Source organism: Streptococcus oralis (assembly GCF_001579175.1).
Classification (GTDB): Bacteria; Bacillota; Bacilli; order Lactobacillales; family Streptococcaceae; genus Streptococcus; species Streptococcus oralis_O.
Genome location: NZ_KQ970762.1, coordinates 112471 through 162228, shown reverse-complemented (window position 1 = coordinate 162228; position 49758 = coordinate 112471). Strand labels below are relative to the sequence as shown.

The window sequence follows — 49758 nt, the reverse complement described above, 5'->3', positions numbered from 1 at the left end:
TTCTATCCGCCATAGCTCAGTTGGTAGTAGCGCATGACTGTTAATCATGATGTCGTAGGTTCGAGTCCTACTGGCGGAGTCAGATAAAAAGAACACCTGGTGGTGTTCTTTTTTCTTATGTTACTATTAGTCCGTCTCACCTAACGGAGTGAGATAAATAAACTACCTGCTATGAGAGAGTGTGTTGTTTGTTATGCCAAGAAAAATCCAAATGCTATACAATAAAGGTCTTCAAGCTAATTGTATAGTAAAAGGAGAAACCATGGTACAAAAGGCTCATAATTATCAAAAACAAAGTGGCACTGTAAGTATCACATTGTGTTTAGCTCTAAGTATTTACAAAAAGTTATCTATAATCCATATCGAAGTAGTCTAGGAGTAGTATTTCATGGTTTGTGAAATTATAAGAATATTGAGATTATTTAGGGTCACCTGATCCTTGATTATGTAGAGATTATTCCTTCAAGGATAGCGATAAGTAAAGAGCAATGAGGCTAAAACAACGTGAAAGTCATCGTCTGTAGGTACTTGCTGATAATTTGACCTTATATTCCCTAGCGCAAACTACTCCTTAGAGGAGGGGTTATGATTTTATAAATGAAGTAAACTTCTCAAAATTCAAAACTTAATTTTTGCATCTATAAATGTCTTTATATTTTATTTTTAGTTCGTTTGGCTTTAAATTCTACTTTTATAGGATTTGAAGCTTTTTTAGCCATTATTTTTGTTAGACTAGTGTTAATAATAAGAAAGGGATTTTTTATATGCTTCAAAATTTTTATGATCGAGCATTTGTTTTTTTGAAATTAGTTGAACAAGAATATGCTTCATTAGGTCAGAGTCGTGCTGAGTGGGAATCACTTCATCTTCGTTTTTTACTTTATTACTTGATAAGATTTAGAATTACAAGCGTTAAAGACTTTAATTTATATCATTTTCAGACGGCATATCGCTTGTATCTTGATAAATTCCTTCAAGAAGGTGCCGTCCTAAACTAGTAAGGGTCATATATTTCATTTATCACGAACAATAATGAGCATTTAATTTGTAAATTTAAGGATTTTATTTAAAATTTAAGGATTTGATTTTTATAATTTACAGAAATTCCAAATCTTTTCTAGTGTTTCTTCTTGATAAAATAGTGTTTTTTTCTTATAATAAATTGTAAGATATAATTGCGGGTGAAATTCCTGCCATGTATATGAGAAAGGACGAGCTGCTAGTAGCTCAGACGAATTTTATTATGACTTCAGTTGTTGTTGTAGGTACCCAGTGGGGTGATGAAGGTAAAGGGAAAATTACAGATTTTCTTTCAGCTAATGCAGAAGTGATTGCTCGTTATCAAGGTGGTGACAATGCTGGTCACACAATTGTGATTGATGGCAAGAAATTTAAGTTGCACTTGATTCCGTCAGGTATTTTCTTCCCTGAAAAGATCTCTGTCATCGGGAATGGGATGGTTGTAAATCCTAAATCTCTAATAAAAGAGTTGACTTATCTTCATGAAGAAGGTGTGACAACAGATAATTTGCGCATTTCGGACCGTGCGCATGTCATTTTGCCATATCATATTGAATTAGACCGTCTACAAGAAGAAGCTAAGGGCGACAATAAAATCGGGACTACTATCAAGGGTATTGGTCCAGCCTATATGGATAAAGCTGCTCGTGTTGGAATTCGTATTGCAGATCTTTTGGATAAGGATATTTTCCGTGAACGCTTGGAACGCAATCTTGCGGAAAAGAATCGTCTGTTTGAAAAATTATATGACAGTACTCCTATTTCAATTGATGATATTTTTGAAGAGTACTATGAGTATGGCCAACAAATTAAGCAGTATGTGACAGATACATCTGTTATCTTGAACGACGCGCTTGACAATGGCAAACGTGTACTGTTTGAAGGTGCGCAAGGTGTCATGTTGGACATTGACCAAGGGACTTATCCATTTGTTACTTCGTCAAACCCTGTCGCTGGTGGTGTGACAATCGGTTCTGGTGTTGGTCCAAGTAAGATTGACAAGGTTGTCGGTGTATGTAAGGCTTATACAAGTCGTGTTGGAGATGGTCCTTTCCCAACTGAATTGTTTGATGAAGTGGGAGATCGCATTCGTGAAGTAGGTCATGAATACGGTACAACAACTGGCCGTCCACGTCGTGTGGGTTGGTTTGACTCAGTTGTGATGCGCCATAGCCGTCGCGTATCTGGTATTACCAATCTTTCATTGAACTCTATTGATGTTTTGAGTGGTTTGGATACAGTGAAAATCTGTGTGGCCTATGATCTTGATGGACAACGTATCGACTACTATCCAGCTAGTCTTGAACAGTTGAAACGTTGCAAGCCTATCTATGAGGAATTGCCTGGTTGGTCAGAAGACATTACTGGAGTTCGTAATTTGGAAGATCTTCCTGAGAATGCGCGTAACTATGTTCGTCGTGTAAGTGAGTTGGTTGGTGTTCGCATCTCAACATTCTCAGTAGGTCCTGGTCGTGAACAAACCAATATTTTAGAAAGTGTTTGGTCATAGGAGATTTTTAAGATTAGTTTAAGAGAAGTCGGGTATACTATAGACAGTTACAAGAAGACCTCCTAACTTGTTGTAGCAAAATCCTAAACTTTTCTTTTTCATAATAATCTCCCTATTAAGTCACCCCGTTGGGTGGCTTTTTTTGTCTTGGGAATCATGATATAATAATAGAATCGACAAGTAGGAAAAGAGAAGAACGATGAATTATACAGTTGAAGAAAAAGAAGCCTTTATGAGAGAGGCTTTGAGAGAGGCTGAGATTGCCTTAGAACACGATGAAATTCCAATTGGTTGTGTGATTGTCAAGGATGGAGAAATCATTGGTAGGGGGCATAATGCGCGTGAGGAATTACAGAGAGCAGTTATGCATGCGGAAATTATGGCAATAGAGAATGCGAACTTGAGTGAGGAGAGCTGGCGCTTGCTGGATTGCACTCTTTTTGTGACCATTGAGCCTTGTGTCATGTGTAGTGGGGCGATTGGGCTTGCCCGCATTCCAAACGTGGTCTATGGGGCTAAAAACCAGAAATTTGGTGCAGCTGGGAGCTTGTACGATATCTTGACAGATGAGCGGCTCAACCATCGTGTAGAGGTAGAAACGGGAGTTTTGGAGAGTGAGTGTGCAGCGATTATGCAGGATTTTTTCCGAAATCGACGGAAAAAATAATTTCTCTTTAAAAACCGAGGGGAATGTGGTATAATAAATAGTGGAGCAACAGTTCTGCGTGAAGCGGGTCAGGGGAGGAATCCAGCAGCCCTAAGCGATGTGAATTGTGTGCTCTTTTTTCGTGCAATTTAAAAACCCTTTAATATCAACACTTTAAAGGGTTTTTATTTATTTTATCGAGGGAAAAGGGGCAGTAAAGGGGCAGAATTTATAGTTTTATCTTTTCTAACTTGCTAGATATATCTGATACCATTTTTTGAGTGACATGAGAATAAATCTCTAGTGTTGTCTTTGAATCACTATGCCCTACTCTATCCATGATAGCAGTTAGCGGGATTCCTAATTCAGCAAGCAAAGAGATATGAGAATGTCTGAACATGTGAGTAGTGATATTTTTGTCAATACCTAGCTTTTTACCATGATTTTTTAAAGGTATAATAACTCTGGCACTTGTTATTGGCTCTCCTAGAGTGTTGATGAAAATAGAATCAGTATCAAATCCGTTTTTTGTATTCTCTATAATTTGCTCTTTGATAATATCTAACACTTTTTGAGGGGCAGTTATAATTCTATCTGATTTTGCAGTCTTTGGTGCAGTTCTCTTTTTAAGTCTAAAATCGTATGTATGCCTTATGTGGATTGTCTTTTTCGAAAAGTCTATATCGTGTTTGTAACTCAAGGCAGCAAGCTCTCCATATCTCATACCAGTTAGAAAAAGGACTTTGGCTATACGGATATACTTGTTTAAACGATAATCACGCAAAGCCTCTTTTTGTAAAGTTTTAATAAAGAGGTTGAACTCTTTTTGATCCAGATATTTTGTCCTTTTCTTTTTTAAGTCGTCGGAGGTTGTAATTTTACGGGGGAGCTCGACAAAAAGCATTTCGTTGCTATTGATATAATTCATTCTAAGAGCGTACTTCATAATCTGATTGAGTTTAAATTTTATTTTTGAGGTATAATTTCTGGAACGCCCATCTTTAATCAGTTGATCTATGACTTTCTGCAACAATCTACGGTCAATGTTTCTAACTAGATAATCACCCTCTATCTGATTAAATATTTCATTTTTTACATGGTTTGCTGCATAGATCGTTGATTCTCTAACTCCATTTTTCCAATTTTCCTCAAACTCATCATAAAGCTCTTTGAATGTTATATCAGATACGTTTTTATTTTTATCTTCTAGTTTCTTATTTATCTTTTCCTGCAAGAGTAAAATAGCTTGATTTCTTGCTTGAGGTGTTTTCTTTTCCATCGTAACTGAGACTTTTTTTAATTTCTCAGTATATGGATCTTTATATCGCTCAAAAAATTTATATTTGCCGTTTGGCAATTCTTCCATCCACATTGATTTTACCTCACTTTTTTGATAAAATGGGTACAAGAAAACGACCTTTTGAATGGTTGTTTCTTATACAGGATTTCCTCACACTCAGAAGTTTGCCGACCGAGAGTGTGGGGATTTTTTTATTAACTCAGGCTTGACTAGACAGCAATTTTCCCATTAGCATCAGGCGTCTTGAACAAAGCTAGGACTCCTTGGAAAAAACCAAGGATAACAGAAATACCAGTTAAAAGCAATATTAGGTGAAAGAACCCTTTGCCATTATATCCAGCGTAAAAATGGTGAGCACCTAATCCGCCAAAGAATATAGCCAATAATACATACACCCATTTATTTACATAATGCAGACCTACTGCAGTCGATTGCGTATTTACCACTTGAGATTGATTTTGGACAGCGTTGTTTTCGTTGACGATACTGATGTTGATTTTATCATCTTTCTTCTGTTCTGTTTTAATAACGATTATTTCATCGTCAACTTTGTGGATTTCGACCTCATCTCCTATTTGCGGAACAAAGTTTAATTCAGATGGATTTACTTTGATGTATTCTTCATTATGTGCGATAGTAACTTCTGTACCAGTTACTTTAACGATTTTAGCCATTATTTGATATTCCTTTCCTAATTCTGCTAAATTTTTTAAACCTTATAAATGTCGACGACCTCTCCGATTGTGTCGTCATGTTCTTTTTACCTCTTGTATTTTAAGCGATTTTTTGCAATTCTCTTTGAAATTGTTGTAAAGCCATAATGGTCCAGCCCTCGTCTTTTTTGTATCCTTGAACGATATTGAGAGCATAATATTCTTGACAATTACAATTATACATTAGAAAGTTCATCAAACGATTATGCAATGCAGGCTTTGACATTTGACTACGTTCAATAAGTTGTTTGAATGTCAAGCCAGATTTTATGTACTCAAGTAACTTATAATCATTGAGAAACAAAATTGATGCAATGGTATTTGCTTCGTCCTCTAATGGGACGATCTCAGTTGGATAGGAATCGCTATAGTTTGACGAGGTCTTAGAAACTAGAACTTTATCATAAACAGAACTCATAAGATGACAGTATATATGGGCTAATTCATGAAGAATTGTAAACATAACTCTTCCTTTAATTACGTCTTGATTGATGTAAATAACAAAGCGATTCTTTTCGAAATCCGGAATTGTCATTCCAGAACAAACATTGCAAAAACTGAAATCAACCAATAATAGAGAATTATTTGAAGTCAAATGATATTTAAGTTCTTGTTTCTTACTCGGAAACCAATTGTACATTAAATTCGCTTCGAAATAGACAAATAGAATATTAAACTTAGTTTCGAAAAAATCAATGATTAGGTCGAAAGTAATTTGAGAAATATGAATATCGAAATGGTCAGATATATCCATAAGTAGTCTATTTGCATTTTCGTGATATTGTAAGTAAGTTTCTTTTGAGGGTCTTTTATATCGTTTCAAACAGGTACCTACTTCCAGAAAGAATCATCTTTGACAAGATCACGAGCATTTTTCATCATGTTAATGAGAGCTTTATTAAAGCGCTCTTTTTCATCATCTGACATATCCTCAGTTTCTTTTCGAAACATTATTAGAGTTTCAAGTTCTTGAGTGTTCATTAAATTGTCGTTCGATGTGTAAGGATTTTGTGTTCTGCCTAGTAAATAATCTACTGATACATTAAAGTAATCAGCAACCTTTTCAATTTTATCACCACTAGGGGTTGAAGTTCCCCATTTTCTAAGACTACCATTGCTAAAATCTAAATTTCTTTCCAATTCTGCGAGAGTAACCTTTCTATCGTTAGCTAACGAACGTATTCTATCTAAAATAGTCATGTGTAAAAACCTCCAAAAATAAGGCTTTACAAAATAATGTAAAATTTTCTATCAAAACTGTTGACAAATAGAAAATTTTCCTTTATACTTATTTTGTAAGCTAGTTGACCGGCTAACATAAAATACAAATAGAATAATCCGCCAAGATTTTTGTAGTATCTGTTTTTATGATATAGCTGTATTTCTTATACCCTCATAATAGACTATTTTCTATTATTTGTCAACAAATAACGCTTATTTTCTTATAAAATTTTCTATTGAAAGGAGGTATCAGAAGTGATTTATGACAAAATAAAAGAAATTGCTTCAGAGAAGGGGATTTCGATTTATAAAATCGAGAAGGATCTTGATTTAGGCAATGGAGCAATCAGCAAATGGAATATCAGTTCACCATCTGCTATTACTCTAAACTCGATTGCAAATTATTTAAATGTTCGTCTTGAACAATTGTTGGAGGAATAACATGGAATTACAAATAATCACTGAGCAGGAAGTTCTTGGTAAACACTTCACAGTATACGGTACAGCAAATGAACCACTTTTTCTCGCAAAAGATGTGGCAGAGTGGATTGAACATAGTAAGCCATCAATCATGATTGACACAGTCGATGAAGACGAAAAGCTGAGGGAAACAATCTTTACCTCAGGTCAAAATAGAGAGGTATGGTTCTTAACAGAGAACGGTCTCTACGAAGTTCTTATGCAATCACGTAAGCCACTGGCAAAAGATTTCAAGAAAAAAGTAAAAGAAATCTTGAAATCAATTCGTAAGCATGGTCTGTATGCTATTGATGACCTTCTGGAAAATCCAGATATGGCAATCGCAGCACTTCAGAAGCTGAAAGAAGAACGTCAATTACGCTTGCAGGCGCAGGAGGAAGTCGCTCAAAAGAACCAAATTATCCAAGAACTACAACCAAAAGCAACATACTACGATTTGGTATTGCAAAATAAAACACTTGTACCGATTTCAGTAATTGCTAAAGATTACGGGATGAGCGCTACAAAGTTGAATAAAATCTTGCACGAACTTAAAGTACAGTACAAGCAAGGTAGCACTTGGCTTTTATATCAGAAGTACGCTAGCAAAGGTTATACTCAATCAAAAACTCACACAATTGATGCAGATTATAGCAAGATGCATACTTACTGGACTCAAAAAGGACGCTTGTTCCTTTACGATTTACTCAAAAATAAAAAAGGAATTTTGCCATTGATTGAGCAACAAGATGTAGCTTAATTCATAACAAAAGAGAATGAAGTTAGAAAGGAAGACGGAATGGAAGAAAAACTAAACGAATTCCTATACACAATCGTCGTCGGCTGATAGGTTCACCCAATTCCCGCAAAGACATGCGTGAATTTCAGTCATAACATTACCTCCTTTCTGACTATATTATAGCAGAAGTGGAGATTAGAAATAGAAAGGAGCAAACATGAAACCGAACCGATATCCGTATAGAGGGAAAAGAAAAAAGCCTATCTGTCAACCGATAGACTTTACGATAGACAAAGATGCTATTTTTCAGTTGGCTTTTCAAATTTCCCAATCGAAACACCCAATATCTGATCTAAAAATAGACAAACGTATGGCATTTTGAATGGTCCGCCGATTGAATTGGTGCGAACTTCAACATCTACTAAAAAGATTGCTGTTGGATTTTTTTCATCGTATTCAGAAACTCGAAGATCTTTTATCGCTTGAGTAATTGCAGATACGTCAGGATAATCAGCGCTATCAGGATTATAAGGTTCGCCAATGTATTGTCCTGCAGCTGTATGGACTATCAACTTGTGTCCTGTATTTTTAGCGATAACAGCATGTGTTAGTAGAATGTCATATTTTTCTAAGTTGTTACTCATAGCCTTCCCTCCTTTCTATTGAAATTTTGACTAAAACGGTGAGAGGTCCTAGTCAAGGTTATTATAGCAAATTAGGAAAACATTTCATCAGTCTTGAGACTGATATAGAGGCTTAAATGGAAGATAAAATTATTGAACTAGCTGATTACTTCATCAGCAAATCTACAACGTACAGAGAAGCAAAGATAGCGTGTGAGAAGCTGTTAAAACAAGTTAGCCATGAGATTGAACTCAGGGCGCTGGAAAGTAATATTGTATAAACAAAAAAGCACCTGACGGCAATCAGGCGCATGACAAAATTATTCAAGAAAATTATACCACGAAAGGAGCAAAAATGGAAACAGTTGAAATTGTGAGAATTAAAGATGTGATCATCGAGAAGATTTCTGCAAACGATGAAGAATTAGAACACATCTTTGGATGCTCAAAGCGACAAGCTGGAGACATGAGACGCGAGATGAAGAAGCTACCTAGCCAACAGAAACATCTTAGGAATGATGGTCAGCTCGTCACAATCAAAGGCTTTGACGAATATCTGCAATATCGTGGAACTCAAACTTGGAAGAAAGAAATGGTAAAAAGCAAGAAAATGAGGTCAGTCGGATGAACCTACTAACAAGAATTAAAAACTACTTTTCGGAAGAGGTCGAAGAAACCAATCTGGACTGGAGAGTGGTCGCTCTGGATCTCAATCAATCACTGATTGAAACACAAGAAAAACTACAAGAAGCAAATCAGCGAATTGCTGATCAAGACAAAATTATTAAAATTTATGAGGAGAAACAAAATGATTGAACCGTCTTTAACAAGCCAATTATTGGGAGTTGGCGCATTGTTTATCGGATTTCTCGGAGCAGGAATCCACGTTCACAATCGAGAAGAACGATTGTGGAAAGAAAAGAAAGCACAGTTGCTACGTGATGCAGACATCATCCGAGCAAGTCAAGAAGCCTTTGCAAAAGGTCGTGAAGCCGAACGCAGAACAATCCGTGAGAATATCCGCAGACCATTCGCAGGGTTTACATTTGATAACGAGCGACCGGAAGGCTTGAAGCCTGAATTGGTTGGCTTGCCAGCGCCGAAATAGAAAAGGAGTAACAAATGGTAACAATTAACAAACTAGAAATCGAAAATGTCAAGCGCGTTAAAGCGGTCAAATTAGAGCCGTCAGCGACTGGCTTGACAATCGTGGGTGGAAATAACAACCAAGGTAAAACAAGCGTACTGGATGCGATTGCTTGGGCGCTGGGAGGCAATAAGTACAAACCTAGCCAAGCTCAGAGAGAAGGCAGTACAATCCCGCCTAGTCTTAAAATCACGCTATCAAACGGCTTGATTGTGGAGCGCAGTGGTAAGAACAGCACTCTCAAGGTCATTGACCCTAGTGGTAACAAGGCTGGTCAAAACTTGCTGGATAGCTTTGTGGAAGAGCTAGCTATCAACTTACCAAAATTCATGGAGCAGACCAGCAAAGAGAAAGCAAAAACTTTACTACAAATCATCGGAGTTGGTCCGCAATTGGCTGAACTGGAAATGCAGGAGAAAACCAAATATGACGAGCGCCATGCAATCGGAGTGATTGCTGATCAAAAAGAAAAATTTGCTAAAGAGCAGCCGTACTATCCTGATGCACCGAAAGAGCTGGTCTCTATCGCTGAACTTATCCAGCAACAACAAGCTATCCTTGCCAAGAATGGCGAGAATGCTCGTAAGCGCCAGAACTTGGTAGTTATCCAAAATCAACACGATTCGGCAGCTGCAGAGGTTGAACGATTGGAGCAATTGCTGGCCGATGCCAAAGAAAAAGAAAGTCAGTTAGCTCAAGACTTGGCTATCGCGAATACCGATGCCATGGACCTTCTCGATGAATCGACTGAGGAGATTGAAAACAACATCGCAGAGATTGACGAAATCAATCGTAAAGTACGTGCTAATTTGGACAAGGATAAAGCAGAAGAAGATGCTAAGGGTTACCGCGAGCAATACAAGGAACTTGATAATGTGATTGCTGACATCCGCAAGCAGAAGACAGATTTGCTTACAAACGCAGATTTACCGTTGCCGGGCTTGTCCGTAGATGATGGCGAATTACTCTATCTTGGCCAGCGCTGGGATAACATGTCCGGTAGTCAGCAGCTGCAAGTAGCGACTGCAATCGTGCGTAAATTAAAACCAGAATGTGGCTTTGTGTTGATTGACAAGCTGGAGCAAATGGACCAGTTGACTCTACAAGAATTTGGTTCATGGCTTGAACAAGAAGGCTTGCAAGCAATTGCAACTAGAGTCTCAACAGGAGATGAATGTAGCATCCTGATTGAAGACGGGTATAGCGTGAAGCCAGAGGTGACACAAGCACCAAAAACATGGCAAGGTGGATTTTAAAAATTAAAGGAGAACAACCATGAAACAACAAAAAACTTTTATCGTATTACGTGACAAAAAAACTGGATATTTTTTATCAGCTTATAAAAATCGGACGGGTCGTCTAGCTTATGAGGCGAGCTGGGTAGAATGTGTAAACGATGCTTTGATTATTCCAGAAGATCGCTTGATTAAAGAAGAAAACATTTACAAAGGAATGGCTCGTATTTTTGAAGCCGAGTTAATTCGTGTAAAAGCTGAATTCTTAATTGAAACATTAGACGAAAAAGAACCTAACGAACCGCTTCAGAATGTTGATGATATCAATAAAGAAAAATTTTTACGCTCGCTGGTAGAAGGAATTTTTGGAGGTGAATAATGCAAATCACAAGAGGAAAACGAGCGCGAGCTCAAAAAGTAGTTATCTACGGTCCTGAAGGAATTGGCAAGTCCACGTTTGCTGCTGAATTTCCAAATGCTGTCTTCATCGATACAGAAGGTTCGACAGATAACATGGATGTGGCACGACTCGACAAGCCGACCAGCTGGACCATGCTTATCAATGAGATTGCTTTTATCAAGGCGAATCCGACAGAATGTGAAACGCTCGTCATCGACACAATCGACTGGGCGGAATCCATGGCAGTTAATTACATCTGTTCGCAACATGGTAAGCAAGGGATTGAAGATTTTGGATGGGGCAAGGGGTACACCTTTGTACAAGAAGAAATGGGACGTTTCTTAAATAGCCTGTCTGACTTGGTTGATATGGGTATCAATGTAGTATTAACTGCACACGCTCAGATTAAGAAATTTGAACAACCTGATGAGATGGGTTCTTACGACAGATATGAGCTCAAACTTGGCAAGAAGACGAGTTCCCAGACAGCGCCACTCGTAAAAGAATGGGCAGACATGGTTTTATTTGCCAATTACAAGACCTTGGTCATGACGACCGAGAACGGCAAGAAGAAGGCGCAGGGCGGTGAACGTGTGATGTATACCAATCATCGGCCAGCTTGGGATGCCAAAAATCGTCACGGTTTGCCAGATGAATTACCGTTCCATTATGCAGGAATTGCCCATATCTTTGCGAATCAACAAGTACAAGCGCCTGCGCCACAACCTCAAGCAGTTGCTCCAGCACCTCAGCAGACCGTACAGCAAGCCCCTGAGCAAATCCAAGAGGAATTGCCTCTCGATATGTCACAGGTCGCTGAAAAACCTCAAAATGAAGCCCCTAGCAAGACTCAGACACCACCAGCGCAATATCATGCAAGCTTTCCTAAGAGTTTGACGGACCTCATGACGCAAGGAAACGTGACAGAAGAAGAACTTCAAAAAGTCGCTTACATCCGTGGACACTTCCCACTAGGAACTCCGATTGAAAACTTCCCTCCTGATTACTGGGATATGATTGTGGCACATTGGCAGGCGACTATGGAAGTTATTCAAAATCAAGTACGAGCGGATCCTGAACTGCCCTTCACCGTGTAGATTTTGGGAATTAGAAATCATAGCAAAATACAATAAGGAGTATCTATGAAAGATAAAACTATTCAAATTGATTTGTCAAAAATCGCAAATACAGCCTTACAAGAAAAGGTTGACAAAGAACTTGAAAAAGTCCTTGAGAATATTCTGGATCTCAATACAGAAGCTAAAGCAACCCGCAAGGTTACTATCACACTAACGATGTCAACAGACGATGAACGTACGGTCGTTAAGACAGGCATGGAAGTCAAATCTACTTTAGCACCACAAAAAGGTGTCGCAACAACTGTCATTGTCGGCCGTGATGACACTGGTAAAATTCACGCGAATGAGCTCAAAAGCGGCATCCCTGGTCAGACATATTTTGACGATAATGGGGACATGAGAACCGACACTGGCGATCTCATTGAAAAAGTAGAACAACAAAGCACAAATATTATTGATTACAACAAAAAGAAAGCAGGTAACTAACCATGACAGAAAATATTAAAGATGCATTATCATACGCAGTCGAACTAGCGGGTAAAGAAAAGAAAATCATTCGTTCAGAAACTGGGAAGGAATATTTTGACAGCAATGAATATGACTTACAGGAACTGACGCCTCGTAAGTACGCACCTATCCTTGAGCTTCAGACACTCAAAAGTCTAGTTGACTATCTCAAATCAGATAACGATTTCATCAGTGATCGTAAACTTGTAGTTGTCGTGGACAGTTTCCAAAAAGTATCTGTATATGATCAAGTTGATTTTGAAAATGGTAAACGTCCTCAGCTCGTATCTGTAAAAGCAACCGTTCCAGTTATTCCTTTTAGCAATTGGCGCGACCAGGAAGAATTCAATATTATGCTGCAGTCTATGTTTATCAATGATGCAGACCGTAATTTGGTTTTGGATTTTGCTAGCCATTTGAAAATCGAAAAAGGTGCAGAAGTACAGGACAATGGCATCAGTCAAATGGCTACGGTTCGTGATGGGGTAGCAAGCCTAGCACAAGCTAAAACTCCAAATCCAGTAACCTTGCGACCATATCGTACTTTCAACGAAGTAGAGCAACCAGCAAGTCAATTCGTCTTCCGCATCAACAAATTGGCAAATCTTGCGCTCTTTGAAGCAGATGGTGGTAAATGGAAATTAGAAGCCGTCGAAAGCATCGCAAATTATTTAAAAAATGAACTTGCTAGCAACAAAAAAATTACTATTTTAGCTTAAAGGAGAAATCAACATGACACAACAACAATACAATAACTTTGATCACGAAATTGGCTGGGAAGATACGATTGAAAAAGACTCGGATTTCGTCCTTTTGCCTGATGGGTTGTACTATTTTACAGTCGTTGGCATGGAACGTACACGACACACGCCAAATCCGCAAAATCCAGGTAAACTACCAGCATGTAATAAGGCTATCGTCAGCATCAAGATTGTAGCTAACGAAGGCGAGACCGAACTGCGCCACAACCTATTCTTACACAGCTCAACTGAAGGAATGTTATCTGCTTTCTTTGCTGCAATCGGCCAAAAGAAAAAGGGCGAACCGCTTCGCATGAACTGGAATACCATCATCGGTGCAACTGGAGTATGTAAAGTCGGAACCCGACAATACAATAACAACAATTACAACGAAGTCAAATCCATGCTCTACCCTGAAGACGTGGATTATACAAAAGTGTTGAACCAACAACCAGGACAAGTTACACAAGCAAGCTACCAACAACCACAACCGCAGAACTTTGGACAACAACCACAAGGACAAGCTGGATACCAAGCTGGGCAATTCTAGGAGGTAAGGGATGCAATTAAGACCTTATCAACAGGAAGCACGGGAAGCTGTTCAAGCTGAATGGGCTAAAGGTCGCAAGCGCACGCTCTTAGTATTGCCTACAGGATGTGGAAAGACAATCGTCTTCTCCAAAATCATTGAAGATCAAGTGAAAGAGGGCAAGCGTGTGCTTGTCCTTGCTCATAGGTCAGAGCTTTTAGAGCAGGCTAGCGACAAGCTCAAGACTGCGACAGGTCTCGGCACGGCCTTAGAAAAAGCTGAGAATACCTCTATCGGTTCATGGTATCGTGTTGTAGTTGGTTCTGTTCAGACGATGCAGAGAGAGAAGCGACTTAGTCAATTTCCTCCTGACTGGTTCGATACGATTGTGGTTGACGAAGCTCATCACGCTATTTCAGACGGTTATCAACGTGTCCTTGGTTATTTTGCACAATCGAATGTATTGGGAGTAACTGCAACGCCTGACCGCGGAGATATGAAGAACCTTGGTTCTTACTTCGACAGCTTAGCTTATGAGTATTCGCTAGTTCAAGCTATCCAAGAAGGGTATCTATCTAAAATTAAGGCCTTGACAATACCGCTCAGCTTGGATTTAACAAACGTCAGTATGTCAGCTGGTGATTTCAAAGCGAGCGATGTCGGAACGGCACTGGATCCATATCTGGAACAGATAGCAGATGAAATGGCCAAGCAATGTGCAGACCGCAAGACAGTCGTATTCTTGCCTTTGGTGAAGACCTCACAGAAGTTTCGAGATATTCTAAACGCAAAAGGTTTTCGCGCTGCTGAAGTAAATGGAGAGTCCAAGGACCGTGCCGAAGTCTTAGAAGACTTCGAGAATGACCGCTACAACGTTCTTTGTAACTCTATGCTCTTGACTGAAGGCTGGGATTGCCCATCAGTAGATTGCGTGGTAGTGTTAAGACCTACTAAGGTACGTGCCTTGTATAGCCAGATGGTAGGGCGTGGGACTCGCTTGCATCCAGGTAAAGAAGAACTGCTTTTGCTAGACTTCCTCTGGCACACTGAACGCCACGAACTCTGTCGGCCAGCTCACCTTATCTGTGAAACGCCAGAAGTCGCTCAGAAAATGGTTGAGAATATGGAAGAGCAAACAGGTGTCATGCTTGACCTTGAGGATATGGAAGTCAAGGCAACCGAGGACGTTGTCGCACAGCGTGAAGAGGCTTTGGCAAAACAGCTGGAAGAAATGCGCAAGCGTAAGCGTAAACTTGTGGATCCATTGCAATTCGAAATGTCTATCCATGCTGAAGATTTATCGAACTACGTTCCTAACTTTGGATGGGAAATGGCTCCTGCTAGCGATAAACAAATCAAAGCGCTTGAGAAGTACGGCATACTTCCTGATGAAATCGGGAATGCTGGAAAGGCTGCTTTATATTTAGACAGATTGCACAAGAGACAAGCAGAAGGTTTGACCACACCAAAACAGATTCGTTTTCTGGAAGGTCGAGGCTTTAAAGATGTCGGGATGTGGCAATTTGACCACGCTAGGAATATGATTGATCGCATTGCTGCAAACGGCTGGCGATTGCCAGCAGGCGTGCGACCAGCTGAATATATACCGGGGTGATGTATGAAGTTTCTTGATTTATTTGCTGGCATCGGTGGGTTCCGTCTTGGAATGGAATCCGCGGGTCATGAATGTGTTGGTTTTTGCGAAATTGACAAATTCGCAAGAGCTAGTTATAAAGCTATACACAATACGAAGGGAGAAATAGAATTACATGACATCACAGCAGTATCAGACGAGTTTATTCGAGGAATCGGACGTGTGGACATTATCTGTGGAGGATTTCCGTGCCAAGCTTTCAGCATTGCAGGAAACAGACGAGGTTTTGAAGATACACGAGGAAGTCTCTTCTTTGAAATTGCAAGGTTCGCATCTATTCTCAGACCTAAATATCTATTCCTTGAGAACGTCAAAGGACTCCTCAACCATGACGGAGGAGCTACATTTGAGACCATCCTCGGAGCCTTGGATGAATTGGGGTACAATGTGGAATGGGAAAATATTAACAGCAAGAATTTTGGAGTCCCCCAAAACAGGGAGCGCGTGCTCATTATCGGCCATCTTAGAGGAGAATGTACCAGAAGAGTTTTTCCTCTCTCAAAAAGTGGCCAGCAAGCTACTTCAATCAACGAACAGTACAGCAATACCATTACAACCAGATACGGAAACTCACAAGGCGCAGGGGCGTACATTGTTGAAAGTAAATCGCAGAAAGTGAGGTCCATCGGAAACATCCATCCTTCAGGAAATGGGATGAATGGAGAGGTTTATGATTCAACTGGATTGGCTCCTACACTCACAACAAATAAAGGGGAGGGTGTAAAAATTATTCAAAGAGCACACGGTTATAATCGAGGCGGAGAACATGACATCGCTCCTACTCTAACTAGCAATAGCTATCAAGAGAATAACCTGGTCAAAGTTGTAGACTTTTACAACAAAATCACAAAAGATGAGGTTGGGACATTAACATCAAGTGGGGGAGGTAGTACTGTTCGAGCTGGAAGTTTTGGAATCACCGATGGCTATCGTATTCGCAAACTAACACCTCGTGAGTGCTGGAGGTTACAAGGTTTTCCTGATTGGGCGTTTGATAAAGCGCAAGAAGTTAGTAGCAATAGTCAATTATACAAACAAGCCGGAAACAGCGTGACAGTCAATGTCATTGCGGCAATAGCAAAGGAATTTAAATAAAAAGGAGAAAACAGTGGCAGAGAATGATTTTAATTTGTTGCCGTTGCTGGATTATATCAATCCTGCCACGGTAGATTATCAAACGTGGGTCAATGTCGGCATGGCCCTCAAGCATGAAGGATATACGGCATCTGACTGGGATAACTGGTCGCAAAATGATAGTCGATACAAGAAATTCGAGTGTTTCAAGAAATGGGATACCTTCAACGAGGAAGCAGGAACTATCGTGACGGGTGCGACTATTACCCAACTTGCAAAAGAAAACGGCTGGGTGTCGCAATCTGGCTATGATAGTGAGAATGCGCATGAGTTAGGCTGGACCGATACAATAGATCGTGATTATCGTGTCATTGATAAAGATTGGATCGAGGGCAAGGAAATCCACGAGCCGACAGTTTGGAATCCAGTACAAGAAATCATCAAATACCTTGAAACACTTTTTGAAGCCGGTGAAAATGTCGGTTATGTGACCAAGTGCTACCCCAAGATTGACGACGAAACTGGCGAGATTGTTAAATGGCTGCCAACTAAGGGAGCATATGATCGTACAGCTGGTGAGTTGATTCAGCTCTTACAAGAATGTAATGGAGATATTGGAGCTGTCCTTGGTGACTATCACGAAGAAGCTGGCGCATGGGTGCGATTCAATCCCATGGATGGCAAGGGCGCTAAAAACGAAAATGTGACAGATTTTCGCTATGCTCTGGTCGAATCCGATAGCATGCCGATTGACAAGCAGAATGCCATCTACAAAGAACTTGAATTGCCAATTGCAGCCTTAGTACACAGTGGGAACAAGTCATTGCATGCCATCGTCAAAGTAGATGCTAAGAATTATGAAGAGTATCGGAACCGGGTTGATTATCTTTATAAAATCTGTCAGAAGAACGGAATTATAGTTGATACTCAAAATAAAAATCCAAGTAGACTTTCGCGCATGCCAGGTTTCGTCCGAAATGGCCAGAAGCAATTTCTAGTAGATACCAACATTGGTAAAGCTGATTGGGACGAGTGGTACCAATACATCGAAGACTTGAACGATGATTTACCTGATCCTGAAGGATTGGCCGACAGTTGGGATAATTTGCCAGAATTGGCGCCTGAGCTGATTAAAGGCGTGCTTCGTCAAGGTCATAAGATGCTGATTGCCGGGCCTTCAAAAGCTGGTAAGTCATTCGCTTTGATTGAGATGTCAATCGCTATTGCCGAGGGCAAGAAATGGCTTGGTTGGGATTGTACCCAAGGGCGTGTCCTCTATGTCAATCTGGAACTAGACCGTCCGTCCGCCTTGCATCGATTCCGCGATGTTTACCAAGCCATGGGATTACCACCACAGAACATCAGTAACATTGATATCTGGAATTTGCGTGGAAAGACCGTACCGATGGACAAGCTAGCGCCTAAGCTTATCCGCAGGGCTTTGAAGAAGAATTATATCGCAGTTATTATCGACCCGATTTACAAGGTCCTGACTGGAGACGAGAACAGCGCAGACCAGATGGCACACTTTACCAATCAATTCGATAAAGTGGCCACAGAGCTCGGCTCTAGTGTTATCTACTGCCATCACCACTCAAAAGGTTCGCAAGGTGGCAAGAAGTCCATGGACCGTGCCAGTGGTTCGGGTGTATTCGCTAGGGATCCTGACGCGCTTATTGATTTGGTCGAGCTGGAAGTGTCAGAGGAATTGCTTACTCAAAGACTGAATCAAGCAGCGTGCGAAGTATACAAACAGGCCTTGCAAGAGCTAAATAATGCCTATTACCAGCAAAATGTCGGACTAGATGATCTATTGAGCCCTGCGCAAATGCGGACGCACTTCGAGAAAGGTATTCCTGATGTCATGGCTCGGGCGCCTTACACAGACAAACTCGAAGAAGTCCGTAACAAGGTCCAGATAGCGACCGCATGGCGCGTCGAAGGCACGCTTCGAGAGTTTGCCAAGTTCAAGCCAGTCAACATGTGGTTCAGCTATCCAGTGCATACACTTGATGAATCGGGTGTGTTGGCGGATATACAATTGGGTGAAGATGTGAATGGGAACAATTCGCCTTGGAAGAAGAATTTCGATAAAAAAAGTTCAAAAAAAGAACGCTCTGAGAAACGCTCTGAAAAAATAGAAACTGCAATTTCAACTCTTGCAGACGGGATTAGTCCAGTTACTATTGATGATTTAATTGGATATTTTTCAACCGAGGAAAAGCCAGTAAGTGAAAAAACAGTCCGTAGATGGATAAAAAATAATGGTAATTTTGAAGTAAAAAACAAAGAAATTATAGCAAAATCAGACACCTAGGGACAAAGATAGAGACAAAAAAAACAATCGAGTTTGTCCCTAGGGACAAAATGAGGGACAAGGACAAAGTCGATGGACAAATTCGATTATGTCTATCAAAAATGTCCTTAGGGACGAGGGACAAAATATCGAAAATGTCCTTGTCTCTACAAGTTCAATTTGAGGGACAAAATGAGGGACAAAGTCGATTATTTATCGAAAATGTCCCTAGGGACAAAATAAGGGACAGAATATTCTCTTTCTCCGAAAGAAGAATATTTAGGAAATGTCCCTGATGGTCCATGGGTACAGGTACAGGAACAGGGGCGATTGAGCTACGCCCCCTGTAACCCTGTAACCCTGTCCCCTGACGTGGACTAAAAGCGAAATTTAAAAAAAGAAAGGAGTACATTTATAAAAATGTATATTGAATTCTTTTTACCTATGCAAAAAATTCCAACAACGACTCACCAACAAAAAAAGGTAAATGTCCAATTTGGTAAGCCAATCTTTTATGAGCCAGAGGATTTGAAAAATGCCAGAGCAAAATTTGATAGCTTGCTTGCGCAGCATGTACCTCCGAATAAAATTAAAGGAGCGATTCGTCTGACGGTCAAGTGGTGCTTCCCTCGTATCAAAAAAAGCTACGACGGCCAGTACAAGACCACAAAGCCAGATACGGATAATCTGCAGAAGCTACTCAAGGACTGCATGACAAAACTTGGCTACTGGCAAGATGATGCACAAGTGGCCAGCGAGATTGTCGAAAAGTTCTGGGCGGATACAGTCGGGATCTATATCAAGATTGAGGAATTGCCATGAAAATCAATTATATTGATTTCTTTAGCAGAGTTATTCCGGAATGGATGACGCGCAGTAACCAGAAAAGTCAAGAGGTCGGTTTTGGTTCAGATGTCTATTGGCTGTGGGCTGTGTCGTCCATCGGAGAAATTTGTAAACAATACAACGATGATGAGCTGGTGACGGAGCAGTTCGGCCTGCTCTTCAGCTGGCTTGAGAAACAGGCAGGTTAAACCATGAAAAACAACAAACAAATAATGATTGACGGATTGAAGCGGTCAATCGAGCAGACAGAGGCAAGGATAGTAGAATTGTCTAAGCCTTGCGTAAAATCACTTGCTTTTAGCAGGTCGGAAGAACGTGACTTGTTGAAAAAGCGAGTGAAGAAAATGAAAGGACAGTTAAAGGAGTTGGAAGATGAATAAGCAGGAATTGATTAATGTCCCACGGATTTTGTTCCCTATCGGAACAGATGTTTTAATAAAAGGGAAGATAGTTAGCTTAAAGGTGCTTGATGACAGGTTTGTTGAGAACGTTGTTAAACTTGATTACGGCGAACAAATTATTGCACCAAACGATGCGATTTATGTCAAGGGCGAACCCGAAACAGGTCACGCAGACGAAGCTCCGCGCTATCTCAAGAACGTACTAGCACGATTACGAGAATTGCCATTGCATAATAGAGAGGTCTGGTTGAAAGCTATCATGAGTGAATTTGGACAAGATTTCAGTCATGCAAAATGGCGTGAAGGTTACGAGCAAGGCAAACTTGAGGGAGCATGGGTTGGCGAACAATTGAAAGATGCTGATAAGATTCGGAAAGAATTGAATAGGCCAGTGATTCCGCAATTTGTTGCTGATTGGTACGAAAAACACAAATATGCTCTAGAATTTAATATTTTTGATTATGTATATAGGTTTGAGCAACAGGCAGAAAATGATTTTAAGGATTGGTTTGATGACATAAACACTAAAGCAATCCAAATCCTTATAAATATGCACCAATTCGGCTACGAGGTCGAGGAAGAGAAGCGGTATTTGGTGAAGATGAAAGGTATTGATACTAATTTTAATTTTTTAAATCGTAACAGAAACGAAAACTACTGGATATTTTCAAGCAAAGACAAAAATACTTTATATCAAACACATCACACCCTCAAAGAACTAGAAGAAGCTAACTTCGGCTGGGTATTTGATTGTCCGGGTATTGAGATTGAGGAGGTGGAAGAATGAAACGACCAAACAGATATCCGTATTCTAAGAGTCAATGGAGCGTTCTTTATAGATTCAACCACGGAACCCGTCAAAGAGAACCATATCTATTAAATAATCTTACGCTCAAAACAAAGGAGTTGGAGTGATGGAAGATGAGGTTTGGTTAGAATGGATTGCTGAGGTCATGGCAACTAAGCCAGTCGGCAACGAATTGCTAGAAAGCCAGCGCGGTCAAGAGGTAGTTGATTTGCTATTGGATTTAGAAAGAGCTGATTTTAATTGGCATCGAGGAGGATGAATGACGATAAATATCAAGCAAAGATTAAAAGCATTGCAGTACATTGATATCAAAGCGAAGTCAAAACATCAGGAAATTATCAGTTTGAAGTCAGGCATTTTACGAGGACAGCAGTTTGACAATATGCCAAAATCGAAGAATGATAAAAATCAATCAGAAGAATTGAATATTCTGATTATTGATAAAACGGAACAGCTCTATCAAGAAATTCAAGTTTTATATAAAGAGCGGGATGAGTTAGTTCAAGCGATCGAATCGCTAGACGATCCGGTAGAAAATATCGTAATGCGGTTGTTTTACATCGATGGTATGACATGGAATGAAGTCGAAGCTAGGCTAAAATATAGTAGAGGCGCTATTCAAAAAATCAGAAAGTCTGCCTTTGAAAATTTATCTAAAAATTGTGAACGAAGTGAACTAAAGTGAACTTTTAATGTGCTATTATGATATTGTCAGCAAGTACGGTAAAGCGGACTGATGACTCCTTTAATAATTTTTTTGTAACGGTATCAGGGACGAGCCAGTGATTTCTTCTTAGTCTTTTTGGGTCCAATCCTTGATGTCGTTATTTTTTTGAACTTACAAATGGTTGCGGAGCGACTAGACCTTGCATGATTGCATAGCTAATTATATTCCGGATAAGTTATAAGCTAGAGGGTTTGATTCCCTTAGAGGTTTTATTTTAAAGTCACACATTGTGTGGCTTTTTGTGTTGTAAAAAATGGAGGTGATGGAAAATCGCTAAATTAACTTTAAAACAACAGAGATTCGCTGATGAGTACATCATCAGCGGAAATGCGACAGATGCAGCTATTAAGGCAGGGTATAGCTCTAAATATGCTAATACTAACGCGTCTAAGTTACTACAAAATACTACAATCAAATCTTATATCGATGAAAGACTGGCTCGGCTTGCGTCTGAAAAAATTGCAACGCAGGAAGAGGTGCTTACTTACCTAACTTCGGTCATGCGAGGAGAAACGCAAGAACAGACCTTGATTAGCATTGGAGAGCTAGGTCAGACGATTACGGATATAGATGTTGGAGCGAAAGATCGAATTAAGGCAGCCGAGCTTTTGGGTAAACGTCACAGGCTTTGGACGGATAAATCCGAAGTCGATATTTCTGGAACGGTGGTGTTTGCGAATGAGTCAGACATACCAGATTAAACAGAACGATATTATCGTAGACCTACCTAAGACAGTAGGTGGTGGATATGGTCAATTCTGGCGCTCGAGAAACTTGTACAGAGTCGTAAAAGGGTCTCGTGGTTCGAAGAAGTCAAAGACGACTGCTTTAAACTATGTTACTCGCATTTTAAAATATCCCTGGGCCAACTTACTTGTTATTCGTAGATACTCTAACACAAACAAACAATCGACCTACACGGATTTCAAGTGGGCAGCTAACCAACTAAAAGTCGCTCATAAGTTTAAATTCAACGAGTCGTTGCCTGAGATAACTGTCAAAGAAACAGGCCAGAAGATCCTCTTCCGCGGTTTGGATGATGAACTTAAAATCACATCTATCACGGTCGATGTAGGTATACTTTGCTGGGCTTGGTTCGAGGAAGCATATCAAATCGAGACTGAAGATAAGTTTAGTACAGTTGTTGAATCTATCCGTGGTAGCTTAGATGTACCTGATTTCTTTAAACAAATCACGGTCACATTCAACCCATGGAATGAGAGGCACTGGCTCAAACGTGTCTTTTTTGATAAGGAGACTCAGCGAGCAGACACGCTATCGCTTACAACAACTTTTAGATGCAATGAATGGCTTGACGAAGTCGATATCAAGCGTTATGAGGACTTGTATCACACGAATCCAAGACGGGCTAGAATTGTCTGTGATGGCGAGTGGGGAGTTGCTGAAGGTTTAATCTACGAGAACGTGACTGTCAAGGATTTCGATAAGGATGAATTACTACGAGATTCAGCTAACAAATTATGTATCGGTCTTGACTTTGGTTTTACTCATGATCCAACTGCTTTGTGTTGCTCGCTGATAAACGATACTACAAAAGAGATACACATCTTTGACGAAGCGTACAAGGTTGGTTTGATAACCAAGGAAGTCGCTAAGATGATAAAAGATAAAGGATATCATCGCTCTACAATCATCGCAGATAGCGCAGAGTCACGATTGATTGAAGAACTCAGGTCAGAGCACGGGATATCTCGAATCAAAGAGAGTAGAAAGGGAAAGGATAGTATCATGGCAGGCGTGTCCAAATTACAAGGATACGCTATTTATGTGCATCCGAATTGTGAACACATCATGGATGAATTTTATAGTTATTGTTATCAACGAGATAAAGAAGGCAATTGGTTGAACAAACCAGAAGATAAGAACAACCACTTGATGGATGCGCTGAGATATAGCCTTCAATGCATCGAAGGTGGGAAAGCAACCGTCCGCAGACGTTCGCAGTACGGTTTATAGAAAGGAATGAAATGTATCAGATTTTAACTTATCCACGAGACGGATACGATGAAACAGCTTTGAATAAGGAATTGATTTACAAGTTGATTCGCAAACATACACTAGAGCGCAGTCGCTTACAGGATTTGAAGAAATACTATTTGGGTGATCATGCTATCTTGAAACACACGAGAAGAAATCAGAATGCTCCGAACTTCAAGACAGTAGCAAACCACGCTAAGGACATTGCAGACACGTCTACTGGCTATTTTATGGGCAATCCTATCAAGTATAACAACACCGCTGAGAGCGACCTTGAGCCTTTACTTGAGGCTTTCGATGGCGCTGAAATTGACCAAGTGGATGCGCAGAATGCTTTGAACATGGCTATCTATGGACGTGCTTACGAGTACATCTATGCAAAAGAGGGATTGACTGAGCTTGATTCGACCAGCGTAGATCCTGAGAATGTATTCATCGTTTACGATGATAGCATCGAACGCAAGGCTTTATTTGCGGTATACTACTACGAAATTAAAGACGACACGAAAGATGCGACTAAGTATCAAGCTGAAGTCTTTACTCAAAAACTGCATTACCACATCGTGCTGCGTGATTCGAGCACAGGAACGACGCAGAATGAGAATGTAGAAGAACATAATCTTGGTCAAATCCCAATCATTGAATACCGCAATAATCACTTTGCGATTGGTGATTATGAGCAACAAATCAGCTTGATTGATGCTTACAATTCATTGATGGGCAATCGCGTCAACGACAAAGAGCAGGCAGTCGAGTCTATTCTTGTTCTGTACGGTGCGCAGTTGGCTGACAATCTAGAGGATGCTAGAGAGGCAATGAGTATCCTTGCTGAAGAAGGCCTTTTGGAATTGCCAGCAGATGCTAAGGCTGATTTCTTAAAGAATGCTCTGGACGAGAACGCAACTGAAATCTTGCGCAAGGCTTTGAAAGAAGACATCTACACATTTAGCCATGTGCCGAATTTGACAGATGAAAACTTCGCTGGCAATAGCTCGGGCGTAGCCATGGAATTCAAGCTACTGGGCCTTGAAATGATTACTAAGACGAAAGAAGCAAACTACAAGCGAGGTCTAAGACAACGGATTGCTATCTTCGCTCATTATTTGGGTATGCAGCAGATTGCGCTTGAAGCACATTCAATCGTGCCACAATTCAGCCGTGGACTTCCTAAGAACTTGCTTGAATTATCACAGATTATCAATAATCTTGAAGGCAAGGTCTCCCTTCGTCAGCTTATTTCGCTCTTGCCATTCGTTGAAGATCCTGATTCTGAATTGGAAGAACTCGAGGAAGAGAAAGAAAAGAATAAGGACCGTGTGCCGTTCTTTAACCAGGCTAACACGAAGCCGGATGATGAGGTAGCAGATGAAGAACAAGGAATACTGGACGAAGAGGAAGGCTAACCTCATCTATGAGCAGATGGATAAGGCTGAGAGGCAAGCAGACAAGTTCGACGAGATTTACAAGCAATCTAAAGCCTATTTAGATAAGCAAATCAACAAAGTCTTTGACAAGTTTCAACGCGATTATGGATTGAGCGAGCGTGAGGCTAGACAGGTCTTAAAAAATATGAAGGACCAGAAGGACCTAAACGAACTTCGTAAGGTTATTGAAGCGAGACCGAGCGACCCAAACATTCAAAGGTTGCTTGCTGATTTAGACAGTCCAGCTTACTCTTATCGTATGAAGCGTTTAGAGCGTCTAAACGACGACCTAGACCGCATGCGTGAGTCAATCTATCGTTCAGAGAAGAAAGGCTCAGATGCTTTTTATAGTGACTTGATGAAAGATAGCTACTACAAGGCTACCTTTGACTTGCAACAGCAGACAGGACTTGCTTACAGCTTCTCAAGTCTCCCTGAAACAGAAATCAAGCGTTTAAGGGGCTTAAAATGGACAGGAGAGGGCTATTCGGATAGGATATGGGATAATACAGGGGCGCTTGCTTCAAGCGTGAAAGACGAGCTCCTAGTGAGTCTCATGACGGGTCGAAGTACACGAGATACTGCTCGGGCAATCGCTGAACGATTTGATGTTGGTCAAAACAACGCAAGGCGCTTGGTTCGTACTGAGTCGGCCTTTTTTCATAACCAGATGGAACTGCTCAGCTATGAAGATGCTGAGATTACAAAGTACAAATTTGTAGCAGTGTTGGACAAGCGCACGTCTCACATTTGCCAGGAGCACGACAACAAGGTTTATGATACGGACAAGGCTGTTCCTGGCGTGAACTATCCACCACTCCATCCGTGGTGCAGGTCTACGACTATCGCCCACGATGATGATATCGACTACAGCAAGTTAGAGCGCAGGGCGAGAAATCCTGAAACAGGAAAGGTTGAGTATGTACCTGCTGATATGAGTTATAAAGAGTGGTATGACAAATACGTTGCAAAAGACAGGACAAAGAGTTATAATGAAGGTATGGATAAGTCAACTCCTAAGGTTTCTAGTGGTTCAATAAGCGCTGCTCGTGGAGACGTAGAGAAGCAAAAGAATGACTTTGCAGTAAGATACTACAATCAGCTGAGAAATTCGGACAGAGCAGACGTTGTGGAAAAAATGGCAAAAAGCAGTAAACTACCATATTCTACAGTGTCAAAAGCATTAGAACACATCCTAGACAATAAGTATTTATTGTGGGATTATGAAGCCTTTGAAGAAAGAATGATGAACTTTTATCCACATTATGATATGGCTCAAAGTTTTCAAAGATTATACATGGGCGACCCAAAAGAGAGTGATATAATAATGCTACAACACGAGAGTCTTGAGTCGTACTACATGAACCATAAAAAAATGGATTATGATGAAGCTCATAAAAAAGCTAACATAAAATTTAATTACCAGGAGGCAAGTGAAAATGGCGAAGATTGATAAACAAATTATTACTATGCGTAAGATTGAAGATAACGCTGTTTTAAGACGATACTCTGCGGTAAGTGGGGAATGTCAAGGCGTTGCTACAGTAGACAAAAACACCTTAAATTATAGCTATAAAGGCGATGATTTGGAAGAGTTTGCTTCGTTTTTAAAAGATACTTTAACTAAAAGTATCAAGCTTGGAAAAAAATTGCCAGATAAATTTTCACATGGTTTTGGGTAAAAAAATAACTAATGATTATCAAAGCACCTAGAGAAATCTAAGTGCTTTTTTCGTGCTCAGAAAGGATTGAGAATGAATACAACAAGAATTGGGATAACTGACGTAGAATTTTCAGGATCAGGCGGAAATAGCTCAGCGACATTGAAATTAGAGTTAAGTATTTATGGGGCGGATACGTTCAGCGCGATTGAGTTACTACCTAAAATATTAACCGACATTTCTTCATTATCGTATGAAGTTGATTGATTATAACTAAGAAAGGAGTAAAACATGTTCATTTGGGAATGGATAGCAATCGCCTTCGGGTGGTTGGTATTTTTGTTTTTAATCTTTATTATTTCAGCGTTAATTGGCGGGATAATTGATGGCATAAAGAAAGGATTGAAGAAATGAAATACAGAAAGAAGCCTGTAGTCATTGAGGCGGTTCAGTTCGTAGATACGGAAGAAGCTATAGATGAGCTATGCGATTTTGGACTAGACCCAGTACGGATTGACTACGCTGATTTAAGCAATCCTCTTTTAAAAATCGAAACGCTTGAAGGGTTGATGATTGCGACTGAAGGGGATTATATCATCAAAGGTGTGCAAGGCGAGTTTTATCCATGCAAACCAGATATTTTTGCGGAGACATACGAAAAAACGGAGGAATGAAATGTTAGAAAAAGCAAAACAATTGGCATCACAAGAATTTTCGCGCTTATCAGATCGTGAAATCAAAGCAGAAGACTGCTTTGTGGTTTGGTTTAGCAAGACTTTGCAAAATTGGAAGGCTCTTGTTAGTACGAACGCAATTACATCAAGCGAACCTTGTGGAGATTATGCAGAAATCACGCATAACGGAGACAAGAAAGAGACTTATGTGGATGTTTACGCCAAGGTTTCAAATTGTGCCATTAAAGATTAGGAGGTGATCCAACATCTTGACTAGCAGGAATAGACTGCTATAAATTACTGTAAATTGCTATAAACCGTGTCGAATTCGATGCGGTTTTTATATGCGCACGAAGGGAAGATAGTTCGATTCTATCTTACGGGTTAATTAAGTTCGATTCTTAAAATCTGGCGAGCGGTTCGAGTCCGCTGGTGCGCTTATTGTCCAAGCATTGACGACACTAAAAGCCATGGAATTATACAGTCGGGGACGACTTTAAAAATAGGAGGTTCGTAATGAACGAAGAAACACAAACAGTCGAAACGGTTGAAGAACAAAAGGTACCTGCAGAACCTACTATCGAAACCCAACCGCAAGACGAGAAAAAATACACAGATGCAGAAGTCGATGCTATCATCGATAAGAAATTTGCTAAGTGGAAATCAGAGCAAGAAGCTAAGGAAAACGAAGCTAAGAAGCTTGCCAAAATGAACGCTGACGAGAAACAGAAATATCAGTTGGATCAGCGTGAGCAAGAACTAGCTGACCGTGAAAAGGCTATTGCTCGCAAGGAATTGACCGCAGAGGCTAAGACGATGCTAAGCGAACGTGGCTTACCAGTTGAATTAGTATCTGTGGTTGATTTATCAAACGCTGAAGCCGTGACTGAATCAGTCGCAAGTATTCAGAAAACGTGGGAGGATGCAGTCCAGAAAGGTGTATCTGACCGAATGAAAGGTAGCGCACCTATTAAGACTGCGCCAACAAATCAGCAAGAAGTTATTGAAAAATGGAAACAGGACTTTTTGCGCTAGAAAATAAAAAATGAGGTAAAAATAAATGGCATTTGAAGCATTAAACACAGCAGAATCACGCAAGCGTCATCTTGGTATTATCGAAGATGTAGTGGCAGTTAATTCATACGCAACACCGCTCTTGACTCCAAGTGAGGCAGTAACGCTACAAGGGCGCTCTTTCACAGTTGCAACTGGTGACACAACTGAGTTGAAAGACTACAAGCGTAACCAAAAGAATGAATTTGACAATGTTGAAGTAGAAGAAAAGGTCTACACCCTTGAAGAAGAAAAATATTGGGGCCGTTTCGTCGACCAGTTGGACGAACGTGACTCAAACGGTCAAGTGAATATTGAGTATGTGATTGCTCGTCAAGCTGCTAAAGTAGTCGCTCCGTATCTTGACAAACTTCGTTTTGATGCAGCACTTGGCAACGTAAGCGACAATGTGGTCATGGGTAAAACTGCAGGAGCAAACAACGCTTACAATGCAGTTCTTGATGTGTCTGAGAAATTGGATGAACTTGGAATCACAAAAGAACGCTTGCTCTTCGTGACTCCAAGTTTCTACAAGGCTATCAAATCTGAAATCGTGCGCTTGCCACAAGGTGATGCTGATAAAAAAGTTCTTGGTAAAGGATATGTCGGTGAATTGGATGACTACACAGTCTACAAAGTACCTTCAAAATTCTTGCCAAACGTAAACGCTCTTGCAGCTACACCTGGTGTAGTGACATCACCAATTCAAATTGATAACACTAAGTACAACGACAATGTACCTGGCCGTTTTGGTGAATTGGTAGAACAATTGCTCTACACTGGAGCGTATGTACTTGAACATTTCCAAAAGTACATCATCACAATTGCAGATACTAAGCCTGCCGCTAAAAAATCAGCACAAGGCAAGACAGTGAACCGTGCTAAAGCGTGGAAGACTGGAACAACATACAAAGAAGGCGATACAGTAACGCATGAGGACAAGGTCTACGTTGCTATCAAAGACATCACTAGCTCGACCGACGCACCAGACTCTGACTCTGCTAACTGGAAAATCAAGAAATAAGGTCTGAACTATGAAAGTCAGAGTAAAACAAGCGTTCAATGACTGGCAAGCGAAAGTGAGACGATATGAGAACGATGTTTTTGAGATGACAGACGAGCGTTTCAACGAATTGTCACACAATCTTAAGAGCGAGTTCTCAGTCGATATCGCAGATGTTGTCGAGATCATTGACGAAACTGAAACCCAAGGAGACGAGACGACTCCTTTTGACTAGGAGGTCTTATGGAACTTGAAAAACTAAAACAATTGACGGGTGAGGGTGACGAAACAGTCCTCTCGTCTTTACTTTTAAGGTCTGAAAATATCATTTTATCTGAAACAAACCGAGAGAAGCTGACTCCAGCGCTCGACAGGTTACTACCTGAACTTGTAATCGAGCTCTACAACCGCTCAGGAAGCGAAGGAGAGCAGTCTAGGAGCGAAGGTGGTATATCTGTAACCTACAGTGAGTCAGGCTTGTCTACGGGCCTTTTACAGCGTATTCGGATGCATCGGTTAGCGAGGGTGGCAGGTCATGTTTTTGAAAAAGAATAGACTGAAACCTTATAACCTCAAGCGGTTCAAAAAAAACGTGACGAATGAGGGAGTCGCTAAAGAAGGATATGCGGACGAAGTTGAAGAAGTAAGACTTGAGTTGTGGCCAGCGACTAGCAAGCTACAATCTGAAATCTACGGTGACCGAGTCAACGATATTCTGAACGCGAATGCGAGCAAGGATGCGGATATCAACGTGAAAGACGGTGTCTGTATTGATAGCAAGACAGAGGTCACGCATCGGGTTATCTCAAAAAAAGTATACAGTCATCATCAAGTTTTGGAGTTAGAACGTGTCAGGTTTAATCGGAGCAGATAGCTTAATCGCTAAATGCCGTAAGCTCTACGGCGCAAAGAGCAACGAGATAGTAGGGCAAGCGGTCTTGCATGCTGCTAAAACAGTCGTACAACCCGAAGCCAAACTCAGAGCGCCAGCGAATGAAGGCGAGTTGAGAAATAGCATTAAAGTAAGAGTTAAAATCGAGGGCGACAAAGCCATTGGAGAAGTCTTCACAAACTCAGACCATAGCGCCTATGTCGAGCTCGGAACGGGTCCGAAAGGGCAAGAGAATCATTCTGGTATATCGCCAGAAGTAAGCGTGTCTTATCGGTCTAGTCCGTGGTACGTGCATGAAGACCAAATCAACGTAGGACCTTACCACTTTGCAAAAAGAGGTGAGTTCTATAAGATGTATGGTCAACCTGCTCAACCTTACTTGTATCCTGCTTTGAAAGATAACCATGACCGTGTGTCGAGAAGCGTTTCAAAATTCGTTAGTAGAAAGATAAAAGAACAGATAAAATGATTAACATCAAGCCTTTAATTTACAAAGAATTGCAAAAGGTCGCAGATAATGTGACCGATACTTATCCAGACGATTGGGAGAATGTCCCAGTCGTCATTTTTTTGGAAGAACAAAATAAACCGGGTGAATGGTACGATGACCAAGAGAAGAAGTCGCATATCCGCTACAAGGTAGATATCTTCGACAAAGACAGCACAAGTGATTTAGCAGTCAAAATCAATGAAATCTTTGCATCTTTAGGATTGCGAAGAACAGATTGTCAGGATGTACCTGATCCGTCGCATTTGCGTCACAAGTTGATGCGCTTCGAGGGAATTGTGGACCTTAATTCACAATTGGTTTATCAATACAGAATGGAGAACTAAAATATGTTAGCAAACGGAATTAAGCTTGCTTTTAGTAAAACTAAAGGCGATTATCAAAATCTTGTAGGTTTGAAAGAGGTACCAGAGTTTGGTATTGAACCTGAAAAAGTCGAGAATACGACTCTTGCAGACAAGGTTAAGAAATACGAATTTGGCATTGGTGATGCTGGGGAACTTGAGTACAAATTCGCTTATGACAACACAACTGCCACTTCACCTTATCGTGTCTTGCGTAATGCTGCAGACAACAAGGAGAAACTCTACTTTGAACAAACCTACCCAGATGGTACCAAGGTCACATTTGAAGGTCAAGTATCTGTCAAGCTTGGCGGCGGTGGTGTGAACTCTGTTATCGAATTCACGCTCAAGATTGCCTTGCAGTCTGAATTGACGTTCGTTGATGGAATTGGAGGTTAATAGATGGCTCTACCATACACAATTTGGAAAGTGAGTGAGGATAAGGAGTTAAAGCTCCGCCTCACATCCTCGCAAGGGATGAATGTTGAAGAAAAAATCGGAGCAAACTTGCTCAAGGTATTCATGCCTGCTGGGGGAGAGGCTTTTGCTTTGCCACCACTGAAAGTCATGTTGTTATTGACTCATGGAGCGCTTCAAAAGTTCGAGCATGGAATCTCATTTGAAGATGTATCTGACCTATATGACGATTATGTCGATAACGGTGGAGACCAGGCTGCATTCATGGCAGACGTCATCTTGCCGATGCTTCAAGTATCGGGTTTTATGCCACGGGAGAAAGAAAGCAAGAAGAAAACTCCCAAGAAATCCAAAGCGAAAATGGAAGTAGTCGAGTAGAATCGACTGCTATATTGTCAGTAAAAGAAATGGTTGAGGGGCTTTATCCGATGTTTTTGGACATTGGGGGCAAGCCTCTCGATTTTTGGGATTTGACGGTACTTGAAATCAGAGAGATGATTGAGAGCTATAATCGTGTCACAATCCAAAAGCAAAAAGAAAAGATTATTGAATCTTACAGACTTTCGCAGATGATAGCAAATAATGTATCCTTGTTGCTTTCAAAAGATGCCAAACCACTTGAAGTATGGGATTATGCTCCTGAACTTTTTGAAAAAGAGCGAGAGCAGGTCGAACAAGCGAGATTGGCACAAGAGCTGAAATTGCACCAGGAACGCATGCGCATGTTTGCTGAAAGTCATAATCGAAAAATGAAAATGAAAGGAGAATAGATGGGAGTTACTCTTGATGAGCTCAAGGTTATGATTGACGCTGAAATAGCACCTTTCAAAAACAAGATGAAAGAAGTCGAGAATAAGGTCAAAGATGCCTCTAACAAAGTACAGTCATCAACCGACAAAATCAAGGCGCAGTCTGGCTCGATGCTAGGTGTGTTTGGTAAACTAGCCAAATTTGCTGGCTTTGCTTACCTTGGTAAAAAAATGTTAGATGTCGGTATGTACTCTACGCAGATGGCTCTTGAAGTCACGGCATCGGTTAACCAAATCAAGCGTCAAATGGGCGAGAGCTCACAGACATTCTTAAAATGGGTCAACGATAACGCGAACGCTATGAATATGGGTGTTGGTGAAGCGACGAAATATGGGGCGGTGTATTCAAACTTATTTTCTGGCTTTATCAAGGACTCGAACAAGTTGAGCGCATATACTGCTAAGATGTTGCAAACATCGGCAGTTGTAGCAGAGGGTTCAGGTCGTAGCATTACAGACGTCATGGAGCGTATTCGCTCTGGTCTGCTGGGGAACACGGAAGCGATAGACTTTTGTCGCACCGCTTAGAAATAGGCGGATTAAGAACTTACCAAAATCGGTAAAACTCTAAACTTTAATTTGTAACTTCGGTATAAATGTGATATAATATACTTAGTTAAAAAGAGGTGATATTATGGGCATTATATACGAAATTAAATGTACCAAAACAGGAAGAAGCTATTTTGGTCAATCCAATAATATAAAAAGACGATTCGATGACCACAAATACAAACTTCGTCATAACCAGCATTATTCAAAAGAAATGCAAGATGATTTTAACTTGTTTGGAGAATCAGAGTTTCAATTTTCTATTTTAGAAGAAGTATCTGATAACATCTTAGATGAGAGAGAAAGTTATTGGATATCATCATCTGACAATGTATATAATATTGAGGGTGGAGGAGTTAAAACAAAGCGCATTGCTGAAAGCACTAAAGAGAAATTGAGTGTTAAAGCAAAAGCGAGGTATAAAACTCACGCAAAATATTTTAATAACCCAACAGCCATTAAAAAACGGTCAATATCAAATACAGGTAAAAAACGAGATGATGATTTTAGAAAGAAAATGAGTGACATCGCTAAAAAAAGAACTGGTTCTAAAAACTCATTTTTTGGTAAAAAACACTCTGAAGAAACAAAACGAAAAATCAGTGAAGCTAATAAAGGGAAGTATGATGGTGGCAAGCCTAAGATTCCTATCGTAGCTATTCATCTTGAAACTGGAGAAACAAGGGAGTACGCATCAAAGAGTGATGCTTCAAAAGATATTTTTCCAGCTAGGTCTTTTATTGACAAAGTTTTGAATGGTGAAAAGAAGCATTATAAAGGGTACACTTTTAAAGAATTAAAACATGACGATACCGAGGTAAACTAAGCAATTAAAAAGGCTTAGTCACCGTAGAGCATAGGGATTGAACCTGTGCTTTTTGTTTTGTCAAAAAGTATAGAATAAAATATCCCCACGAGTGGTAAGCACCTAAACAATTCGGTTGTAGGTGAAAATATATGCCGAACTTACAAGAAATTGTAAGAAGTATGGATAAAAAGCCATGCGATAACATTATTGAGAAGACCTAGGAATCAACGTAAATGTGGCCATGATTCAATCAACTGAAGCATTCAAGCGTTTTGCAAATGGCCAAAGTTGGGATCAACTCGATTATCAAACCCAGCAACAAATCCGCCTCATGGCTATTCTGGAGCAGGCAACTGCTAAGTATGGTACGACCTTGTCACAATCGGTCAATGGTAGTATCAGCTTGTTCAAGTCGTTATTGAAAGACTCTGCTTTGAACATCGGTAACGCCTTCTTGCCGATTATCAACGCTATCATGCCAGTCTTGAACTCATTCGCTATGGTCTTGAAGAACGTGACTGCTAAACTCGCTGAGTTTATCGCGTTGATGTTCAACAAGAAAGCGACTGTTAAAGACGGCGTAGCTGGCGCAGTCGGTAACATGAGTGGAGCCATGCAAGATGCTGCAGGTGGCGCAGGCGACCTCGCAGACGCAGTAGGAGACGCAGGGGATTCAGCAGGAGGACTTGCTGACAATCTAGGAGACTCTGCCAAAAATGCCAAAAAAGCAGTCAAAGAGTTGCTTGGTTTAGCCGGATTTGATGAAATCACGATTTTAAACAAGAAAGATGACTCAGACGGGGCTGGCTCTGGCGGTTCTGGTGGTGGTAAAGGCAAAGGTAAGAAAGGTAAAGGTGGAAGCGGACCTTTCAAAGACATCTTGCCAGAAGTGGCCTTAACCGACATGGATAACCAATTCAAGAGCATTTTCGATGGTCTTGGAGATAAGCTGAAAGGACTATCTGACTTATTTAGCAAAGGGTTTACTGCTGCATTCAGAGCTGAAGGTTTAGAACGTATCAAGATTGGTCTTGGTCAAATCAAGACGACACTTGAAGAAATCGCTACTGACCCACGAGTAGTTAATGCTTTTAATCTCATGATTGAGAAGATAGCATACTCTTTAGGGCAGATTACAGGCTCTCTGGCAACGGTTGGAGTCGGTATCGGTGTTTTCCTTTCCGAAAGCATAGCAAACGGTCTAGGACGCCAAAAAGAGCGTATTATTCGCTCGCTTGTGGCACAATTTGAAAATACGGGCAATATCTTTGCATCGGCTGGAAATATCGCTCAGGCATTCGCAGATGGCTTCTATGATGTCATAACATCGACTGGTGCTATTCGTATTGGAAGTGCGATTACATCTGCTCTTTTAGCTATTCAAGCTAGCGTTACTGAGGTTAGTTACAAACTTGGTGGTGACCTTATACAAGGTATCGAGCGAATTGTTACAGATAACATGCCTGGTATCGCCAGCTCGCTTTCCAATTCCCTGTCTGCCATTGCTCCTGTCTTTGAAAGTGCAGAACAAGCAATCAATGATATGGCCGACTCAATCAGTCGAGTGTATGATCAATACATTCGTCCGACGATTGAGTCGTCAACGAAAGCTATATCAAGTATTATCAGTTTGTTTGTAAGAGGTTGGAATAATTACATCCAACCAATTATCGAAAAACTCGGTCAGGGTTTCTCGGACACAATTGGCAAACACATCTCGCCAATGATCAAAAAGATTTTGGAGATGGCCGAAAGTTTCCAAGAAATGTCACAAGTCATTAACGCTTATGTAGGTCCTACTATCGGCTTTATCGTTGAGCAATTGACAAGAGTATTAGCTCCAACTCTTGAGTATATCGGAGAAGTCTTCCGTGTATTATTCAACATGGTTGCTGATATCTTGGGTGGCATTGCCGACTTCCTCAAAGGCGTGTTTGATATCATCGCTGGTATTCTTACCAGTGATATGAGTAAGATTTTCGACGGTTTCACCGAAACGGGTGATGCTATCATGAACATCTTGTCTACAATCTTAACTGGATTGTTAGATTTAACAGTAGCAGTCTTGAAATTCATTTGGGACACGATTGTGGCGATCTTCCAAGGAATCTGGGATGGGATCGTGGCTATCTTCACACCTCTCGGCGAATGGTTCTCAGAACGCTGGAACGACATCACAACAGTTTTAGCAGACGTAGCTAAATGGTTTGGTGATATGTTCCAAAAAGCTTGGAACGCGCTAACGAATGTATTCTCGTCAATCGGCACCTGGTTCGGTGAGCGTTGGAACGATGTAACGACTGCGCTTGCTAACGTTGCTACGTGGTTCGGTAATATCTTCAAGACTGCATTTGAAGCGGTCAAGAACGCTTTTAGCACGATTGGAAGCTTTTTCTCTGGTGTTTGGACCACAGTCAAGAACATCTTCGTCAACGCTGGCCAAATGGTCGGTAGCGCAGTTGGTGGCGCATTCAAGAGCGCGGTTAATGCAGTTCTCGGTACGATTGAAAATGTGGTGAACGGCTTTATCGGCATGATTAACGGTGTTATCGGTTTGATTAACAAGATTCCGGGCGTCTCTCTTGGAAGCGTTGGCTATGTGAGTCTACCTCGATTAGCTCGTGGTGGTATCGTTGATAGTCCGACCGTGGCCATGATTGGTGAAGCTGGTAAAGAAGTCGTTATGCCTCTTGAAAACACTGGATTCTTGCAGACTATGGGGCGCATCGTAGGTGGTGCTGTAGTAAATGCCTTGGGCGGTGGATTACCACAATCAGGAGGCTTCAACGGTAGCGGTGACATCGTCATCATGATTGGCGGTCACGAGTTCGGTCGTGTAGCTATCCAAGAAATCAATCGAGAACAGGAACGTGCAGGACAAGTCTTGCTTAACATTTAGAAGGAGGTAAAATGGCACGCTTAATTATCAACGGGGTGGCTGTTAAGCCTCCCAAATCTTTTCAAGTCGGTATCCAAGATATTGACGGAGAAACAGGTCGTAATGCTAACGGAGACATGGTTCGTGACCGTATCACGACCAAACGAAAATTAGATTGCGAATGGGGCATGCTGACTCAAGGAGAAATGAGTCAGCTTTTAAATGCTGTATCGCCTGAATTTTTCATAGTATCTTATCCTGACCCGATGCTAGGACAAATCACTAAAACGTTTTACGTTGGAGACAGGACGGCTCCAAGTTATTCATTTACTGAGAAGTTCAAGCCGTGGTCGGGCGCAAAATTTAATCTGGTAGAAAGGTAGGTTAGAATATGGATATATTCAGACGTAGGAAATTTGATGAAGCTATGTTTGCTAAGAACCGTACTCTCGCTATCAGAGTAGGGCAGTATCAGTCAAGCGATATCAAAGAAGCGCATTTTGATTATGGCTATATCAAAGGTGATGCCTATAAGCCCGGTGGAACGTGTGCTGGCAGTGGTAAAATCACGTTCACAAGCATTATCACTACATTCAATAAGCTGGATAAGGTTTATCCTGAAATTGGCCTCTTAGTAGACGGAACCTACGAATGGGTCAAAATGGGCGAGTATTTCATCAACGACATTGAGATTGACCGAAACCGTAACACGACTACGCTTGATTTGATGGATGGGATGTTCAAACTCAATCGTGGACATATCACAGATTTGACTTATCCAGCGGAAATTAGACAAGTGATTAAAGAAATTTGTCTGAAGACCGGTATAGAGTTAGCAAATGAATACATGGATATTACATCCATGAATTATGTTATTGATAAAATTCCCAAAGAAAAGAAAATGACATTCAGAGACGTCTTGAGCTCAGCTACTCAGATGCTCGGGATGTCTTGTTTCTTTAATCGAGAAGGAAAACTTGAAATCAAAGAATTAACCGAGTCAGGCATCACGATTACAGCAGATAGCTACTTTATGCACGGATTGACCAAGAGTGAAGTTCAGTATCAGATAGCTGGGATAACTTGCAAAAAAGAGAAAGAGACTCTCACGGTTGGTATGCGTACTGGTCTATCATTGGAATTGGATAATCTATTTATGTCTCAAACGATTTTGGATAATCTCTATCACAAAATCAAGGATATTCGATACTATCCGTTCAATTTGAATTACCAAGGCCATTTACTGCTAGATGTTGGTCAGTGGGTAACCATCAAGACGAACAAGGGTGAAACGTTCAAATCGCCAATCTTGAGTCAATCATTCACATTTAAGGGCGGTCTGCGTGGTCGTATCGGTGCAGACAGTAAATCTGGCAATGATGCTCAGTATTCATACGCAGGAACGTTCACGAAGAAGATTGAGCAATTCAGCGAATTTGAGAAGCAAATTCAAAACCAAATTGAAGAAGCTGGCAAAGGTTTTGACAAGAAAGTCGAGAAAATCAAGAACGACTTTAACGACCAAGTCGAACTGGCTAAAGCTAAAGTAGAAGAGGTCAAGAAAAGTCTGACAGAGACAATTGACCAACGTTTTCGTGATTTTGATAGTATAGATTTGAATGAAATCAAGCAAAAGGCAGACGATGCCTTGCGAAATGCTGGTGCAGGTAGTTTGCTAGCTCAAGAGGCGAAACAAATCAGTGAGCAGGCAAGACAGCAGATGGATTCAAAATTCGCTGAGTACAAGCAATCAGTAGATGGTCGATTCACAAGTTTATCTTCTCGACTCGATGGCAAAGCGAATCTTGTAGATTTTCAACGTGTACAAGAAACAAGCAAACTCTATGAGAGGATTATCGGTAGCAACGAGAATGACATTTCGAATAAGGTTGCTCGCATGGCTTTGACAAATCAGCTATTTCAAGTTGAGGTAGCTAAAAGTGTCGGAGATAGCCGAAATTATGTGAAGAATGCCGATTTTAGGGACGGTTCTAAAAATTGGAAAGAATCGAATATATCTGGATTAAATTTCAACTATGAACATTCATCGCGAAATCGAAATAAATCGGGCGTGCATATTTATGGCACATCTATAAATACTCGTTATTTTGGCTTGCAACAGACATTTAAAATTGAACTAAAAAAATCCGACAAAATCACTCTTTCTTTTTTGATTTCAAAAGATGGACTTAGCACTTTTTCTGGGCTTGACGTCGGGTTACATTATAGGAAAGACGGTGCAATAAAATCACAGGCGTGGAAGGAGATTCCAAATAGCGACATAACTGCATCGACTTATAAAAAACTTAATTTTAATTATGAGTTACCAGTTGATATCGATGAAATCAATTTAATGTTTTATGGAAATCCTGGAAAATCAATAAACCTTTACATCTCAGAGATCAAACTTGAAACTGGAAACAATGTAACCCCCTTCACGCTAGCTCCTGAAGATACGGACGAAGCGATTCGCACGGTTCAGAGTCAACTTGCTGGCTCATGGGCAATTCAAAACCTGACAAGCGCAGGCTCAATCGTTTCTCAAATCAATGCGACTAACAATCAAATTTTGATTGAAGCAGAGAAAATCCGTTTGAAAGGCAAGACCTTGCTTGACGAATTAACAGCGATTGATGGATATTTCAAACGCTTGTTCGTTGGTGAGGGTAATTTTGCCAAGCTGAACGCTGAAATTATTGGTTCTAAAACTATCACAGCAGATAAGTTGATTATGGACTCAGCCATGGCTCGGATGTTCGTTTCAAGCGATATCTTCACGGACACGCTTGCTGCTAAAGAGGCTTTTATCAACAAGCTTCGCTCGGTCGTAGTATCTGCAACATTGCTCGAAGGGTACAAAGGGAAAATCGGCGGATTCCAAATTGGTACGCATGATAAGGACCCTTCAGTTTATTGGCTGACAAGTGTCGACCATTTTTCAGTAGGTATGGGTACCTCAATAAATGGCCCAGGAAAATGGAGACAAACTGCTCTTTGGGTCAATTGGGGTAACGATTGGAACACGCCGGGAAACAACGCATGGTTCGTGAACAACGCCGGACAAATGTACTGCTATAATTCTGCTCATTTTTGGGAGACTCCGGAAATACACGGAAATTTAAAAGTTTCTGGCGATATTTATTATGTAAATAGCAAAAATCAGTTCAGTCATTGGATATATTCTGACACATACAAAAGAATAAGTAAGTCAAACGATTATTTGTATTTGTATAAAAGCGGATCAACTAGTTACGACTGGATACCGATAAACAAAGAAATCTCAGACCGTCGCTACAAATCGAACATTGAAGCTAGTACAGTCTCAGGTCTCGATGTTATCGAGCAACTCAAGACGTACAGTTATCGCAAGGAATACGATGGCAAAGTCAAAGATATCTCTTGTGGTATCATGGCTCAAGACGTCCAGAAGTACGCTCCTGAAGCTTTCTACGAAAACCCAGACGGTGCATACTCATATCGCACATTTGAACTTGTGCCTTATTTAATCAAGGCCATTCAAGAACTCAATCAAAAAATAGAAAAATTGGAGAAAACAGCATGAACGAACAAGACAAACAAATCAGCAATCTAGCGATTAAGTCGCTTGGTGAAAAAGTCGGTAATGAGGCTACTCAATCAGCAACGCTCGAAGCCCTCTACACAGTAACCGCTATGGAGCTTGAGCAGATGAAACGAATCATCGAATTAGATGAAAAACTCAAAACGAAATTTGAAGAAGTGAAAGGAAAAATGACAAATGGCAATTAACAATTATGAATTGGCAGGAAAGCCCTACACTCGTGGCCTTGGTGACAATCTCAAGACTGTAGTTGAAATCCGTCTGTCAGATGGGACTCGTTACAGTACGAACATGCGTGAACTGGCAGGTGACCGTACAACTGAGCAAGAGGACGTTTTGATTCAAGCAGTGCTCGATATCATCAAAGCAGAGCTAGACCCAGGCTCTGCCATCGTGAAGGCGCAAGCTGAGATTGAGCAAGCTGTTCAATCCTTGGCCAAAGCTAAGACGGACCTCTCAGCTAACAAAGAGAACATCGATAGCGTATCGGCTATTACTGAGGTTCTTATTGCACTAGCGATTGGCCAAAACGGTGGCATGCCCACGAACACTTATAGCAAGGTTGCTCAGTTCATCAAGCCACTTGTCAAGAGCACTCGCTATGCAAATGGTGACATCGTGGCTATGCCTTATCCATACGATACGAATCCAAAATGGCCAAAGGGCACGCTGACCATCTTTATGTTTCAAATGAGAGCAAACGAGGGATACACTTGGAAAGAGCAACCTCTTGCTGAAATGTTGCAAAAAGGCATTCTGACCATTGTCATGCCACGGATTGATTAAGGGGGATTTTATGTCATGGTCTGAAATAATTGAGAAAATGATACATGCCATCACTCAACTTGCTCCCACAATCGGAGTTGTTGCAACTGGATGGTTCGGCATGCGAGCTAGTAAAGCAGGTCACCTCAACCAAGAACAGTTCAAGGAGCTGAAAGGCGAATTGAATACTATTCACGCTATCGGTGAGGAGAATAAGCAAAATATAACCGAAATCAACAACAAGCTAGCAGTACATGATGAAGCGCATCTAGCTACTATGTATCTACGGCTTGAGCGTGATATTACAGTCGCACTCAAGCGTGGATATACAAGCGTTCACGAGTCGGACATTATCCATAAAATGCACTCGAGCTACAAGAAACTCGGAGGCAATGGGCGTATTGATGCCCTGTTCAATAAATACTTAAATTTAGAAATTGCGGAGGAAAACACAAATGCAACAGATTACTGAAATCATCACAAACGGAGCAATCAGCATCCTTGTCATTTTGGCTGGTATCGCGGTCAAATCGATTAAGGATTTTTTGATTAAAAAAGGCGGTGAAAAGACCATCAAGATTGTCGAAATCATTGCTAAGAACGCGGTCAACGCTGTGGAGCAAGTAGCTCAAGAGACAGGCTTCAAGGGCGAGGAAAAGCTGGAACAAGCCCGTACGAAAATCCGTGCTGAACTCAATAAGTACAATATCAGCATGACTGATAAGGACTTGGATACATTCGTTGAGTCAGCAGTCAAACAGATGAATGATGCGTGGAAAGGGGAATAAGCATGGGTTTAAGTCTTGAAACGGCTATTGCCTGGATGCAAGCTCGAAAAGGGCAAGTATCTTATAGTATGGATGACCGCAATGGCCCTGATTCCTATGATTGTTCAAGTTCAATCTACTATGCTTTATTGAGCGCTGGAGCCGTATCAGCTGGATGGGCAGTCAATACTGAGTATGAACATGATTGGTTGATTAAAAACGGGTATGAGCTCATCTCTGAGAATGCTCCGTGGGATGCTCAGCGTGGAGATATTTTTATCTGGGGGCGCCGTGGCTACTCTAGCGGAGCAGGTGGCCATACTGGTATTTTCGTGGATAGTGATAACATTATCCACTGTAACTATCGTTATGATGGAATTACAGTAAACGATCATGATGATATTTGGCTATACGCAGGACGGCCTTACTATTATGTGTATCGTTTGACAAACCCAAATGCACAGCCTAAAAAACCTAAAAAAGGCTGGCAGTCGGATGATAAAGGCGATTGGTACGCTCGAGCAAATGGGACATATCCGAAAAGTGACTTCGAGTATATCGAGGAAAACAAATCATGGTTCTACTTCGATGCCGAAGGATATTGCGTGAAATCTGATTGGGTATTGTATACGGATGGTCAATGGTATTACTTTGATGAGCATGGTTACATGGTAACCAGCTGGCGTCGTATTGATGGATACTGGTATTACTTCAATCGTGATGGATCTATGCGTAAAGGCTGGGTGAAGTATTATTCAGACTGGTATTACCTTGACGAAAAAGATGGAAATATGTTATCTAGCCGATTTGTACCTTACAAAGATGGCTACTACATGCTTCTTCCAGACGGTCGCTTGGCTGACAAGGCTGCATTTACTGTTGAGCCAGATGGGCTCATCACTACTAAATAATTTTTTTAAAAAATAGAAAGGAAAATTTCTAAAATATTGTTCGAATTGTTTTAACCGCAGGCTGTTTAGCTTGCGGTTTTTTTGTTTGCAAAAAGGGGCAAAAAAGGGGCAAAAATGCTGTAAAATGTCGTTAGTCCACGGAAGAATCTTGTATATGATTATTATTTTTACTTGATTTTAGTGCATATTGTAAATGATTGTATCGTAGCGTATCTTCATAAGTTGTTGTGTGCTCTTTTTTCGTGCTTTTTTCGAATAAATAAGATAAAATAGCCTAGAATAAATGATAATAGAAAAGAGAAAAATATGAAAATTCGTGGTTTTGAATTGGTTTCGAGTTTTACAGATAAAAATTTGCTACCTAAGCGTGAGACAGCGCATGCGGCTGGTTACGACTTAAAGGTTGCAGAACGTACGGTGATCGCGCCAGGAGAGATTGTTCTCGTCCCAACAGGGGTCAAGGCTTATATGCAACCAACTGAGGTCCTCTATCTTTATGACCGTTCTTCAAACCCTCGTAAGAAGGGTCTAGTCTTGATTAACTCTGTTGGCGTTATTGATGGGGATTATTATGGCAATCCCGGGAATGAGGGACATATCTTTGCTCAGATGAAAAATATTACTGACCAGGAAGTGGTTCTCGAAGTTGGGGAACGTGTGGTTCAGGCTGTCTTTGCGCCTTTCTTAATTGCAGACGGAGACGAGGCAGACGGTGTTCGGACAGGTGGATTTGGATCAACAGGGCACTAAGATGAAAATTATATTTGTACGTCATGGAGAGCCAGACTACCGTGAGCTAGAGGAACGTTCTTATACAGGTTTTGGGATGGATTTAGCACCTTTATCTAAGGAAGGACGGCAACAAGTTCAGAAACTTTGCCAAAATCCTTTGCTTGGCTCAGCTGATATACTGGTGTCTTCTGCAGTGACGCGAGCATTAGAAACGGCTTCTTATCTTACTTGTGCTACTGGCCTTCCTTTGAGAGTAGAACCCTTATTGCATGAATGGCAGGTTTACGAAAGTGGCATAGAGAATTTTGAAAAAGCACGTACTCTGTTTTTAGAAAACAAGGGGGAGTTGCTTCCTAATAGTCCTATTCAGTATGAGACAGCTGAAGAGATGAAGGCGCGTTTTTTGGAAACTATGATAAAGTACCGAGACTACCAGACAGTGCTAGTTGTCGCTCATCGAATGCTCATGCGCCAATTTGTACCAGACGAGAAGATTGATTTTTGCCAAGTAATTGAGTGTGAGGTAGAAATTTAGAAAGAGGTTTATCATCGCAAAGAAAAAAGCGACATTTGTGTGTCAAAATTGTGACTATAATTCACCTAAGTATCTAGGACGCTGTCCAAACTGTGGGTCTTGGTCTTCTTTTGTAGAAGAGGTTGAGGTTGCCGAGGTCAAGAATGCACGTGTGTCCCTGACAGGTGAAAAAACCAAGCCTATGAAACTGGCTGAAGTAACGTCTATCAATGTCAATCGAACCAAGACCGAGATGGAGGAATTTAACCGTGTACTTGGAGGCGGAGTGGTACCAGGGAGTCTCGTCCTTATCGGTGGGGATCCTGGAATCGGGAAATCAACGCTTCTTTTACAAGTTTCAACCCAGTTGTCTCAAGTGGGTACGGTTCTCTACGTCAGTGGTGAGGAGTCTGCCCAGCAAATCAAGCTACGAGCAGAGCGATTGGGGGATATTGATAGTGAGTTTTATCTCTACGCCGAGACCAATATGCAGAGTGTTCGAGCTGAGGTAGAGCGCATCCAACCAGATTTTCTCATCATTGACTCTATACAAACTATTATGTCTCCTGAGATTTCAGGTGTGCAAGGGTCTGTGTCTCAGGTGCGAGAGGTGACAGCTGAGCTCATGCAGCTGGCCAAGACTAATAACATTGCCATCTTTATCGTAGGGCATGTGACCAAGGAAGGTACTCTGGCTGGTCCGCGTATGTTGGAGCATATGGTAGATACAGTACTTTACTTTGAAGGGGAACGCCACCATACCTTCCGTATCTTGAGAGCAGTCAAAAATCGTTTTGGGTCCACTAATGAGATTGGCATCTTTGAGATGCAGTCAGGTGGATTGGTTGAGGTGCTCAATCCGAGTCAAGTTTTCCTAGAAGAGCGTTTGGATGGGGCCACTGGTTCATCCATCGTGGTAACTATGGAAGGGACGCGTCCAATTTTGGCGGAGGTTCAAGCCTTGGTGACACCGACCATGTTTGGAAATGCCAAGCGTACGACGACAGGGCTTGATTTCAATCGTGCGAGTTTGATTATGGCTGTTTTGGAAAAACGTGCAGGGCTTCTCTTGCAAAATCAAGATGCCTATCTCAAATCTGCTGGTGGTGTCAAACTAGACGAGCCTGCGATAGACTTAGCTGTTGCAGTCGCCATTGCTTCGAGCTACAAGGACAAACCAACCAATCCCCAAGAATGTTTTGTGGGAGAGTTAGGTTTGACTGGAGAGATTCGGCGTGTGAATCGTATCGAGCAACGCATCAATGAAGCTGCGAAGCTTGGGTTTACAAAAATTTATGTACCCAAAAATTCCTTGATAGGCATTAAACCACCTCAAGAAATTCAGGCGATAGGAGTGACGACTATCCAGGAAGTTTTGAAAATGGTCTTTGCTTAATCTGTGACAAATCCTCTCAAAAATGATAAGATAGGAGAAATATTTGATTATCAAATTTTTAAGGGGGAAATCGTGTCGTATTTTGAACAGTTTATGCAAGCCAACCAGGCTTACGTTGCCCTTCATGGGAAATTAAATCTGCCACTTAAGCCGAAAACAAGAGTAGCAATTGTGACCTGCATGGACTCACGGCTACACGTCGCGCAAGCTTTAGGTTTAGCACTTGGGGATGCCCATATCTTGCGGAATGCTGGCGGTAGAGTAACAGAGGACATGATTCGTTCGCTGGTGATCTCCCAGCAACAAATGGGTACACGTGAAATTGTGGTGCTTCACCATACAGACTGTGGAGCTCAAACCTTTCAAAACGAGTCTTTTCAAGAGCATTTGAAGCACGAGCTCGGGGTTGATGTTTCTGGTCAAGATTTTTTACCATTCCAGGATGTTGAAGAGAGTGTGAAAGAGGATATGCAGTTGCTTCGAGAATCTCCACTGATTCCTGATGATGTGGCTATTTCAGGTGCGGTTTACGATGTGGATACAGGGAGTATGAGAGAAGTATACTAACTTCATCTTGCAGAATTCTAATCCTAGCATAAGATCGCTACTTCAAATGTAGCGATTTTAATTTTAATATAGCTAATATAAAATAGTAAAAAACAAGGGTATAAATGTTTACTATTGTTTTATTTTTGATTGAAAAATAAAGGAAAAAGCGCTACAATGGTAGATGGAAAATGTTGTGTAAAAAACAAGTGATACATAGATACCGGAGGAAATCATGTCTTTTTCTGATTTAAAGCTGTTTGCCCTTTCTTCAAATAGAGAATTGGCAGAGCGTGTGGCGCAAGAGATTGGGATAGAGTTGGGGAAATCGACTGTTCGTCAATTTTCAGATGGGGAGATTCAGGTCAATATCGAAGAATCAATCCGTGGAAAACATGTCTTTATCCTACAATCAACGAGCTCACCTGTAAATGACAATCTGCTCGAAATTTTGATCATGGTAGATGCCTTGAAGCGGGCTAGTGCAGAATCTGTCAACGTTGTTATGCCTTACTATGGTTACGCACGTCAGGATAGAAAAGCGCGCGCGCGTGAGCCAATCACAGCAAAACTCGTTGCAAACATGCTAGAAGTTGCTGGGGTAGATCGTTTGTTGACGATTGATTTGCACGCTGCACAGATTCAGGGATTCTTTGATATTCCTGTGGATCACTTGATGGGCGCTCCATTGATTGCGGACTACTTCGAACGTCGTGGAATGGTTGGACAAGACTATGTTGTTGTCAGTCCAGACCATGGTGGGGTAACTCGTGCTCGTAAATTGGCAGAGTTTTTGAAAACTCCGATTGCAATTATTGACAAACGCCGTAGTGTAGACAAGATGAATACCAGTGAAGTGATGAATATCATTGGTAAGGTAGAAGGTAAGACTTGTATCTTGATTGACGATATGATTGATACAGCTGGAACTATTTGTCATGCGGCAGATGCTCTTGCTGAAGCAGGCGCAGTTGCGGTCTATGCAAGCTGTACACACCCAGTTCTTTCGGGGCCAGCTATGGATAATATTCAAAAATCAGCTATTGAAAAATTGGTTGTTTTGGATACCATCTACTTGCCAGAAGAACGTTTGATTGATAAGATTGAGCAAATCTCTATCGCTCATCTCTTAGGAGATGCCATTGTACGTATCCACGAAAAACGTCCTCTTTCTCCATTATTTAGTATCGAGAAAAAAATCTAAACTTTCACTTGAAATAGATCGTTCTCCTAGCAGGTTTCTTTTCTTGCTAGGAATTTTTTTGTAGTCAAAATCTGCAAGCCTTTTCAAAATATGCTATACTGATGAAAAAGGAGGATTTCTATGAACCAAGAATTTATCAATCCAAGTGATGGTGTGGTACGTCAGTATCTTGCAACCAGTAAAACGTTAGCAGTAGTAGGCTTGTCCGATCGTGAAGAAACAACTAGCAACCGAGTGACTAAGGAAATGCAGGCTCGGGGCTATAAAATCATTCCAGTCAATCCCAAGGCTGCAGGTGGCGAAATCTTGGGAGAAAAGGCCTATGCAAGCCTAGCTGAGATTCCTTTTCCTGTCGATATTGTCAATGTTTACCGACGGAGCGAGTTTTTACCAGATGTGGCGCGTGATTTTCTCAAGGCTGATGCCAAGGTTTTTTGGGCACAACTAGGTCTAGAAAGTCTAGAAGCGGAAGAAATCTTGCGTGCTGGAGGATGCGACGACATCGTGATGAATCGCTGTATCAAGAGAGAACACACACGCTTAATTCTTGAACAATAAAAGGTAGCCAGTGGGCTACCTTTTGTCTTAGAAAATACCAATCAATGCCTGCATGCCTAGGCTGGTAATGATGATAGCAATCCAGCAAAGGGCTCCAAGAAGAATGGACTTGCCGCTGGATTTGATCAATCCAATGAGATTGGTTTTGAGACCGATGGCGCTCATGGCCATGACGATAAGGAATTTGGAGAGTTGCTTAAGAGGGGTAAAGATACTACCGGACACACCGAGAGAGGTAAGTAGAGTTGTTAAGAGAGAAGCCAAGATAAAGTAAAGGATAAAAAGTGGGAAGACTTTTTTTAGTTGGAAACCGTGACTTTTTTTTTGCTCTCGACTTTGCCAGTAGGAGAGAAAGAGCGTGATAGGAATAATGGCAAGGGTGCGTGTGAGTTTAACAATGGTTGCAGACTCAAGGGTATTGGTCTGATAAAGACTGTCCCATGCGCTGGCTGTGGCCGTTACAGAAGAAGTATCATTGACTGCTGTTCCTGCAAAGAGGGCAAAGCCTTCGTTGGATAGGCGAAGCCAAGTTCCTAGAGTTGGAAAGATAAGCGCCGCTAAGACATTGAAGAAAAAGATAACGGAAATGGCTTGGGCCACTTCTTTTTCCTTGGCATGGATAACGGGTGCTGTCGCAGCAATGGCAGAACCACCACAGATCGAAGACCCCACTCCAATCAAGGTAGCCAGTTTAGTATCCAAAGCAAAAAAGCGCTGGAAGAGGTAGGCAACAATCAAGGAAATCGAAATGGTGGAGAGGATAACAGGTAGCGAAGATTGCCCAACTGCGAAGACTTGCGAGATATTAAGACCAAAACCGAGCAAAATAACGGCATATTGAAGCAATTTTTTTGAACTAAAGGTCAAGCCGGCATCCAGTTGTTTATAGGCTGATAGAAAAGGGTGAAGGAGCATCCCCGCAAAAATCGCAAAGACAGGTGCTCCGACGACAGGAAAGAAACCTCCTAAGTACCAGGATATGATAGAAATGAGAAGGCAGGCCAAGATTCCTGCCGCATTTTTTGATAAAAATGACATATAAACCTCCGAAAATAAGCACTTTTTATTATAAGCTTATCCATCAGAAAAGTAAAATAGAAAACAGAAAGGATTAACTCAAAATGGAATTTTGCGGTCAGGGAGCTTTTGTAGTATAATAGTACTATGTTCTGTAAGCAAGGGGGATATCTATGGACTTAACCAAGCGCTTTAATAAACAGTTAGATAAGATTCAAATGTCCTTGATTCGTCAGTTTGATCAGGCCATTTCAGAGATCCCTGGAGTTCTGCGTTTGACCTTGGGAGAGCCTGACTTTACAACGCCAGATCATGTCAAGGAGGCGGCCAAGCGAGCGATTGACCAGAACCAGTCCTACTATACAGGGATGAGCGGTTTACTGACCTTGCGCCAGGCAGCTAGTGATTTTGTAAAAGAAAAATACCAGTTGGACTACAATCCTGAAAATGAAATCTTGGTTACTATCGGAGCGACAGAGGCCTTATCTGCTACTTTGACAGCTATCTTAGAAGAAGGAGACAGGGTTCTTTTGCCAGCTCCTGCTTATCCAGGATATGAGCCGATTGTCAACCTAGTTGGGGCAGAGATTGTCGAGATTGATACAACTGAAAATGGTTTTGTCTTGACTCCTGAAATGTTGGAAAAGGCAATTTTGGAGCAAGGTGACAAGCTCAAAGCGGTTATTCTTAATTATCCAGCTAATCCGACAGGGATTACCTATAATCGGGAGCAGTTGGAAGATTTAGCTGCTGTTTTGCGTAAATACGATATTTTTGTGGTCTGTGATGAGGTCTATTCAGAATTGACCTATACAGGGGAAAATCATGTATCATTGGGAACTATGCTGAGAGATCAGGCTATTATTATCAATGGCTTATCTAAGTCTCATGCCATGACAGGTTGGCGTTTAGGCTTTATCTTTGCTCCTGCAGCTTTCACAGCTCAGTTAATCAAGAGTCACCAATATTTGGTTACTGCGGCAAACACCATGGCCCAACATGCTGCAGTAGAAGCCTTGACCGCTGGTAAAAACGACGCAGAGCCTATGATGAAGGAATACATCCAGCGTCGAGAT

At 41.1% G+C, this 49758-nt stretch carries 62 protein-coding genes, 1 tRNA gene, 1 other RNA gene and 4 pseudogenes; 61 read left to right on the top strand and 7 right to left on the bottom strand.

The genetic code is table 11. The annotated features are described in order from the left end of the window. Positions 1-5 precede the first annotated feature (5 nt). The 6 genes and pseudogenes from SORDD24_RS10255 to ffs all read left to right on the top strand — a co-directional run bounded on the left by SORDD24_RS10255 (position 6) and on the right by ffs (position 3323). Positions 6-79 (top strand) — tRNA-Asn (locus tag SORDD24_RS10255). Positions 80-262: 183 nt separating this feature from the next. Continuing rightward, positions 263-423 (top strand): annotated as a pseudogene (locus tag SORDD24_RS11900) (transposase); the annotation flags it as partial. 341 nt (positions 424-764) lie between these two features. Then, complete coding sequence (comW, locus tag SORDD24_RS11895; RefSeq protein WP_061410103.1) at positions 765-998, top strand: sigma(X)-activator ComW; 234 nt, start codon at positions 765-767, stop codon at positions 996-998. Positions 999-1243: 245 nt separating this feature from the next. Continuing rightward, a complete protein-coding gene (locus SORDD24_RS10245; RefSeq protein ID WP_061410121.1) occupies positions 1244-2530 on the top strand; it encodes an adenylosuccinate synthase in 1287 nt (428 codons plus the stop codon). A gap of 199 nt (positions 2531-2729) precedes the next feature. Beyond that, complete coding sequence (gene tadA / locus SORDD24_RS10240; protein WP_061410101.1) at positions 2730-3197, top strand: tRNA adenosine(34) deaminase TadA; 468 nt, start codon at positions 2730-2732, stop codon at positions 3195-3197. Between the two features lie 32 nt (positions 3198-3229). Further along, positions 3230-3323, top strand: an RNA gene (gene ffs / locus SORDD24_RS10235) — signal recognition particle sRNA small type. A gap of 82 nt (positions 3324-3405) precedes the next feature. On the opposite strand, the gene SORDD24_RS10230 is transcribed toward ffs, so the two are convergent. From SORDD24_RS10230 to SORDD24_RS11885, 4 genes are all read right to left on the bottom strand, one after another. Next, positions 3406-4548, bottom strand: coding sequence for a tyrosine-type recombinase/integrase (locus tag SORDD24_RS10230; RefSeq protein ID WP_061410099.1), 1143 nt, complete (start codon positions 4546-4548; stop codon positions 3406-3408). Between the two features lie 137 nt (positions 4549-4685). Next, positions 4686-5150 (bottom strand): TM2 domain-containing protein, encoded by a 465-nt coding sequence (locus SORDD24_RS10225; RefSeq protein ID WP_061410097.1) that lies wholly within the window; start codon positions 5148-5150, stop codon positions 4686-4688. 100 nt (positions 5151-5250) lie between these two features. Next, complete coding sequence (locus tag SORDD24_RS11890) at positions 5251-5724, bottom strand: ImmA/IrrE family metallo-endopeptidase (RefSeq protein ID WP_231082765.1); 474 nt, start codon at positions 5722-5724, stop codon at positions 5251-5253. Between the two features lie 296 nt (positions 5725-6020). Beyond that, positions 6021-6389 carry a helix-turn-helix domain-containing protein gene (locus tag SORDD24_RS11885; protein WP_081103588.1) on the bottom strand — a complete coding sequence of 123 codons (369 nt, stop codon included), beginning with the start codon at positions 6387-6389 and terminating at the stop codon, positions 6021-6023. A gap of 276 nt (positions 6390-6665) precedes the next feature. Between SORDD24_RS11885 and SORDD24_RS10210 the strand changes: the two genes are divergently transcribed. Further along, entirely contained in the window at positions 6666-6851 is a 186-nt protein-coding gene (locus tag SORDD24_RS10210) for a helix-turn-helix domain-containing protein (protein ID WP_061410093.1), read from the top strand. A 1-nt stretch (position 6852) separates the two neighbouring features. Continuing rightward, complete coding sequence (locus tag SORDD24_RS10205; protein ID WP_061410091.1) at positions 6853-7629, top strand: phage antirepressor KilAC domain-containing protein; 777 nt, start codon at positions 6853-6855, stop codon at positions 7627-7629. A gap of 278 nt (positions 7630-7907) precedes the next feature. On the opposite strand, the gene SORDD24_RS10200 is transcribed toward SORDD24_RS10205, so the two are convergent. Further along, positions 7908-8252 carry a hypothetical protein gene (locus tag SORDD24_RS10200; protein ID WP_061410089.1) on the bottom strand — a complete coding sequence of 115 codons (345 nt, stop codon included), beginning with the start codon at positions 8250-8252 and terminating at the stop codon, positions 7908-7910. A 116-nt stretch (positions 8253-8368) separates the two neighbouring features. On the opposite strand from SORDD24_RS10200, the gene SORDD24_RS11390 reads away from it, so the two are divergent. The 40 genes and pseudogenes from SORDD24_RS11390 (at position 8369) to SORDD24_RS10010 (ending at position 37075) form a co-directional block, all read left to right on the top strand. After that, a complete protein-coding gene (locus SORDD24_RS11390; protein ID WP_196757296.1) occupies positions 8369-8512 on the top strand; it encodes a hypothetical protein in 144 nt (47 codons plus the stop codon). Between the two features lie 74 nt (positions 8513-8586). Beyond that, complete coding sequence (locus SORDD24_RS10195) at positions 8587-8859, top strand: hypothetical protein (RefSeq protein WP_061410087.1); 273 nt, start codon at positions 8587-8589, stop codon at positions 8857-8859. After that, entirely contained in the window at positions 8856-9047 is a 192-nt protein-coding gene (locus SORDD24_RS10190) for a hypothetical protein (RefSeq protein ID WP_061410085.1), read from the top strand. The genes SORDD24_RS10195 and SORDD24_RS10190 overlap by 4 nt, the downstream gene beginning before the upstream one ends. After that, positions 9040-9339 carry a hypothetical protein gene (locus SORDD24_RS10185; RefSeq protein ID WP_061410083.1) on the top strand — a complete coding sequence of 100 codons (300 nt, stop codon included), beginning with the start codon at positions 9040-9042 and terminating at the stop codon, positions 9337-9339. The genes SORDD24_RS10190 and SORDD24_RS10185 overlap by 8 nt, the downstream gene beginning before the upstream one ends. 14 nt (positions 9340-9353) lie before the next feature. After that, positions 9354-10634, top strand: coding sequence for an AAA family ATPase (locus SORDD24_RS10180; RefSeq protein ID WP_061410081.1), 1281 nt, complete (start codon positions 9354-9356; stop codon positions 10632-10634). Positions 10635-10653: 19 nt separating this feature from the next. Then, positions 10654-10992 carry a hypothetical protein gene (locus SORDD24_RS10175; RefSeq protein WP_061410079.1) on the top strand — a complete coding sequence of 113 codons (339 nt, stop codon included), beginning with the start codon at positions 10654-10656 and terminating at the stop codon, positions 10990-10992. Next, positions 10992-12110: an ATP-binding protein gene (locus tag SORDD24_RS10170; protein WP_061410077.1), complete on the top strand. Its 1119-nt coding sequence runs from the start codon at positions 10992-10994 to the stop codon at positions 12108-12110. The genes SORDD24_RS10175 and SORDD24_RS10170 overlap by 1 nt, the downstream gene beginning before the upstream one ends. A 45-nt stretch (positions 12111-12155) precedes the next feature. Then, a complete protein-coding gene (locus tag SORDD24_RS10165; RefSeq protein WP_061410076.1) occupies positions 12156-12578 on the top strand; it encodes a hypothetical protein in 423 nt (140 codons plus the stop codon). A gap of 2 nt (positions 12579-12580) precedes the next feature. Next, positions 12581-13318 carry a hypothetical protein gene (locus SORDD24_RS10160; protein ID WP_061410074.1) on the top strand — a complete coding sequence of 246 codons (738 nt, stop codon included), beginning with the start codon at positions 12581-12583 and terminating at the stop codon, positions 13316-13318. 13 nt (positions 13319-13331) lie between these two features. Then, the gene (locus SORDD24_RS10155; RefSeq protein WP_061410072.1) at positions 13332-13889 is read left to right on the top strand and encodes a hypothetical protein; all 558 of its coding nucleotides are present in this window, start codon (positions 13332-13334) and stop codon (positions 13887-13889) included. Between the two features lie 10 nt (positions 13890-13899). Next, positions 13900-15483 carry a DEAD/DEAH box helicase gene (locus SORDD24_RS10150; protein WP_061410069.1) on the top strand — a complete coding sequence of 528 codons (1584 nt, stop codon included), beginning with the start codon at positions 13900-13902 and terminating at the stop codon, positions 15481-15483. Between the two features lie 3 nt (positions 15484-15486). Beyond that, positions 15487-16617, top strand: coding sequence for a DNA cytosine methyltransferase (locus SORDD24_RS10145; RefSeq protein ID WP_061410067.1), 1131 nt, complete (start codon positions 15487-15489; stop codon positions 16615-16617). 13 nt (positions 16618-16630) lie between these two features. After that, on the top strand, positions 16631-18913 hold the full coding sequence (locus SORDD24_RS10140; protein ID WP_061410065.1) for an AAA family ATPase: 2283 nt from the start codon (positions 16631-16633) through the stop codon (positions 18911-18913). Positions 18914-19312: 399 nt separating this feature from the next. Further along, positions 19313-19714, top strand: coding sequence for a RusA family crossover junction endodeoxyribonuclease (locus SORDD24_RS10135; RefSeq protein WP_061410063.1), 402 nt, complete (start codon positions 19313-19315; stop codon positions 19712-19714). Further along, positions 19711-19926: a hypothetical protein gene (locus SORDD24_RS10130; protein ID WP_061410061.1), complete on the top strand. Its 216-nt coding sequence runs from the start codon at positions 19711-19713 to the stop codon at positions 19924-19926. The genes SORDD24_RS10135 and SORDD24_RS10130 overlap by 4 nt, the downstream gene beginning before the upstream one ends. Positions 19927-19929: 3 nt before the next feature. Then, the gene (locus tag SORDD24_RS10125) at positions 19930-20118 is read left to right on the top strand and encodes a hypothetical protein (protein WP_061410059.1); all 189 of its coding nucleotides are present in this window, start codon (positions 19930-19932) and stop codon (positions 20116-20118) included. Beyond that, entirely contained in the window at positions 20111-20926 is an 816-nt protein-coding gene (locus SORDD24_RS11385) for a DUF1642 domain-containing protein (protein WP_061410057.1), read from the top strand. The genes SORDD24_RS10125 and SORDD24_RS11385 overlap by 8 nt, the downstream gene beginning before the upstream one ends. 127 nt (positions 20927-21053) lie before the next feature. Continuing rightward, the gene (locus SORDD24_RS11240) at positions 21054-21206 is read left to right on the top strand and encodes a hypothetical protein (protein WP_155720157.1); all 153 of its coding nucleotides are present in this window, start codon (positions 21054-21056) and stop codon (positions 21204-21206) included. Further along, a complete protein-coding gene (locus tag SORDD24_RS10115) occupies positions 21207-21632 on the top strand; it encodes a DUF1492 domain-containing protein (protein ID WP_061410055.1) in 426 nt (141 codons plus the stop codon). 311 nt (positions 21633-21943) lie between these two features. Then, positions 21944-22375, top strand: a complete 432-nt coding sequence (locus SORDD24_RS10110) for a terminase small subunit (RefSeq protein WP_061410053.1) — start codon at positions 21944-21946, stop codon at positions 22373-22375. Further along, positions 22353-23651, top strand: coding sequence for a PBSX family phage terminase large subunit (locus SORDD24_RS10105; RefSeq protein ID WP_061410051.1), 1299 nt, complete (start codon positions 22353-22355; stop codon positions 23649-23651). Before SORDD24_RS10110 ends, SORDD24_RS10105 begins: the two co-directional genes overlap by 23 nt. Positions 23652-23662: 11 nt before the next feature. Next, a complete protein-coding gene (locus SORDD24_RS10100; protein ID WP_061410049.1) occupies positions 23663-25075 on the top strand; it encodes a phage portal protein in 1413 nt (470 codons plus the stop codon). Next, positions 25038-26549, top strand: coding sequence for a minor capsid protein (locus SORDD24_RS10095; RefSeq protein ID WP_231082764.1), 1512 nt, complete (start codon positions 25038-25040; stop codon positions 26547-26549). Before SORDD24_RS10100 ends, SORDD24_RS10095 begins: the two co-directional genes overlap by 38 nt. Further along, positions 26536-26778, top strand: coding sequence for a hypothetical protein (locus tag SORDD24_RS10090; protein WP_061410047.1), 243 nt, complete (start codon positions 26536-26538; stop codon positions 26776-26778). Before SORDD24_RS10095 ends, SORDD24_RS10090 begins: the two co-directional genes overlap by 14 nt. A 389-nt stretch (positions 26779-27167) precedes the next feature. Next, positions 27168-27431: a hypothetical protein gene (locus tag SORDD24_RS10085; RefSeq protein WP_061410045.1), complete on the top strand. Its 264-nt coding sequence runs from the start codon at positions 27168-27170 to the stop codon at positions 27429-27431. A 1-nt stretch (position 27432) separates the two neighbouring features. Continuing rightward, positions 27433-27684, top strand: coding sequence for a DUF6275 family protein (locus tag SORDD24_RS10080; protein ID WP_061410043.1), 252 nt, complete (start codon positions 27433-27435; stop codon positions 27682-27684). Between the two features lie 263 nt (positions 27685-27947). Further along, the gene (locus SORDD24_RS10075; protein WP_061410040.1) at positions 27948-28466 is read left to right on the top strand and encodes a DUF4355 domain-containing protein; all 519 of its coding nucleotides are present in this window, start codon (positions 27948-27950) and stop codon (positions 28464-28466) included. A 25-nt stretch (positions 28467-28491) separates the two neighbouring features. After that, on the top strand, positions 28492-29508 hold the full coding sequence (locus SORDD24_RS10070; RefSeq protein ID WP_061410038.1) for a carbohydrate-binding protein: 1017 nt from the start codon (positions 28492-28494) through the stop codon (positions 29506-29508). 10 nt (positions 29509-29518) lie between these two features. Further along, complete coding sequence (locus SORDD24_RS10065) at positions 29519-29722, top strand: hypothetical protein (protein WP_061410036.1); 204 nt, start codon at positions 29519-29521, stop codon at positions 29720-29722. 8 nt (positions 29723-29730) lie between these two features. Beyond that, positions 29731-30042 (top strand): phage head-tail connector protein, encoded by a 312-nt coding sequence (locus SORDD24_RS10060; protein ID WP_061410034.1) that lies wholly within the window; start codon positions 29731-29733, stop codon positions 30040-30042. Further along, positions 30023-30361, top strand: coding sequence for a hypothetical protein (locus SORDD24_RS10055; protein WP_061410032.1), 339 nt, complete (start codon positions 30023-30025; stop codon positions 30359-30361). Before SORDD24_RS10060 ends, SORDD24_RS10055 begins: the two co-directional genes overlap by 20 nt. Next, positions 30336-30848, top strand: coding sequence for an HK97-gp10 family putative phage morphogenesis protein (locus SORDD24_RS10050; protein WP_061410030.1), 513 nt, complete (start codon positions 30336-30338; stop codon positions 30846-30848). Before SORDD24_RS10055 ends, SORDD24_RS10050 begins: the two co-directional genes overlap by 26 nt. Beyond that, on the top strand, positions 30845-31213 hold the full coding sequence (locus SORDD24_RS10045; protein WP_061410028.1) for a hypothetical protein: 369 nt from the start codon (positions 30845-30847) through the stop codon (positions 31211-31213). Before SORDD24_RS10050 ends, SORDD24_RS10045 begins: the two co-directional genes overlap by 4 nt. Positions 31214-31216: 3 nt before the next feature. Beyond that, positions 31217-31630 (top strand): phage tail tube protein, encoded by a 414-nt coding sequence (locus tag SORDD24_RS10040; protein WP_061410026.1) that lies wholly within the window; start codon positions 31217-31219, stop codon positions 31628-31630. Positions 31631-31633: 3 nt separating this feature from the next. Next, positions 31634-32026: a DUF6096 family protein gene (locus SORDD24_RS10035; protein WP_061410024.1), complete on the top strand. Its 393-nt coding sequence runs from the start codon at positions 31634-31636 to the stop codon at positions 32024-32026. A 50-nt stretch (positions 32027-32076) separates the two neighbouring features. Further along, on the top strand, positions 32077-32418 hold the full coding sequence (locus tag SORDD24_RS10030; RefSeq protein ID WP_061410022.1) for a hypothetical protein: 342 nt from the start codon (positions 32077-32079) through the stop codon (positions 32416-32418). Further along, positions 32419-32967, top strand: a pseudogene (locus tag SORDD24_RS10025) (hypothetical protein); the annotation flags it as partial. It abuts the gene before it with no gap. A gap of 124 nt (positions 32968-33091) precedes the next feature. Next, the gene (locus SORDD24_RS10020; RefSeq protein ID WP_061410018.1) at positions 33092-33832 is read left to right on the top strand and encodes an NUMOD3 domain-containing DNA-binding protein; all 741 of its coding nucleotides are present in this window, start codon (positions 33092-33094) and stop codon (positions 33830-33832) included. 193 nt (positions 33833-34025) lie between these two features. Further along, a pseudogene (locus SORDD24_RS11880) lies at positions 34026-36713 on the top strand (phage tail protein); the annotation flags it as partial. 11 nt (positions 36714-36724) lie between these two features. Further along, positions 36725-37075, top strand: coding sequence for a DUF6711 family protein (locus tag SORDD24_RS10010; protein ID WP_061410014.1), 351 nt, complete (start codon positions 36725-36727; stop codon positions 37073-37075). Positions 37076-37323: 248 nt separating this feature from the next. On the opposite strand, the gene SORDD24_RS11950 is transcribed toward SORDD24_RS10010, so the two are convergent. Then, entirely contained in the window at positions 37324-37452 is a 129-nt protein-coding gene (locus SORDD24_RS11950) for a hypothetical protein (RefSeq protein ID WP_269139597.1), read from the bottom strand. A 36-nt stretch (positions 37453-37488) separates the two neighbouring features. On the opposite strand from SORDD24_RS11950, the gene SORDD24_RS10005 reads away from it, so the two are divergent. The 12 genes from SORDD24_RS10005 to SORDD24_RS09950 all read left to right on the top strand — a co-directional run bounded on the left by SORDD24_RS10005 (position 37489) and on the right by SORDD24_RS09950 (position 47665). After that, a complete protein-coding gene (locus SORDD24_RS10005) occupies positions 37489-40254 on the top strand; it encodes a tail fiber domain-containing protein (RefSeq protein WP_231082761.1) in 2766 nt (921 codons plus the stop codon). Further along, positions 40251-40460: a hypothetical protein gene (locus tag SORDD24_RS10000; RefSeq protein ID WP_061410010.1), complete on the top strand. Its 210-nt coding sequence runs from the start codon at positions 40251-40253 to the stop codon at positions 40458-40460. The genes SORDD24_RS10005 and SORDD24_RS10000 overlap by 4 nt, the downstream gene beginning before the upstream one ends. Further along, positions 40450-41058 (top strand): hypothetical protein, encoded by a 609-nt coding sequence (locus SORDD24_RS09995; protein ID WP_061410008.1) that lies wholly within the window; start codon positions 40450-40452, stop codon positions 41056-41058. The genes SORDD24_RS10000 and SORDD24_RS09995 overlap by 11 nt, the downstream gene beginning before the upstream one ends. 10 nt (positions 41059-41068) lie before the next feature. Beyond that, positions 41069-41509 carry a hypothetical protein gene (locus SORDD24_RS09990; protein WP_061410006.1) on the top strand — a complete coding sequence of 147 codons (441 nt, stop codon included), beginning with the start codon at positions 41069-41071 and terminating at the stop codon, positions 41507-41509. After that, entirely contained in the window at positions 41493-41825 is a 333-nt protein-coding gene (locus SORDD24_RS09985) for a phage holin (protein ID WP_061410004.1), read from the top strand. Before SORDD24_RS09990 ends, SORDD24_RS09985 begins: the two co-directional genes overlap by 17 nt. 2 nt (positions 41826-41827) lie before the next feature. After that, positions 41828-42715, top strand: coding sequence for a peptidoglycan amidohydrolase family protein (locus tag SORDD24_RS09980; RefSeq protein WP_061410002.1), 888 nt, complete (start codon positions 41828-41830; stop codon positions 42713-42715). 306 nt (positions 42716-43021) lie between these two features. Then, on the top strand, positions 43022-43465 hold the full coding sequence (locus SORDD24_RS09975; RefSeq protein WP_000701999.1) for a dUTP diphosphatase: 444 nt from the start codon (positions 43022-43024) through the stop codon (positions 43463-43465). Position 43466: 1 nt separating this feature from the next. Continuing rightward, the gene (locus SORDD24_RS09970) at positions 43467-43982 is read left to right on the top strand and encodes a histidine phosphatase family protein (RefSeq protein ID WP_061410001.1); all 516 of its coding nucleotides are present in this window, start codon (positions 43467-43469) and stop codon (positions 43980-43982) included. A gap of 13 nt (positions 43983-43995) precedes the next feature. Next, positions 43996-45357, top strand: coding sequence for a DNA repair protein RadA (radA, locus tag SORDD24_RS09965; protein ID WP_081103586.1), 1362 nt, complete (start codon positions 43996-43998; stop codon positions 45355-45357). Positions 45358-45429: 72 nt separating this feature from the next. Next, positions 45430-45924, top strand: a complete 495-nt coding sequence (locus tag SORDD24_RS09960) for a beta-class carbonic anhydrase (protein ID WP_061410117.1) — start codon at positions 45430-45432, stop codon at positions 45922-45924. Between the two features lie 214 nt (positions 45925-46138). Continuing rightward, positions 46139-47107: a ribose-phosphate diphosphokinase gene (locus tag SORDD24_RS09955; protein ID WP_061409999.1), complete on the top strand. Its 969-nt coding sequence runs from the start codon at positions 46139-46141 to the stop codon at positions 47105-47107. A gap of 120 nt (positions 47108-47227) precedes the next feature. Then, positions 47228-47665 carry a CoA-binding protein gene (locus SORDD24_RS09950; RefSeq protein WP_061409997.1) on the top strand — a complete coding sequence of 146 codons (438 nt, stop codon included), beginning with the start codon at positions 47228-47230 and terminating at the stop codon, positions 47663-47665. A 27-nt stretch (positions 47666-47692) separates the two neighbouring features. On the opposite strand, the gene SORDD24_RS09945 is transcribed toward SORDD24_RS09950, so the two are convergent. Continuing rightward, positions 47693-48703: a YeiH family protein gene (locus SORDD24_RS09945; protein ID WP_061409995.1), complete on the bottom strand. Its 1011-nt coding sequence runs from the start codon at positions 48701-48703 to the stop codon at positions 47693-47695. 152 nt (positions 48704-48855) lie between these two features. Between SORDD24_RS09945 and SORDD24_RS09940 the strand changes: the two are divergent. Further along, positions 48856-49758 (top strand): annotated as a pseudogene (locus tag SORDD24_RS09940) (pyridoxal phosphate-dependent aminotransferase); the annotation flags it as partial.

Excerpts from the sequence above, each read along its gene's own strand:
- SORDD24_RS10055 (WP_061410032.1), top strand. The coding sequence starts at position 30,023 with ATGTTTTTGAAAAAGAATAGACTGAAACCTTATAACCTCAAGCGGTTC.
- SORDD24_RS10200 (WP_061410089.1), bottom strand. The coding sequence starts at position 8,252 with ATGAGTAACAACTTAGAAAAATATGACATTCTACTAACACATGCTGTT.
- SORDD24_RS10040 (WP_061410026.1), top strand. The coding sequence starts at position 31,217 with ATGTTAGCAAACGGAATTAAGCTTGCTTTTAGTAAAACTAAAGGCGAT.
- SORDD24_RS09995 (WP_061410008.1), top strand. The coding sequence starts at position 40,450 with ATGGCAATTAACAATTATGAATTGGCAGGAAAGCCCTACACTCGTGGC.
- tadA (WP_061410101.1), top strand. The coding sequence starts at position 2,730 with ATGAATTATACAGTTGAAGAAAAAGAAGCCTTTATGAGAGAGGCTTTG.
- SORDD24_RS10030 (WP_061410022.1), top strand. The coding sequence starts at position 32,077 with ATGTTTTTGGACATTGGGGGCAAGCCTCTCGATTTTTGGGATTTGACG.
- SORDD24_RS10115 (WP_061410055.1), top strand. The coding sequence starts at position 21,207 with ATGACGATAAATATCAAGCAAAGATTAAAAGCATTGCAGTACATTGAT.
- SORDD24_RS11890 (WP_231082765.1), bottom strand. The coding sequence starts at position 5,724 with ATGACAATTCCGGATTTCGAAAAGAATCGCTTTGTTATTTACATCAAT.
- SORDD24_RS09950 (WP_061409997.1), top strand. The coding sequence starts at position 47,228 with ATGAACCAAGAATTTATCAATCCAAGTGATGGTGTGGTACGTCAGTAT.
- SORDD24_RS09970 (WP_061410001.1), top strand. The coding sequence starts at position 43,467 with ATGAAAATTATATTTGTACGTCATGGAGAGCCAGACTACCGTGAGCTA.
- SORDD24_RS10170 (WP_061410077.1), top strand. The coding sequence starts at position 10,992 with ATGCAAATCACAAGAGGAAAACGAGCGCGAGCTCAAAAAGTAGTTATC.
- SORDD24_RS10185 (WP_061410083.1), top strand. The coding sequence starts at position 9,040 with ATGATTGAACCGTCTTTAACAAGCCAATTATTGGGAGTTGGCGCATTG.
- SORDD24_RS09975 (WP_000701999.1), top strand. The coding sequence starts at position 43,022 with ATGAAAATTCGTGGTTTTGAATTGGTTTCGAGTTTTACAGATAAAAAT.
- SORDD24_RS10075 (WP_061410040.1), top strand. The coding sequence starts at position 27,948 with ATGAACGAAGAAACACAAACAGTCGAAACGGTTGAAGAACAAAAGGTA.
- SORDD24_RS10180 (WP_061410081.1), top strand. The coding sequence starts at position 9,354 with ATGGTAACAATTAACAAACTAGAAATCGAAAATGTCAAGCGCGTTAAA.
- SORDD24_RS10160 (WP_061410074.1), top strand. The coding sequence starts at position 12,581 with ATGACAGAAAATATTAAAGATGCATTATCATACGCAGTCGAACTAGCG.
- SORDD24_RS09980 (WP_061410002.1), top strand. The coding sequence starts at position 41,828 with ATGGGTTTAAGTCTTGAAACGGCTATTGCCTGGATGCAAGCTCGAAAA.
- SORDD24_RS10085 (WP_061410045.1), top strand. The coding sequence starts at position 27,168 with ATGAAATACAGAAAGAAGCCTGTAGTCATTGAGGCGGTTCAGTTCGTA.
- SORDD24_RS10065 (WP_061410036.1), top strand. The coding sequence starts at position 29,519 with ATGAAAGTCAGAGTAAAACAAGCGTTCAATGACTGGCAAGCGAAAGTG.
- SORDD24_RS10175 (WP_061410079.1), top strand. The coding sequence starts at position 10,654 with ATGAAACAACAAAAAACTTTTATCGTATTACGTGACAAAAAAACTGGA.
- SORDD24_RS10100 (WP_061410049.1), top strand. The coding sequence starts at position 23,663 with ATGTATCAGATTTTAACTTATCCACGAGACGGATACGATGAAACAGCT.
- SORDD24_RS10095 (WP_231082764.1), top strand. The coding sequence starts at position 25,038 with ATGAAGAACAAGGAATACTGGACGAAGAGGAAGGCTAACCTCATCTAT.
- SORDD24_RS10035 (WP_061410024.1), top strand. The coding sequence starts at position 31,634 with ATGGCTCTACCATACACAATTTGGAAAGTGAGTGAGGATAAGGAGTTA.
- SORDD24_RS10145 (WP_061410067.1), top strand. The coding sequence starts at position 15,487 with ATGAAGTTTCTTGATTTATTTGCTGGCATCGGTGGGTTCCGTCTTGGA.
- SORDD24_RS11240 (WP_155720157.1), top strand. The coding sequence starts at position 21,054 with ATGGAAGATGAGGTTTGGTTAGAATGGATTGCTGAGGTCATGGCAACT.
- SORDD24_RS10135 (WP_061410063.1), top strand. The coding sequence starts at position 19,313 with ATGTATATTGAATTCTTTTTACCTATGCAAAAAATTCCAACAACGACT.
- SORDD24_RS09985 (WP_061410004.1), top strand. The coding sequence starts at position 41,493 with ATGCAACAGATTACTGAAATCATCACAAACGGAGCAATCAGCATCCTT.
- comW (WP_061410103.1), top strand. The coding sequence starts at position 765 with ATGCTTCAAAATTTTTATGATCGAGCATTTGTTTTTTTGAAATTAGTT.
- SORDD24_RS11885 (WP_081103588.1), bottom strand. The coding sequence starts at position 6,389 with ATGACTATTTTAGATAGAATACGTTCGTTAGCTAACGATAGAAAGGTT.
- SORDD24_RS10020 (WP_061410018.1), top strand. The coding sequence starts at position 33,092 with ATGGGCATTATATACGAAATTAAATGTACCAAAACAGGAAGAAGCTAT.
- SORDD24_RS11385 (WP_061410057.1), top strand. The coding sequence starts at position 20,111 with ATGAATAAGCAGGAATTGATTAATGTCCCACGGATTTTGTTCCCTATC.
- SORDD24_RS10190 (WP_061410085.1), top strand. The coding sequence starts at position 8,856 with ATGAACCTACTAACAAGAATTAAAAACTACTTTTCGGAAGAGGTCGAA.
- SORDD24_RS09945 (WP_061409995.1), bottom strand. The coding sequence starts at position 48,703 with ATGTCATTTTTATCAAAAAATGCGGCAGGAATCTTGGCCTGCCTTCTC.
- SORDD24_RS10165 (WP_061410076.1), top strand. The coding sequence starts at position 12,156 with ATGAAAGATAAAACTATTCAAATTGATTTGTCAAAAATCGCAAATACA.
- SORDD24_RS10125 (WP_061410059.1), top strand. The coding sequence starts at position 19,930 with ATGAAAAACAACAAACAAATAATGATTGACGGATTGAAGCGGTCAATC.
- SORDD24_RS10205 (WP_061410091.1), top strand. The coding sequence starts at position 6,853 with ATGGAATTACAAATAATCACTGAGCAGGAAGTTCTTGGTAAACACTTC.
- SORDD24_RS09955 (WP_061409999.1), top strand. The coding sequence starts at position 46,139 with ATGTCTTTTTCTGATTTAAAGCTGTTTGCCCTTTCTTCAAATAGAGAA.
- SORDD24_RS10010 (WP_061410014.1), top strand. The coding sequence starts at position 36,725 with ATGGCACGCTTAATTATCAACGGGGTGGCTGTTAAGCCTCCCAAATCT.
- SORDD24_RS10080 (WP_061410043.1), top strand. The coding sequence starts at position 27,433 with ATGTTAGAAAAAGCAAAACAATTGGCATCACAAGAATTTTCGCGCTTA.
- SORDD24_RS10230 (WP_061410099.1), bottom strand. The coding sequence starts at position 4,548 with ATGTGGATGGAAGAATTGCCAAACGGCAAATATAAATTTTTTGAGCGA.
- SORDD24_RS10195 (WP_061410087.1), top strand. The coding sequence starts at position 8,587 with ATGGAAACAGTTGAAATTGTGAGAATTAAAGATGTGATCATCGAGAAG.
- SORDD24_RS10060 (WP_061410034.1), top strand. The coding sequence starts at position 29,731 with ATGGAACTTGAAAAACTAAAACAATTGACGGGTGAGGGTGACGAAACA.
- SORDD24_RS09990 (WP_061410006.1), top strand. The coding sequence starts at position 41,069 with ATGTCATGGTCTGAAATAATTGAGAAAATGATACATGCCATCACTCAA.
- SORDD24_RS10245 (WP_061410121.1), top strand. The coding sequence starts at position 1,244 with ATGACTTCAGTTGTTGTTGTAGGTACCCAGTGGGGTGATGAAGGTAAA.
- SORDD24_RS10155 (WP_061410072.1), top strand. The coding sequence starts at position 13,332 with ATGACACAACAACAATACAATAACTTTGATCACGAAATTGGCTGGGAA.
- SORDD24_RS10105 (WP_061410051.1), top strand. The coding sequence starts at position 22,353 with ATGAGTCAGACATACCAGATTAAACAGAACGATATTATCGTAGACCTA.
- SORDD24_RS10090 (WP_061410047.1), top strand. The coding sequence starts at position 26,536 with ATGGCGAAGATTGATAAACAAATTATTACTATGCGTAAGATTGAAGAT.
- SORDD24_RS10130 (WP_061410061.1), top strand. The coding sequence starts at position 19,711 with ATGAAAATCAATTATATTGATTTCTTTAGCAGAGTTATTCCGGAATGG.
- SORDD24_RS10045 (WP_061410028.1), top strand. The coding sequence starts at position 30,845 with ATGATTAACATCAAGCCTTTAATTTACAAAGAATTGCAAAAGGTCGCA.
- SORDD24_RS11390 (WP_196757296.1), top strand. The coding sequence starts at position 8,369 with ATGGAAGATAAAATTATTGAACTAGCTGATTACTTCATCAGCAAATCT.
- SORDD24_RS10225 (WP_061410097.1), bottom strand. The coding sequence starts at position 5,150 with ATGGCTAAAATCGTTAAAGTAACTGGTACAGAAGTTACTATCGCACAT.
- SORDD24_RS11950 (WP_269139597.1), bottom strand. The coding sequence starts at position 37,452 with ATGTCCACGATTGAGTTTGAACATCCCATCCATCAAATCAAGCGTAGT.
- SORDD24_RS10070 (WP_061410038.1), top strand. The coding sequence starts at position 28,492 with ATGGCATTTGAAGCATTAAACACAGCAGAATCACGCAAGCGTCATCTT.
- SORDD24_RS10000 (WP_061410010.1), top strand. The coding sequence starts at position 40,251 with ATGAACGAACAAGACAAACAAATCAGCAATCTAGCGATTAAGTCGCTT.
- SORDD24_RS10150 (WP_061410069.1), top strand. The coding sequence starts at position 13,900 with ATGCAATTAAGACCTTATCAACAGGAAGCACGGGAAGCTGTTCAAGCT.